Origin of the sequence: Kitasatospora sp. NBC_01266, from assembly GCF_036242395.1 — a bacterium.
Taxonomy (GTDB): domain Bacteria; phylum Actinomycetota; class Actinomycetes; order Streptomycetales; family Streptomycetaceae; genus Kitasatospora.
Map to the genome: position 1 here is coordinate 6,981,036 of NZ_CP108458.1, position 55,035 is coordinate 7,036,070.

At 72.6% G+C, this 55,035-nt stretch carries 57 protein-coding genes (2 of these 57 running past the window's edge); 34 read left to right on the forward strand and 23 right to left on the reverse strand.

All coding sequences use genetic code 11. The features are described from left to right. From OG403_RS30000 to OG403_RS30010, 3 genes are all read right to left on the reverse strand, one after another. Positions 1–641, reverse strand: partial view of an ABC transporter ATP-binding protein gene (locus OG403_RS30000; RefSeq protein ID WP_329569901.1) — the 5' portion only. 514 nt of this gene lie to the left of the window's left edge; 641 of the gene's 1,155 nt are visible here — the first part of the coding sequence; it begins with the start codon at positions 639–641; its stop codon lies off the left edge, out of view. Between the two features lie 263 nt (positions 642–904). Next, a complete protein-coding gene (locus tag OG403_RS30005; protein WP_329569903.1) occupies positions 905–1,303 on the reverse strand; it encodes a rhodanese-like domain-containing protein in 399 nt (132 codons plus the stop codon). Further along, complete coding sequence (locus OG403_RS30010; protein WP_329569904.1) at positions 1,297–1,866, reverse strand: cysteine dioxygenase; 570 nt, start codon at positions 1,864–1,866, stop codon at positions 1,297–1,299. The genes OG403_RS30005 and OG403_RS30010 overlap by 7 nt, the downstream gene beginning before the upstream one ends. A gap of 446 nt (positions 1,867–2,312) precedes the next feature. On the opposite strand from OG403_RS30010, the gene OG403_RS30015 reads away from it, so the two are divergent. Beyond that, positions 2,313–2,699 (forward strand): hypothetical protein, encoded by a 387-nt coding sequence (locus tag OG403_RS30015; protein WP_329569905.1) that lies wholly within the window; start codon positions 2,313–2,315, stop codon positions 2,697–2,699. 101 nt (positions 2,700–2,800) lie between these two features. On the opposite strand, the gene OG403_RS30020 is transcribed toward OG403_RS30015, so the two are convergent. The 4 genes from OG403_RS30020 to OG403_RS30035 all read right to left on the reverse strand — a co-directional run bounded on the left by OG403_RS30020 (position 2,801) and on the right by OG403_RS30035 (position 5,771). Further along, positions 2,801–3,067 (reverse strand): hypothetical protein, encoded by a 267-nt coding sequence (locus tag OG403_RS30020; RefSeq protein WP_329569907.1) that lies wholly within the window; start codon positions 3,065–3,067, stop codon positions 2,801–2,803. Then, a complete protein-coding gene (locus OG403_RS30025; protein WP_329569909.1) occupies positions 3,064–3,477 on the reverse strand; it encodes a hypothetical protein in 414 nt (137 codons plus the stop codon). Before OG403_RS30025 ends, OG403_RS30020 begins: the two co-directional genes overlap by 4 nt. A gap of 123 nt (positions 3,478–3,600) precedes the next feature. Continuing rightward, positions 3,601–5,064, reverse strand: coding sequence for a sensor histidine kinase (locus OG403_RS30030; RefSeq protein ID WP_329569911.1), 1,464 nt, complete (start codon positions 5,062–5,064; stop codon positions 3,601–3,603). Next, positions 5,061–5,771: a response regulator transcription factor gene (locus OG403_RS30035; protein WP_329569913.1), complete on the reverse strand. Its 711-nt coding sequence runs from the start codon at positions 5,769–5,771 to the stop codon at positions 5,061–5,063. The genes OG403_RS30030 and OG403_RS30035 overlap by 4 nt, the downstream gene beginning before the upstream one ends. A 275-nt stretch (positions 5,772–6,046) precedes the next feature. On the opposite strand from OG403_RS30035, the gene OG403_RS30040 reads away from it, so the two are divergent. Next, complete coding sequence (locus OG403_RS30040) at positions 6,047–6,313, forward strand: GlsB/YeaQ/YmgE family stress response membrane protein (RefSeq protein WP_329569915.1); 267 nt, start codon at positions 6,047–6,049, stop codon at positions 6,311–6,313. 129 nt (positions 6,314–6,442) lie between these two features. On the opposite strand, the gene OG403_RS30045 is transcribed toward OG403_RS30040, so the two are convergent. The 3 genes from OG403_RS30045 to OG403_RS30055 form a co-directional block, all read right to left on the reverse strand. After that, on the reverse strand, positions 6,443–8,455 hold the full coding sequence (locus tag OG403_RS30045) for a putative Ig domain-containing protein (RefSeq protein WP_329569917.1): 2,013 nt from the start codon (positions 8,453–8,455) through the stop codon (positions 6,443–6,445). A 609-nt stretch (positions 8,456–9,064) separates the two neighbouring features. Beyond that, a complete protein-coding gene (locus OG403_RS30050) occupies positions 9,065–9,694 on the reverse strand; it encodes a TetR family transcriptional regulator (RefSeq protein WP_329569919.1) in 630 nt (209 codons plus the stop codon). A gap of 122 nt (positions 9,695–9,816) precedes the next feature. Beyond that, positions 9,817–10,848, reverse strand: coding sequence for an aldo/keto reductase (locus OG403_RS30055; RefSeq protein ID WP_329569921.1), 1,032 nt, complete (start codon positions 10,846–10,848; stop codon positions 9,817–9,819). Between the two features lie 271 nt (positions 10,849–11,119). Here OG403_RS30055 and OG403_RS30060 point away from each other — a divergent pair, with 271 nt between their 5' ends. Beyond that, complete coding sequence (locus tag OG403_RS30060) at positions 11,120–13,714, forward strand: RICIN domain-containing protein (RefSeq protein WP_329569923.1); 2,595 nt, start codon at positions 11,120–11,122, stop codon at positions 13,712–13,714. Positions 13,715–13,784: 70 nt separating this feature from the next. Here OG403_RS30060 and OG403_RS30065 read toward each other — a convergent pair whose 3' ends face one another. Further along, positions 13,785–14,087, reverse strand: a complete 303-nt coding sequence (locus OG403_RS30065) for a GNAT family N-acetyltransferase (protein ID WP_329569925.1) — start codon at positions 14,085–14,087, stop codon at positions 13,785–13,787. Between the two features lie 740 nt (positions 14,088–14,827). On the opposite strand from OG403_RS30065, the gene OG403_RS30070 reads away from it, so the two are divergent. The 6 genes from OG403_RS30070 (at position 14,828) to paaE (ending at position 20,061) form a co-directional block, all read left to right on the forward strand. Next, on the forward strand, positions 14,828–16,171 hold the full coding sequence (locus OG403_RS30070; RefSeq protein ID WP_329569927.1) for a M20 family metallopeptidase: 1,344 nt from the start codon (positions 14,828–14,830) through the stop codon (positions 16,169–16,171). Positions 16,172–16,356: 185 nt separating this feature from the next. After that, on the forward strand, positions 16,357–17,328 hold the full coding sequence (gene paaA, locus OG403_RS30075) for a 1,2-phenylacetyl-CoA epoxidase subunit PaaA (RefSeq protein ID WP_329569929.1): 972 nt from the start codon (positions 16,357–16,359) through the stop codon (positions 17,326–17,328). After that, positions 17,321–17,608 carry a 1,2-phenylacetyl-CoA epoxidase subunit PaaB gene (paaB, locus tag OG403_RS30080; RefSeq protein WP_329569931.1) on the forward strand — a complete coding sequence of 96 codons (288 nt, stop codon included), beginning with the start codon at positions 17,321–17,323 and terminating at the stop codon, positions 17,606–17,608. Before paaA ends, paaB begins: the two co-directional genes overlap by 8 nt. Positions 17,609–17,621: 13 nt before the next feature. Beyond that, positions 17,622–18,500 (forward strand): 1,2-phenylacetyl-CoA epoxidase subunit PaaC, encoded by an 879-nt coding sequence (paaC, locus tag OG403_RS30085; protein WP_329569933.1) that lies wholly within the window; start codon positions 17,622–17,624, stop codon positions 18,498–18,500. After that, positions 18,494–18,988, forward strand: coding sequence for a 1,2-phenylacetyl-CoA epoxidase subunit PaaD (gene paaD / locus OG403_RS30090; protein WP_329569934.1), 495 nt, complete (start codon positions 18,494–18,496; stop codon positions 18,986–18,988). Before paaC ends, paaD begins: the two co-directional genes overlap by 7 nt. Further along, positions 18,988–20,061 (forward strand): 1,2-phenylacetyl-CoA epoxidase subunit PaaE, encoded by a 1,074-nt coding sequence (paaE, locus tag OG403_RS30095; RefSeq protein ID WP_329569936.1) that lies wholly within the window; start codon positions 18,988–18,990, stop codon positions 20,059–20,061. Before paaD ends, paaE begins: the two co-directional genes overlap by 1 nt. Before the next feature lie 84 nt (positions 20,062–20,145). On the opposite strand, the gene OG403_RS30100 is transcribed toward paaE, so the two are convergent. Together OG403_RS30100 and OG403_RS30105 are read right to left on the reverse strand one after the other, a co-directional pair. Next, the gene (locus OG403_RS30100; protein ID WP_329569937.1) at positions 20,146–20,718 is read right to left on the reverse strand and encodes an RICIN domain-containing protein; all 573 of its coding nucleotides are present in this window, start codon (positions 20,716–20,718) and stop codon (positions 20,146–20,148) included. A gap of 22 nt (positions 20,719–20,740) precedes the next feature. Next, a complete protein-coding gene (locus OG403_RS30105; protein WP_329569939.1) occupies positions 20,741–21,907 on the reverse strand; it encodes an NAD(P)-binding domain-containing protein in 1,167 nt (388 codons plus the stop codon). Positions 21,908–22,080: 173 nt separating this feature from the next. On the opposite strand from OG403_RS30105, the gene OG403_RS30110 reads away from it, so the two are divergent. The 7 genes from OG403_RS30110 to OG403_RS30140 all read left to right on the forward strand — a co-directional run bounded on the left by OG403_RS30110 (position 22,081) and on the right by OG403_RS30140 (position 28,289). Next, complete coding sequence (locus OG403_RS30110; protein ID WP_329569941.1) at positions 22,081–23,613, forward strand: recombinase family protein; 1,533 nt, start codon at positions 22,081–22,083, stop codon at positions 23,611–23,613. Between the two features lie 968 nt (positions 23,614–24,581). Continuing rightward, on the forward strand, positions 24,582–24,923 hold the full coding sequence (locus OG403_RS30115) for an HNH endonuclease (RefSeq protein WP_329569943.1): 342 nt from the start codon (positions 24,582–24,584) through the stop codon (positions 24,921–24,923). 188 nt (positions 24,924–25,111) lie between these two features. Beyond that, positions 25,112–25,486: a helix-turn-helix transcriptional regulator gene (locus tag OG403_RS30120; RefSeq protein ID WP_329569945.1), complete on the forward strand. Its 375-nt coding sequence runs from the start codon at positions 25,112–25,114 to the stop codon at positions 25,484–25,486. Between the two features lie 100 nt (positions 25,487–25,586). Next, positions 25,587–26,474, forward strand: a complete 888-nt coding sequence (locus OG403_RS30125) for a P22 phage major capsid protein family protein (RefSeq protein ID WP_329569946.1) — start codon at positions 25,587–25,589, stop codon at positions 26,472–26,474. A gap of 484 nt (positions 26,475–26,958) precedes the next feature. Further along, the gene (locus tag OG403_RS30130) at positions 26,959–27,264 is read left to right on the forward strand and encodes a hypothetical protein (protein WP_329569948.1); all 306 of its coding nucleotides are present in this window, start codon (positions 26,959–26,961) and stop codon (positions 27,262–27,264) included. Between the two features lie 468 nt (positions 27,265–27,732). Continuing rightward, positions 27,733–28,140 (forward strand): hypothetical protein, encoded by a 408-nt coding sequence (locus OG403_RS30135; RefSeq protein ID WP_329569950.1) that lies wholly within the window; start codon positions 27,733–27,735, stop codon positions 28,138–28,140. Beyond that, positions 28,140–28,289: a hypothetical protein gene (locus OG403_RS30140; protein ID WP_329569951.1), complete on the forward strand. Its 150-nt coding sequence runs from the start codon at positions 28,140–28,142 to the stop codon at positions 28,287–28,289. Before OG403_RS30135 ends, OG403_RS30140 begins: the two co-directional genes overlap by 1 nt. Before the next feature lie 140 nt (positions 28,290–28,429). Here the strand turns inward: OG403_RS30140 and OG403_RS30145 are convergent, their stop codons facing one another. Continuing rightward, entirely contained in the window at positions 28,430–29,155 is a 726-nt protein-coding gene (locus OG403_RS30145; RefSeq protein ID WP_329569953.1) for a GntR family transcriptional regulator, read from the reverse strand. A gap of 124 nt (positions 29,156–29,279) precedes the next feature. Here OG403_RS30145 and OG403_RS30150 point away from each other — a divergent pair, with 124 nt between their 5' ends. From OG403_RS30150 to OG403_RS30170, 5 genes are all read left to right on the forward strand, one after another. Further along, positions 29,280–29,513: a hypothetical protein gene (locus tag OG403_RS30150; RefSeq protein WP_329569955.1), complete on the forward strand. Its 234-nt coding sequence runs from the start codon at positions 29,280–29,282 to the stop codon at positions 29,511–29,513. Beyond that, positions 29,513–29,683, forward strand: a complete 171-nt coding sequence (locus tag OG403_RS30155; protein WP_329569956.1) for a hypothetical protein — start codon at positions 29,513–29,515, stop codon at positions 29,681–29,683. Before OG403_RS30150 ends, OG403_RS30155 begins: the two co-directional genes overlap by 1 nt. 428 nt (positions 29,684–30,111) lie before the next feature. Further along, positions 30,112–30,690 carry a hypothetical protein gene (locus OG403_RS30160; RefSeq protein ID WP_329569958.1) on the forward strand — a complete coding sequence of 193 codons (579 nt, stop codon included), beginning with the start codon at positions 30,112–30,114 and terminating at the stop codon, positions 30,688–30,690. A 207-nt stretch (positions 30,691–30,897) separates the two neighbouring features. Beyond that, positions 30,898–31,380: a hypothetical protein gene (locus OG403_RS30165; RefSeq protein ID WP_329569959.1), complete on the forward strand. Its 483-nt coding sequence runs from the start codon at positions 30,898–30,900 to the stop codon at positions 31,378–31,380. Positions 31,381–31,448: 68 nt separating this feature from the next. After that, the gene (locus OG403_RS30170; protein ID WP_329569961.1) at positions 31,449–31,736 is read left to right on the forward strand and encodes a hypothetical protein; all 288 of its coding nucleotides are present in this window, start codon (positions 31,449–31,451) and stop codon (positions 31,734–31,736) included. Positions 31,737–31,810: 74 nt separating this feature from the next. Here OG403_RS30170 and OG403_RS30175 read toward each other — a convergent pair whose 3' ends face one another. After that, complete coding sequence (locus OG403_RS30175; RefSeq protein WP_329569963.1) at positions 31,811–32,146, reverse strand: YbjQ family protein; 336 nt, start codon at positions 32,144–32,146, stop codon at positions 31,811–31,813. 101 nt (positions 32,147–32,247) lie between these two features. On the opposite strand from OG403_RS30175, the gene OG403_RS30180 reads away from it, so the two are divergent. Beyond that, positions 32,248–33,168 carry a hypothetical protein gene (locus tag OG403_RS30180; protein ID WP_329569965.1) on the forward strand — a complete coding sequence of 307 codons (921 nt, stop codon included), beginning with the start codon at positions 32,248–32,250 and terminating at the stop codon, positions 33,166–33,168. 34 nt (positions 33,169–33,202) lie between these two features. Next, on the forward strand, positions 33,203–33,958 hold the full coding sequence (locus tag OG403_RS30185) for a peptidyl-tRNA hydrolase (RefSeq protein WP_442911013.1): 756 nt from the start codon (positions 33,203–33,205) through the stop codon (positions 33,956–33,958). A gap of 668 nt (positions 33,959–34,626) precedes the next feature. On the opposite strand, the gene OG403_RS30190 is transcribed toward OG403_RS30185, so the two are convergent. Beyond that, positions 34,627–35,055, reverse strand: a complete 429-nt coding sequence (locus OG403_RS30190; protein WP_329569967.1) for a MarR family winged helix-turn-helix transcriptional regulator — start codon at positions 35,053–35,055, stop codon at positions 34,627–34,629. An 89-nt stretch (positions 35,056–35,144) separates the two neighbouring features. On the opposite strand from OG403_RS30190, the gene OG403_RS30195 reads away from it, so the two are divergent. Then, entirely contained in the window at positions 35,145–35,876 is a 732-nt protein-coding gene (locus OG403_RS30195; RefSeq protein WP_329569969.1) for a hypothetical protein, read from the forward strand. 2 nt (positions 35,877–35,878) lie between these two features. Next, positions 35,879–36,691, forward strand: coding sequence for an SDR family NAD(P)-dependent oxidoreductase (locus OG403_RS30200; RefSeq protein ID WP_329572645.1), 813 nt, complete (start codon positions 35,879–35,881; stop codon positions 36,689–36,691). 365 nt (positions 36,692–37,056) lie between these two features. On the opposite strand, the gene OG403_RS30205 is transcribed toward OG403_RS30200, so the two are convergent. Next, positions 37,057–37,566 (reverse strand): hypothetical protein, encoded by a 510-nt coding sequence (locus tag OG403_RS30205; RefSeq protein ID WP_329569971.1) that lies wholly within the window; start codon positions 37,564–37,566, stop codon positions 37,057–37,059. 1,721 nt (positions 37,567–39,287) lie between these two features. Here OG403_RS30205 and OG403_RS30210 point away from each other — a divergent pair. Next, complete coding sequence (locus OG403_RS30210; protein ID WP_329569973.1) at positions 39,288–39,779, forward strand: NUDIX domain-containing protein; 492 nt, start codon at positions 39,288–39,290, stop codon at positions 39,777–39,779. Positions 39,780–40,046: 267 nt separating this feature from the next. On the opposite strand, the gene OG403_RS30215 is transcribed toward OG403_RS30210, so the two are convergent. Genes OG403_RS30215 through modA form a run of 3 tightly spaced genes read right to left on the reverse strand, consistent with a single transcriptional unit; the run spans position 40,047 to position 42,782 of the window. Next, positions 40,047–41,117: an ABC transporter ATP-binding protein gene (locus OG403_RS30215; protein ID WP_329569975.1), complete on the reverse strand. Its 1,071-nt coding sequence runs from the start codon at positions 41,115–41,117 to the stop codon at positions 40,047–40,049. Then, entirely contained in the window at positions 41,114–41,911 is a 798-nt protein-coding gene (gene modB / locus OG403_RS30220; RefSeq protein ID WP_329569977.1) for a molybdate ABC transporter permease subunit, read from the reverse strand. Before modB ends, OG403_RS30215 begins: the two co-directional genes overlap by 4 nt. Positions 41,912–41,921: 10 nt before the next feature. Next, on the reverse strand, positions 41,922–42,782 hold the full coding sequence (modA, locus tag OG403_RS30225; RefSeq protein ID WP_329569979.1) for a molybdate ABC transporter substrate-binding protein: 861 nt from the start codon (positions 42,780–42,782) through the stop codon (positions 41,922–41,924). A gap of 428 nt (positions 42,783–43,210) precedes the next feature. On the opposite strand from modA, the gene OG403_RS30230 reads away from it, so the two are divergent. The 7 genes from OG403_RS30230 to OG403_RS30260 all read left to right on the forward strand — a co-directional run bounded on the left by OG403_RS30230 (position 43,211) and on the right by OG403_RS30260 (position 52,221). After that, positions 43,211–44,278 carry an RNA ligase (ATP) gene (locus tag OG403_RS30230; protein ID WP_329569981.1) on the forward strand — a complete coding sequence of 356 codons (1,068 nt, stop codon included), beginning with the start codon at positions 43,211–43,213 and terminating at the stop codon, positions 44,276–44,278. Between the two features lie 94 nt (positions 44,279–44,372). Further along, complete coding sequence (locus OG403_RS30235; protein ID WP_329569983.1) at positions 44,373–45,362, forward strand: hypothetical protein; 990 nt, start codon at positions 44,373–44,375, stop codon at positions 45,360–45,362. A 182-nt stretch (positions 45,363–45,544) separates the two neighbouring features. Further along, positions 45,545–46,237 carry an HAD family hydrolase gene (locus tag OG403_RS30240; RefSeq protein ID WP_329569984.1) on the forward strand — a complete coding sequence of 231 codons (693 nt, stop codon included), beginning with the start codon at positions 45,545–45,547 and terminating at the stop codon, positions 46,235–46,237. Between the two features lie 153 nt (positions 46,238–46,390). Beyond that, positions 46,391–47,752, forward strand: coding sequence for a diaminobutyrate--2-oxoglutarate transaminase family protein (locus tag OG403_RS30245; RefSeq protein WP_329569986.1), 1,362 nt, complete (start codon positions 46,391–46,393; stop codon positions 47,750–47,752). After that, positions 47,749–49,401: a pyridoxal phosphate-dependent decarboxylase family protein gene (locus tag OG403_RS30250; protein ID WP_329569987.1), complete on the forward strand. Its 1,653-nt coding sequence runs from the start codon at positions 47,749–47,751 to the stop codon at positions 49,399–49,401. The genes OG403_RS30245 and OG403_RS30250 overlap by 4 nt, the downstream gene beginning before the upstream one ends. Positions 49,402–50,177: 776 nt before the next feature. Continuing rightward, positions 50,178–50,912, forward strand: a complete 735-nt coding sequence (locus tag OG403_RS30255; RefSeq protein WP_329569988.1) for a tRNA-dependent cyclodipeptide synthase — start codon at positions 50,178–50,180, stop codon at positions 50,910–50,912. Between the two features lie 97 nt (positions 50,913–51,009). Beyond that, the gene (locus OG403_RS30260) at positions 51,010–52,221 is read left to right on the forward strand and encodes a cytochrome P450 (RefSeq protein ID WP_329569990.1); all 1,212 of its coding nucleotides are present in this window, start codon (positions 51,010–51,012) and stop codon (positions 52,219–52,221) included. A gap of 30 nt (positions 52,222–52,251) precedes the next feature. Here OG403_RS30260 and OG403_RS30265 read toward each other — a convergent pair whose 3' ends face one another. Both OG403_RS30265 and OG403_RS30270 read right to left on the reverse strand, forming a co-directional pair. Further along, positions 52,252–53,061: an inositol monophosphatase family protein gene (locus tag OG403_RS30265; protein ID WP_329572647.1), complete on the reverse strand. Its 810-nt coding sequence runs from the start codon at positions 53,059–53,061 to the stop codon at positions 52,252–52,254. 122 nt (positions 53,062–53,183) lie between these two features. Further along, on the reverse strand, positions 53,184–53,672 hold the full coding sequence (locus tag OG403_RS30270) for a MarR family winged helix-turn-helix transcriptional regulator (RefSeq protein ID WP_329569992.1): 489 nt from the start codon (positions 53,670–53,672) through the stop codon (positions 53,184–53,186). 52 nt (positions 53,673–53,724) lie between these two features. Here OG403_RS30270 and OG403_RS30275 point away from each other — a divergent pair, with 52 nt between their 5' ends. Then, positions 53,725–54,612, forward strand: a complete 888-nt coding sequence (locus OG403_RS30275) for an NmrA/HSCARG family protein (protein WP_329569994.1) — start codon at positions 53,725–53,727, stop codon at positions 54,610–54,612. A 25-nt stretch (positions 54,613–54,637) separates the two neighbouring features. On the opposite strand, the gene OG403_RS30280 is transcribed toward OG403_RS30275, so the two are convergent. Then, positions 54,638–55,035, reverse strand: the 3' portion of a protein-coding gene (locus OG403_RS30280; protein ID WP_329569995.1) for a MerR family transcriptional regulator. It continues 394 nt past the right edge of the window; only the last 398 of its 792 coding nucleotides appear in the window; its start codon lies off the right edge, out of view — the gene reads right to left on this strand; its stop codon occupies positions 54,638–54,640.

Consider the following 55,035-nt stretch of genomic DNA (forward strand, 5'->3'; position numbering starts at 1 on the left):
CGGCCGTGCTCGCGCAGCACCACGATCTGGTCGCCGAGCCGCACCGCCTCCTCGATGTCGTGGGTGACGAAGAGCACGGTCTTGTTCAGCTCGCCCTGCAGCCGCAGCAACTCCTCCTGGAGCCCCGCCCGCACCACCGGGTCGACCGCGCTGAACGGCTCGTCCATCAGCAGCAGCGGCGGATCGGCGGCCAGCGCCCGCGCCACTCCGACGCGCTGCTGCTGGCCACCGGAGAGCTGGAACGGGTAGCGCTTGGCCGTCTCCGGTGCCAGCCCGACCAGCTCCAGCAGCTCCATCGCCCGGGCCCGGGCCCGCTTGCGGTCCCAGCCGAGCAGGTACGGCACGGTGGCGATGTTGTCGAGCACCTTGCGGTGCGGGAAGAGCCCGGCCTGCTGGATCACGTAGCCGATGCCGCGGCGGAGCTTGGCGGCCTCCAGTTGGGCGACGTCGGTGCCGTCCAGCAGGACCCGGCCCGAGGTCGGCTCGACCATCCGGTTGACCATCCGCAGGATGGTCGTCTTCCCGCAGCCGGACGGCCCCACCAGCACGGTGGTCCGGCCGGCGGGCACGGTGAGGTCGAGGCCCTCGACGGCGATGGTGCCGTCCGGGTGGCGCTTTCCGGCGCCGTCGAATCTGATCACTGAACAGTTCCTAGCTGGGTGCCGGGGCACCGTCGTCGGTAAGGCGGGTGAAGCGTTGTCAGGGCTGACACGGTCGTCAGGGCTGACACCCGTGGCTGCCTGCCCCCGCCAGGACCAAGGGAAACCCTGAACGGGGATCGGTGACGGATCCGACACGCCGGGCGGACCTGGCGTGATGTCAGATTTTGGGTGACGTTCGGGCGATCGTGGACCGATTCTGTTCGGATGCGGTGCAGGTATGGCGCGCAGTTGGCGCAGCCGGACTATGCCGGGTGCGGGCCGGGGATGGTCGGCAGCCCGGCGGCGGCCCAGCCGACGAAACCGCCGTCCAGGTCGGTCGCCCGGTGCAGCCCCAGCTCGCGCAGCGAGGCGGCGGCCAGGCTGGAGGCGTAGCCCTCCGAGCAGACCAGCACGATCGGCAGGTGGTAGCCGGTGGCCTCCGGGATCCGGTGGCTGCCGGCCGGGTCGAGCCGCCACTCCAGCACGTTTCGCTCGATCACCAGTGCGCCCGGGATCTGCCCCTCGCGGCCCCGCTGGGCCGCGGGCCGGATGTCGACCAGCAGCGCCCCCTCGTCCTGCTGGGCGCGGTAGGCCTCGCGCGCGCCCGGGCGGTGCACGCCCGCGCGGGCGCGGGTCACCAGGTCCTCGACAGTGGTCACCACTGCTCCTTCCCCTCACGCGCGGTCAGCCGCAGCCCGCTGGCGCGCAGCTCGTACCGGGACATCTCGTTCAGCGGCGGCGAGTACGCGTGGATGGTCACCGCGGGCCCGCCGGTGGTGTTCCGCACATCGTGCAGGAACTCGGGCCCGAACGCCCGAGCCGCGCCGGTGGCCAGCCGGCGGGTGCGCAGCTCGCCGTCCGCCCCGCCGATCGACAGCTCCTCCAACTCGCCGAGCGCCACCGTGAAGGCGCCGCGCGAGCCGCCGTGGTCGTGGAAGCCGGTGGACTGGCCGGGCAGCCAGCTGATCAGCCAGACCTCGTGGTCCGCCGCCAGGCTCAGCCGCTCGTACCAGCGCTCGTCGACCGAGAGGCGGACCTTGTGGATCCACTCCTGCGGGCGCTCGGCGAGCTCGGTGACCAGGGTGCGCAGGGCGGCGGGGGTGAGCGGGGTGATCCCGGGACCGGCGAGCTCGCCACTCGTCTCGGTCCTCGTGTCGCTCCTCGTGTCGGTCCTGGTATCGGTCCTCGCGACGGTTCTTGGGTCGGTCCTCGTGCTGGTACTCATGCGGAGTCCTCACGGAAGCTCGGGATGCGCGGGCGCACACCGGTCCGGAGCGGTTGCGACGGACCGACGGGTGCGCGGTTACGGCAGGTTGACGGGAAACGGCCACGCACCCCGGCAGGTGGTCACGGGGTCGGACGCGGCGGAGCGGGAGAGCGCGGGCTCAGCCGATCAGCGACAGGCACACAGTCCGCGGGCACAGAGCCCGCAGGCACCCGGTCCGCAGGCACACAGCCCGCTCGCCTGGCGTCGCAGATCGACGTGCAGGCGGCAGACGAGAGTGGTGCCGTGGTCCATGTTCGAGATAGTGGTTGATCGGCCGCGGCGCCGTCAAGCCGCAGCCCGGCGGGTCTCGGCAGCCGGGCACGCCACGTCAGCTCCGACGGCTATCGTTTGAGTGCGCCGCGAGTCGCGGCCGAGGCTGTGCACGAACCATGAGGGGGACTCCCGTGGACATCGTTTCCGCCGGCACCATCACCGAGGCGATCACCGCCGCCGCGGGCGCCGCCGGCACCGCGGTCGGCCGCCAGGCCTGGGACTCGCTGCAGACCCTGGTCCGCCGCCTGCGCCGGCCCGGCGAGCCGGCCGCCGAGGTCGCCGAACCCGACCCGAGCGACGGGCCCGGGGTGCGCGAGCTGATCGGCACCGTCCTCGAGCACCATGAGGACGACCCGGACTTCGCCGCCGACCTCGCCGCCTGGACCCGCACCCACGCCGCCGCGCTGAACGTCACGGTGACCTACGACCACAGCAGCGTGCGCAACACGGTGTCGGGCAACGCGCGGGTGACCAAGATGGTCCAGGGGCGGGACATCAGCGGGGCGATCAACTTCTGAGCCACCGGCCGGCCCGGTGAGCTGCGCAGAGACCAGCGGCCCCGCTCGATCCCTGGGATTCCAGGAGTCGGGGCGGGGCCGTTGATCTGTGGGTCCGTCAGTCAGTTGTTCTGCGCCGCGTCCGAGTCGGCGGCGGCAACCGCGCTGTCGGCCGCGTCGAGCTTCTGCTGCATGTCCTTCAGCTGCTGGTCGGCCGACTGCGTCCCGCCGGCGCCGGCTGAGCTGGTGGCGGCCGAGCCGGTGGCGCTCGGCCCCGGGGCGGGCGGCTGGGTCGCGCCCGAGCCGGAGCCGCCGCCGCAGGCCGTCAGGGTGACGGCGGCCAGCAGGGCCGCCGCCGTCAGGCCGGCCGCGCGCAGTGCCCGGGTCACTGGGCGCTGGCGGGCGTGCCGCCGTAGCCCATGGAGGAGCACCAACCGGCCACCGCGGTCAGGTCGTTCTGGCGGGTGGTCAGGGTCGGGATCAGGCTCTTGCGGAAGGTGAGCCGGTCGTTGAGGTAGGTGTAGACGGCGGTCTGGCCCGCGGTCTTGGCGTTGTCCACCCGCTGCTGCAGGCGGGCGACCGAGCCGGCCTCGGTGTCCGGGCCGTTGAGGCGGGTGAGCGCCTTCTGGATCCGCGCCTCGGTCTTCGGCAGCCGCTTGCAGATGCTCTTGGCGCCGTCGCCCGTCGGGACGGGCAGCGGCGAGGAGCTCGCGGCCTGGGCGGGGGCGGCGGCCGCGAGCAGCGTGCCGCCGAGGGCGAGGGCGCCGAGGGTGGCGCCGGCCTTGTGGTAGGAGAGCATGGGGAAGTCCTCCAGGTCCTGGGGATTGCCGGTCCGCCGGACCCAAGGGGGGTCCGACTGAGCAGGACGGTAGAGAACCTCCTTGTGGATTCCTTGTGAGTACCCGGTCCGCGGCCGACCGGCTCAGGCGGTCTCGCCGATCCAGTCCCGCCGGACGGGCAGCGGCAGGGTCGGTGCGTCGTTGGAGAGCAGCGGCAGCCGGATCTCGAACCGGCAGCCGAAGCCGCCCGGCGGCGTCGAGACCGTCACCGTGCCCCGGTGCAGGGCCACTTGCTGGGCCACCAGGGTCAGCCCGAGCCCGGAGCCGGGGCTGTCCGGACGCCGGTGGAACCGGTCGAAGACGGCGGCCCGCTCGGCTTCCGGGATCCCCGGGCCCTGGTCGTCCACGGTCAGCACCGCCTGGGCGCCCTCCCGCCGCAGGGTCACCGCGATCCGGGTCGGACCGCCTGGCGCGTGCCCGTGCACGGCGGCGTTCAGCAGCAGGTTGTCGCAGGCGATCCGCAGCCCGGCCTCCCAGCCGTGCACCCGCAGGCCGCCGGTCCCCTCCAGCGCCTGGAAGTCGACCCGAAGATCCAACTCCGGGCGCCGCCGCAGCAGTTCGGTGGCCGCCGCGGCGACCGGCTCGGCCAGGTCGAGCGGCCCGAACGCCTCCTCCTCCACCAGGTCGCCGCGGGCCAGGGTGCGCAGCGCGGTGAGCAGGTCGAGCAGGCGGCGGTGGTCGGCGCGCAGATCGGCCATGATCTCGGCGCGGTCGGTGGCCGACAGGTGGGGGTGGGCGCTGAGCACGTCCAGGTTGGTCTGCAGGCCCATCAGCGGGGTACGCAGCTCGTGCGAGGCGGCGGCCGAGAAGGAGCGCGCGGTCTCCAGCGCCTGGGCGGTGCGGGCGGCCTGGTCGTCGTAGCGGGCCAGCGCGCTCTCCAGGGCGTCGGCCAGCTCGTCCACCTCGGTGATGCCGCTGTGCTGGTGGCCGAAGTCGGCGGCGCCGGCGGTGGGGTCCAGTGCGGCGGCGCGGCTGCCGAGCCGGCTGAGCGGCCGGGTGGCGCGCCGGGCCAGCCCGAAGGCGAGCAGGCCGGAGAGCGGAGCGGCCAGCAGGGCGACCAGGATGATCCGGCCGCGCACCGCGTTGACCTGGGGGTCCGTCGTCGAGGCCGGAACGGCGACCCAGAGCGTGCCGGGGTTGGCGCCGTCCACCTGGCGGGCCAGCACCCGCCAGGACTGCCGGTCGGAGTGCACGGTCAGCGGGCCCAGCGCGGCCCCGGCGGGTACCGGCAGCGCGGCCAGGGCGGGCAGCCGGCCCTCGGCCAGCAGCTCGTGGCCGCTCGCGTCGTCGACCCGGATGCCGACGTCCAGGGCGGCGGAGAGCACCTTCTGGTGCTGGTTCTCCTCCACCCTGGTCCGGCCCTGGTGGTCGGCGTTGAGGTAGGCGCGCACGTACGGCAGCTCCAGCTGGGCGCGGTCGCGCAGCTTGGCGTCCTGGTCGTTGCGCAGATCGTGGGTCACCAGGCCGAGCAGCAGCGCGCCGGTGCCCAGCACCAGCAGCGGCAGGATCACCGCGGCCCAGATCGCGATCCGGGTGGCGAGTCTCATCGGACGGCCCCGGCCTCGGGTATCCGCAGCACGAACCCCACCCCGCGCACGGTGTGGATCAGCCGGGGCCGCCCGCCCTCCTCCAGCTTGCGGCGCAGGTAGCTGATGAAGGTGTCGACGGCGTCGCTGCGCACGTCGAAGTCGTAGCCCCAGACCCGGTCCAGCAGCTGGTCCCGGGTCAGCACCAGGTCGGCGTTGCGGGCCAGCTGCTCCAGCAGCTCGAACTCGCGGCGGGTCAGCCGCACCGGTTCGCCGTCCCGGCGCACCTCGCGGGTGCCGGGCGCGATCTCCAGCGGGCCGACCCGCAGCACGTCGTCGGTGACCGGCGGACGGCGGCGCAGCAGCGCGCGCAGCCGCAGCACCAGTTCCTCCAGCGCGAACGGCTTGACCAGGTAGTCGTCGGCCCCCGCCTGCAGCCCGGCCACCCGGTCGGCCAGCTCGTCGAGAGCGGAGAGCATCAGCACCGGCATGTCGCTGCCCTGCTCGCGCAGCAGTCGGCAGACCTCGGTGCCGGTCAGATCGGGCATCGAGACGTCGAGCACCAGCAGGTCCGGCGGTTCGGCCGCGATCAGCTCCAGCGCGGCCCGGCCGCCTGCGGCCGACCGGACGGCGAAGCCGCTCAGCCGCAGCCCGCGCTCCAGCGAGCGGCGGATCGTGTCGTCGTCGTCCACCACCAGCACCCGGCCGACGCTGTCACTGCCGCTCATCGGCGCTCCTCACTCGCTCCGCACCCGTTCCGCACCCGTTCCGCACGGCTGATCGTCGCAGGCCACGGTCGCACGCGTCGATGAGAGTTCTCTCATGTACGGACCGATGCCATGACCCGGCGGTGACCGGGTAGCCGACGGAGGTGAGCGCAGAGAGCGCCGATCCCGGGTCGGCAACCGCGGGAGGGTCGGTGCGCGTCTCCACCGGCAGGTCACCGCGTGGGCCGGGTGACCGGGGCGGTGCTTAGCAGTGTGGAAGAGAGGGGCACAGGGACATGGGAATCGTCGGTTGGATCTTGCTGGGTCTGCTGGCCGGGGGCATCGCCAAGCTGCTGCTGCCCGGGCGCGACCCGGGCGGCTTCATCATCACCACGCTGATCGGCGTGGCCGGCTCGTTCGTCGGCGGCTGGCTGTCGGTGCACTTCCTGCACCGGCCGGTGCCCAAGCACTTCTTCGACCTCGCGACCTGGGGCTCGGCCATCGTGGGCTCGCTGGTGCTGCTGATCATCTACCGGCTGCTGTTCGGCAACTCCCGCCGCTGACCGCCCCCGGCCGTTCAGCTGTTCAGCTGCGCGACCCACCCCGGCAGCGCCTGCCGGACAGCCCGAAGGGCCGTGGCACTCGGCCACGGCCCTCGGGTTGCTCAGTGAGCGGAGACTACTGACGTTGCGTCAGCTGGCGTTCAGCGCCGTGTCGTCGACCACGAAGCTGGTCTGCGCGGAGGAGGAGTTCTCCACGCCGCTGAACTTCAGGGTGACGCTCTTGCCGGCGTAGGAGTTGAGGTTGAACGACTCCTGCGTGTAGCCGGTGTTGGCGTTCAGGTTGCTGTAGGTGGCCAGCGTGGTGCCGTTGGCGGTCACGGTCAGCTTGTCCTGGGCGGTGCTGCCGGTCTTGGCGGTGTCGATGTGCAGCCAGAAGCTGAAGTTCGCCGAGCAGTTGGCCGGGACGGTGACGGTCTGCGACAGGGTGTCGGTGTGGGCGGCGCCGTAGCCGTCCAGCCAGGCGTCGTAGCTGCCCGAGTGCGCGGGCTCGTCGGTCGTGTCGCTGTTGATGACACCCGCGGTCGCGGTCCACGGCGAGGCGCTACCGGTCTCGAAGCCGGGGTTGCCGAGCAGCTGGCCGCCGCCGGTGCAGGTGCCGCCCGAGCCGCTGACGGTCCAGGTGAAGCTCGCCGAACCGGTGGCGCCGGTGGCGTCCTTGGCGGTGACGGTCACGTTGTAGGTGCCGGCGGTGCTGGCGGTGCCGGAGATCAGGCCCGAGGAGCTGATCGACAGACCGGTCGGCAGGCCGCTGGCCGAGTAGCTCAGGGTCTGGCCCGAGGCCGAGTCAGAGCCCTTGACCTGCAGGCTGACCGCGCTGCCCGAGGCGGTGGTCTGGTTGCCCGGGCTGGTCACCGTGACGGTGTTGCCACCGGTGCTGCCGCCCGCGGTGAACGCCGCCAGGCCGTTGGGGGTGCCCCAGCCGGTCGGGCCGTCGTAGCCGGTGCCCGCGGTGCAGAGGTAGGTCGGCGAGCAGGTGCCGTTGCTGCCGCTGGTCACGTCGTTCAGCGAGGAGGTGTGGGCGTACGGGTAGGACGACGGGTAGTCGCTGGCCCCGGGGGTGCCGGCGTCGGCGTAGACGCTGGCGATGATCGGCGAGGAGGCGCTGGTGCCGCCGTACACGTCCCAGCCCGTGCCGCCGTAGGTCTGGTAGACCGCGACGCCGGTGGCCGGGTCGGCGACCGCGGAGACGTCGGCGACGGTGCGGTTGCCGCAGCCGCTGTCGGTCTGCCAGGTGGGCTTGGGGTCGTAGGCCGAGCAGCCGGAACCGGTGCCCTCGGTGCTGCTGGTGTTCCAGACCGACTCGGTCCAGCCGCGCGTGTTGGAGGCCTTGCTCAGCGAGGTGCCGCCGACCGCCGTGACGTACTGCGAGGAGGCCGGGTACTCGGCGCCGTAACCACCGTCACCGGCGGAGACCGTGATGGCCACGCCCGGGTGGTTGAAGTACTGGGTGTCCGAGGAGGTGTCGGTGGAGTCCTCGGAGCCGCCGTAGCTGTTGGAGACGAACTTCGCGCCCTGCGACACGGCCTGGTTGACCGCGGTGCCCAGGTCGCTCATGTTCGCCGAGGTCGCCTCGACCAGGATGATGTGCGCGTTGGGCGCCACGGCCGAGACCATGTCCAGGTCCAGCGAGATCTCGCCCGCCCAACCGGTGTCGCCGGTCGGGTAGTTGGTGCTGCCGTCCTCGGCGATCTTCTTGAAGCAGCCGTTCGCGGTGGTGCAGGCCGGCAGGCCGAACTGGGAGCGGTAGACGCCCATGTCCGACTCGGCGTTCGGGTCGTCCTGCGCGTCGACGATCGCGATGGTCTGCCCGCTGCCGCCGTTGGCCGGCAGGCTGTACGCGCTCTGCAGGTCGCTGGGGCCGTAGCCGGACGGGGTCGCGTTCGGGGAGACCGCGTGCAGGGCGAAGGCGTGCGGCTGCACCACGTTGGTGCGGGCCAGCGCCAGACAGGCCATCTGGCCCGGGTGCGTCGGGGCGGCGCACAGGTGCTTGACGGCGACCTGGGCGTTGGCGGTGCTCTGCGCGTCGGCCGCGTGGGCGGTCGGGGCGAGCAGGCCCAGGGCGGCGAGTGCCGTGGTGGGCAGGACGGCGGTCAGCGCGCGCAGCTTGCGCTGGCGTGGACCGGCCGAGGTGTGGGTGCGCAAGGTCGAACCCTCCGTGGGGGTCGGGGCCGCGCCTGGTCGGCCTGGGGTACGGCCGGGGCCGGGGCGGGCCCGTGCTGGTGGATCTCGGCACGTGCGGACGGCCCGGCGGCTGGTGGCCGCAGGCCGGACGCACCGCTCGCGGGCGCATGCCGTGAGCGGTGCGGGCAGTGGGGGCGGTGCGGATGGCACGGGCGGTGCGGATGGCACGGGCGGTGCGGTGGTGCGGGCGGTGCCGAACGGCACAGCCGGCGAGTCGCGCGCGGTACTGCTGAGGCGCTGATCAATACGGCGTGACGGGCCCGCCTGTCGGGGGGCCGCGCACGCGGGTGGGGGAGCGAGCGCGCGGACTCGGGGCAGACACTGGCACGTTCATGACATCCGAGAGGATGTCAAGTCCATGACAGCGAAAGGCCCCACACCTGGCCGCAGTGTGGTGCGGGCCGGTGTGGGGCTGACGCTAGTGGGCGTTGCTGACAGGCGGCAAGGCGCCGGAGCGATCCTTTACCTGGATGAAATGCTCAACCGGGTTGGCCAGTGGGTTTTATCCAGGGCAAACCGGTCGTTCCTCGGGTTGACGAACCGTCAGTACTGCGTTACCTGTGCCGCCGGTCACTTCTTCGCGGGGCGGGGCGCGGGCTCGCCGTTGCCCCACTTGCCGCGCAGACCCGCATGCAGCAGGGACCAGAGCGACTCGAAGTCGGCGATCGCGCGGCGCTCGTCGGCCCACTCGCCGGCGTGCCCCGGGTCGTGGAAGTGCGCGGTGGCCTGGAACACCGAGCGGGCTGTGGGCGCGACCGGGACAGCGCTGAACTCACCCTGCCAGATGCCGTCCTGGATGATATGTGCGAGCTGTGCGGTGAGCGTGTCCAGGTGCCCGTCCACGGTGTGGCTGTTCTCGCCGACCAGGACGAGGTAGGTGGCGAAGAGCTCCGGGTCGTCCAGCGCCTTCTTGCGCTTGGCCGCGAAGAGGGTGGCCAGCCAGCGGTGCAGCCGCTCGCCGGCCGAGCCGGTCTCCACGGTGATCGCCTGCAGACTCTCGTGCTCCTGGTCCAGCCAGCGCTGGGTGACCGCCTCGCGCAGCGCGGCCTTGCTGGGGAAGTGCCGGTAGACGCTGCCGTGGCTGACCCCGAGGGTGCGCGCGATGTCCACCACGGTGGCCTTGGCCGGGCCGAACCGCCGCAGCACGTCCTCGGCAGCGCTGAGGATCTGCTCGGGGGTGAGGGTGGTGTCGCTGGTCACGGAGTGCTACGTCCTATCTGGTCCGGCGGGTGCCGCTGACGGCCGGCGGCCGACGGCGTGGGCTGTCGCGGGGCCCGCACGGCTCCCGGGGCGGTCGGCGCCCCGGGAGGCCGCTGCTCGACTCAGTGCTCGCGGGGCGCGCTGTGCGCGCTCTGCTCGCTGTCGAGGTGGGCCATCTGTGCGGCAGCGTACCTCTCACCGGCGGCGGCACCGGCGGGCACGGCTGCCTCGATGGCCGCGAGGTCGGCGGCGTCGAGGTGCAGGTCGAGCGCGCCGAGCGCCTCACTGAGCCGCTCCCGGCGGCGGGCGCCGACCAGCGGCACGATGTCCTCGCCGCGCCCGGCGACCCAGGCGATCGCCACCTGGGCCACGGTGGCGCCCTTGGCCTCGGCGATCGCGCGCAGCGCCTCGACCAGGCTGAGGTTGTGGGTCAGGTTCTCGCCCTGGAAGCGGGGGCTGAAGCCGCGGAAGTCGGTGCCGGCCAGCTCGCGCTGCGGCGTCCAGTGGCCGCCGAGCAGGCCGCGGGAGAGCACGCCGTAGGCGGTGACGCCGATGCCCAGCTCGCGGGCGACGGGCAGCACCTCGGCCTCCGGGCCGCGGGAGAGCAGCGAGTACTCGATCTGCAGGTCGCTGATCGGGTGCACCGCGGTGGCCCGGCGCAGGGTGGCGGCGCCGACCTCGGAGAGGCCGATGTGGCGCACGTAGCCGGCCTTCACCAGGTCGGCGATGGCACCCACGGTCTCCTCGACCGGGACGTTCGGGTCGAGCCGGGCCGGGCGGTAGACGTCGATGTAGTCGGTGCGCAGGCGGCGCAGCGTGTAGGCGAGGGCGGTCTTGGTGCCGGCGGGGCTGGCGTCGTAGCCGAGCCAGGAGCCGTCCGGGCCGCGCTGGGCGCCGAACTTCACGCTGAGCTGGACGGACTCGCGGTCGCGGCCGCGCAGCGCGTCGTGGATCAGCAGTTCGTTGTGGCCCATGCCGTAGAAGTCGCCGGTGTCGATCAGGGTGACCCCGGCGTCCAGGGCGGCGTGGATGGTCGCGATGCTCTCGGCCTCGTCGGCCGGGCCGTAGAGGTCGGACATGCCCATCGCGCCCAGGCCGAGGGCGGAGGTGGTGGGGCCGGTGCGGCCGAGCTTGCGGGTGCTGATGGCGGTCATCTGGGGCTCCGTGGGGTGGTGCGGGGGGTCTGGCGGGTGCCTTCGATGACAACTTTGGCATGACGGCTGACAGATTTCAATAACTGTCATCGGTCATCTGTTCTCCGGCCTCGGCCACCCTCCCGCCCGACGCGCTCAACTGTCATCCCGTGCACGATCCTTGACGGTCAGTCATTGCAACCCTACTGTGTGATTTTGCTCAGTTGCGTTTGCTTTGCCGCGCCCTTCGCGCACAATCCCCCACGGCGAACCACGGGAGGACTGCACCCAGATGCGAACCGACCCCCGAACTCCGAGTTCCCGAAGCTCCCGAACGCCCCGCTCCCGAACGCCCCGCTCCCGAACACCGCGCCACCGCACCCCCCGCCCCCGTGGCGTCGCCCCGGTCACCCTGGCCGTCCTCGCGCTCTGCCTGGCCCTGCTCACCAGCCGCGCCCAGGCCGCGCCCACCCCCACGGCCGCGGCCACCCCGACCCCCACCCGCGCCGCCGCCCCCGCGAGCCCCCGCGCCGCCGCCCCCGCCGCGATCGCCCCCACCGCCGTCACCGTCGACGGCACCTCACCCGGCCGCACCTTCGACGGCGTCGGCGCGATCAGCGGCGGCGGCGGCAACTCGCGCCTGCTGGTCGACTACCCCGAACCGCAGCGCAGCCAGATCCTCGACGACCTCTTCACCCCCGGCCAGGGCGCCGCGCTGCAGATCCTCAAGGTGGAGATCGGCGGCGACACCAACTCCACCGACGGCGCCGAGTCCTCCATCGAGCACACCCGGGGCACCATCGACTGCGACAACGGCTACGAGTGGTGGCTGATGGAGCAGGCCAAGGCCCGCAACCCGGGGATCAAGCTCTACGCCCTCTCCTGGGGCGCTCCCGGCTGGATCGGCAACGGCAACTTCTGGTCCCAGGACATGATCGACTACCTGGTCTCCTGGCTCGGCTGCGCCAAGCAGCACAACCTGACCATCGACTACCTCGGCGGCTGGAACGAGCGCGGCTACAACGCCGCCTGGTACGAGAACCTGCACGCCACCCTCGCCGCCAAGGGCTTCGGCTCCACCAAGGTGGTCGGCGCCGACGACACCTGGGCGATCGCCACCGCGATGCGCACCGACTCCGCGCTGGACAACGCCGTCGACATCGTCGGCACCCACTACCCCTGCGGCTACATGTCGGCGATGACCAGCTGCAGCAGCACGCCCGACGCGCTGGCCACCGGCAAGCAGCTGTGGGCCAGCGAGAACGGCTCCGAGGACGCCGACACCGGCGCCGCCCCGATCGCCCGCGGGCTCAACCGCGGCTACCTGGACGCCAAGCTGACCGCCTTCATCAACTGGCCGCTGGTCGCGGGCATCTACCCCAACCTCGGGTTCAACACGATGGGCCTGGTCACGGCCAACCAGCCGTGGTCCGGCGCCTACGCGGTCGGCAGCAGCACCTGGGCCATCGCGCAGACCACCCAGTTCACCGCCCCCGGCTGGCAGTACCTGGACACCGCCTCCGGCTACCTGGCCGGCAACCGGGCCAACGGCAGCTACGTCAGCTACGCCTCGCCCGACCGCGGCGCCTGGAGCACCGTCTTCGAGACGATGGACGCCACCGGCCCGCAGGACGTGACCCTCCAGGTCGCCGGCGGCCTGCCCGGCGGTGCGCTGCACGTCTGGTCCACCGACCTGTCCTCCGGCGCCGCTACCGCCCACCTGGTCCCGGGCCCGGACCTGACCCCCGGCGCCGACGGCAGCTACCGGCTGACCCTGCAGCCCGGCCAGATCTACACCGTGACCACCACCACCGGCCAGGGCGCCAGCACCGCCACCTCCCCGCAGCGCGGCCTGCTCGCGCTGCCCTACCAGGACAGCCTGGCCGGTACCGGCACCGGTCAGGAGGCCCGCTACTTCAGCACCATGAACGGCGCCTTCGAGACCGAGCCCTGCGCCGGCGGCCGCCCCGGGAACTGCCTGCGCCAGCAGGCCCCGACCACCCCGATCCGGTGGACCGACGAGACCGCCGACCAGCCGTACGCCACCATGGGCGACCTGAGCTGGACCAACTACACGGTCAGCACCGACGCGCTGCTCGAGCAGTCCGGCACCGCCGAACTGCTCGGCCGGGTCGGCACCCAGGGCCGCAACAACAACGGCCTGAACGCCTACAACCTGCGGGTCGGCGACAACGGCGCCTGGACGATCCTCAAGGACGGCCAGGGCTGGACCTTCACCACCCTCGCCTCCGGGACCGTCCCCGCACTGGGCCTGAACACCTGGCACCACCTGGCGCTGAGCTTCCAGGGCAGCACCATCACCGCGACGCTCGACGGCAGCACGCTGGCCACCGTCACCGACAGCAGCTACGGCGCCGGCCAGATCGCGCTGGGCACCGGCGGCTACTACAACGCCCAGTTCAGCAACCTGTCCATCACCCCGGGCAGCAGCACCCCGCTGGACGGCACCTACCAGCTGGTCAACGGCAACAGCGGCCAGCTGCTGGACGCCGCCAACCAGGGCACCGCCGACGGCACCCCGGTCATCCAGTGGCCGGGCAACGGCGGTACCAACCAGCAGTGGCGGCTGACCAGCACCGGCGACGGCTACTACACCGTCACCGGCGTGGCCAGCGGCAAGGCGCTCGACGTGCCGAACGTCAGCCCGATGCCCGGTACCCAGCTCGACCTCTGGACGCCGAACGGCGGGACCAACCAGCAGTGGCTGGTGGTCCCGGCGGGCAACGGCGGATACACGCTGGAGTCGCGCTCGGACGGCGATCTCGCCGACATCGACGGGGCGTCGCTGCTGATGGGCGCCCAGGCGATCCAGTGGCCGCCGAACGGCGGTGCCAACCAGAGCTGGCAGCTGGTCAAGGTCGGCTGACCAGGTGTCGGGGCGGGCCGGCCGGCCCGCCCCGACACCCGGGCGGCCCCCGGTCCTGGGCCGGGCGCGCTCAGTCGCGGACGCTGCTCCGGTTCTCGTACGCGAGGTCCTGGTAGTCGGGGTGGCGCTCCATCCAGCCGTGGATGAACGGGCAGGTCGCCAGCACGCCCAGCCCGCGCCGGCGCGCGTCGTCCAGCGCCGTCCGGGCCAGCGTGCCGCCCACCCCCTGCCCCTCGAAGGCCGGGTCGACCACGGTGTGCGGGTAGACCACCAGGCTGTCGGTGCGGATGTACTCGGCGAAGCCCGCCGCCACGCCGTCCACCTGCGCCTCGAAGCGGTTCGCCGACGGGTTGTCACGCACGGTCACGGTCATTCGAAGATCTCCCGGTGCTGCTCGGCTGCTCTGCTGACGGTTGCTCAGCGCTGCCCATCATCGGTGATCCACCGCCGCCGGGTCCGCCCTGACGCCTGCCGAGGCACCCGGCCGCGCCCGGGGCCGGGGCGGCCGTCACCCATCCGGCGTGGATCGGTGCGGCAAGGGCGATTCGCCATGCTGAAGCGTCGCGGCGGGTCCATCGTGGAGGGGTGGGCGCGATCCGGTGACCGCGCCCGCTCCGGCCGGTCCGGGTCCGAGCGCCGCGACGTGCCAACAGCCGCGCCCCGATACCCCGCCAGCAACCTCTGGCGAGCCCGCGCACGCCCCCGGTCCGGTCCGCGGCATGGGCCACCTCGCCGGAAACCGACGCGTTCTTCTAGGCTCACTTCGGCTTCCCCTGCCACGGTGTCACCCACGCCGCAACCTGGAGGCCGCTGCCCACGGGGGTCCCGGTCGCACCGGGACCGCCGGATCGAGCGAGGAGGACGTATGTCGAGCAGTCGTTCCATCGCACCACACACCCTTCGGCCACCCGCCGTCGTACCGCAGGCGAACCGCCGGCCGGCGGCCGGCCCAGGCCCGGTGGGCCACCGGCGAGCGATGGGGTGTCGCCCGGTCGCCGCCCCGGTCTGCTGTCCGCCGGCCGCCGGTCGGGCCCGGGCCGTCACGGTCGGCCACGGCGGCCGACCGGTGGCGCCCGGTGCGCTGAGTACGGGATGCCGCCGCGGAGGTGTTCGGTGAGCCCGCACACCACGACCTCGACGTCGCTGCCGACCGCCCTGCCGACCGCCGACGGGCCGACCCCCGACGGCCCCGCCGCCGACCCGGTGTCAGCCGACCCGGTCTCAGGCACCGGACCGGGTGTCGAGGACGAGGCGCTGCCCACCCTCCCGGACACCCTCGTCGCGCGGGCCCGCACGCTCTCCGGCGCCGTCCGCCGCCGCTGCGCGGACCTGGCCCGGATCGAGTCGCCGAGCGGTGACGCCGAGCGGCTCGACGCGCTGGCCGAGGAACTGTCGGCCGGCTACCGCGCCACCGGCGCCGAGGTGCGCCGGGAGCGGGGCGCGGCCGGCGACCATCTGCTGCTGAACTGGCGCGGCCAGCACGAGGACCTGCCGCACCTGCTCTTCGTCGGCCATCACGACACCGTCTGGCCCGCCGGCATCCTGGCGGACTGGCCGGTGACCGAGCACGACGGTGTGCTCAGCGGCCCTGGCGTGCTCGACATGAAGGGCGGCCTGGCCCTCCTCGAAGGCGCCTTCGCCCTCCTCGCCGACCTCGGCCTGCGCCCGTACCACTCGGTGCGCGTGGTGGTGACCTCGGACGAGGAGGTCGGCAGCCCGGACGGCCGCCGCGTGGTGGAGCGCCAGCTCCCCGGCGCCGCCGCCGTCCTGGGCCTGGAACCGCCGCACGAGGACGGCCGGTTGAAGACCGCCCGCCGAGGGGTCAGCCGGGTCAGGCTCACCGTCACCGGCCACGAGGCGCACGCCGGCAGCCACCCCGAGGACGGCACCTCGGCGGTGGACGAACTGGTCGACCAGCTGGTCGCGGTCCGCGACCAGCTGGGGCACCAGCCAGGCACCGAGCTGAACACCGGCCGGATCCGCGGCGGCACCCGGGCGAACGTGGTGGCCGGGCAGGCCGAGGCCGAACTGGGCCTGCGGTTCGCCACCCCGGAGGCGCAGCGCAGCACGCTGGACAGCCTGGCGCACCTGACCGCGCTGCGTCCGGGCGCGCTGATCACCACCGAGGTGCTCTCCAGCCGGCCGGCCTGGCCCGAGCGCTCCGGCGGCAACGCGCTGCTGCACCACGTGCGCTCGCTGGCCGCCGCGCTCGGCCAGCAGCTGGACGGCGCCCCGGCCGGCGGGGCGGGGGACACCAACCTGGCGGGCGCCCGCGGGCTGCCCACGCTGGACGGGCTGGGCGCGGTCGGCGCCGGTCCGCACGCGCGTGACGAGCACATCGAGCTGGACCAGCTGGCGCCGCGGATCGCGCTGCTGGCCGGGCTGCTCGCGGTGCCGCTGCCCCGGCTGCGCCCGCGCAGCGGCGCGGCACCGGAGGCGGTGCGACGGCGTTCCTGAGCGAGCGCGTTCCCGAGTGGGCGCGTTCCTGAGCGAGCGCGTTCCCGAGTGAGCGCAGTGCCGAGGGCGAGCCGCACGGTCGGCTCGCCCTCGGCGTTGCGGCTGTTCAGCGGGGGGTCCTTGTCATCCGTGCGCCGATGGCTACACAATGGAACCGACCGAACGGTCAGTCGGGAGGAATCGTCATGGTGGCAGTGCAAGCGGCCGGCGCCGCCGAGCCCGGAGTGCCCGCCGAGCCGGCCGAGCGCTTCGAGGCGGTGATCGCCGCCGAGCAGCGGATCGAGCCGCGCGACTGGATGCCGGACGCGTACCGGGCCACCCTGATCCGTCAGATCGCCCAGCACGCGCACTCCGAGATCATCGGCATGCAGCCCGAGGGCAACTGGCTGACCAGGGCCCCCTCGCTGCGCCGCAAGGCGATCCTGCTCGCCAAGGCCCAGGACGAGGCCGGCCACGGCCTCTACCTCTACGCGGCGGCCGAGACCCTCGGGGTGGACCGCGCGGAGCTGACCGAGAAGCTGATCAGCGGCCGGCAGAAGTACTCCTCGATCTTCAACTACCCGACGCTGAACTTCGCCGACGTCGGCGTGATCGGCTGGCTGGTGGACGGTGCGGCGATCTGCAACCAGGTCCCGCTCTGCCGCTGCAGCTACGGCCCGTACGCGCGGGCCATGGTGCGGGTCTGCAAGGAGGAGTCCTTCCACCAGCGGCAGGGCTACGAGCTGCTGATGACCCTGATGCGCGGCACCGAGGGCCAGCAGCGGATGGTCCGGGACGCGGTGGACCGCTGGTGGTGGCCGTCCCTGATGATGTTCGGCCCGCCGGACGGCGACTCGCCGAACACCGCGCAGTCGATGGCCTGGCGGATCAAGCGGCACACCAACGACGAGCTGCGACAGCGATTTGTCGACATGACGGTGCCCCAGGCGCAGCACCTCGGCGTCACCCTGCCCGACCCCGAGCTGCGCTGGAACGAGGAGCGCGGCAGCTGGGACTTCGGCGAGCCGGACTGGTCCGAGCTGATGCGGGTGATCAAGGGCCAGGGGCCGTGCAACACCCAGCGGATCGACCGCCGCCGGGCCGCCCACGAGGAGGGCGGCTGGGTCCGCGAGGCGGCCGTGGCCTATGCGAAGAAGCGTGAGGAGTCCGATGTCTGACCAGTCCTGGCCGCTCTACGAGGTCTTCGTCCGGCCGCGGCGTGGCCTGAACCACGTCCACGTCGGTTCGCTGCACGCCCCCGACGACCGGATGGCGCTGCTCGCCGCCCGTGACCTCTACACCCGCCGCAACGAGGGGGTCAGCCTCTGGGTGGTCCGCTCCTCGGCGATCACCGCCTCCGCGCCCGACGAGCGCGACCCGTTCTTCGCGCCCAGCGGCGACAAGGTCTACCGCCACCCCACCTTCTACGACATCCCCGAGGATGTCCCGCACATCTGATCCGGGGGACCCGATGACCACCGATGACCACGTCTACCTGACGCTCGCCGAGGGCGATCACGAGGCCGAGGCCCGCTGGGCCTACGGCACCGGCTTCGCCGACCCGCTGCTCGGCGTCGACACCACCGTGCCGCCGGACGTCGACGGAGCCGACCTCTCGCTCTACTGCCAGCTGCTCGGCGACGACGCGCTGATCCTCGCCCAGCGGCTGATCGAGTGGTGCACCAGGGCACCCGAGCTGGAGGAGGAGGTGGCGCTGGCCAACCTCGGCCTCGACCTGCTCGGCCAGGCCCGCCTGCTGCTCACCCGGGCCGGGCAGGCGGACGGCAGCGGGCGCACCGAGGACGACTTCGCGTACTGGCGCGCCGAGCACGAGTTCCGCAACGTGCGCCTGGTCGAGCTGGCGAACGGCGACTTCGCGTTCTCGATCGCCCGGCTGCTGCTCTTCGCCACCGCCCGCCGCGCGCTCTACCAGCGGCTGGCCGGCGGTCCGGACCCGGTGCTCGCGGCGGTCGCCGCGCGTGGCGTCAAGGAGCTGGCCTACCACCAGGAGTACGCCAGCGCCTGGACGCTGCGGCTGGGCGACGGCACCGCGTACTCGGCGCAGCGGATGCAGGCCGGCCTCGACGCGGCCTGGCCGCTGCTCGACGAGCTGTTCACCGCGCACGAGGTGGAGCTGCGGCTCGGGCTCGACCCCGCCGAGCTGCGCGAGCCGGTGCTGGCCGAGCTGGCCGCCGTGATCGCCGAGGCCACCCTGGCGGTGCCCACCGTCGGGCCGCTGGCCCGGATCGGCGGCCGGGCCGGGCGCGACGGCGTGCACACCGAGGCGCTCGGGCCGCTGCTGGCCGAGCTGCAGAGCGTGGCCCGGGAGCACCCGGGGGCGACATGGTGAGCACCCTGGCCGACCGGGACGCCGCCCGGATCGCGGGCGCCGTGCCCGACCCCGAACTGCCCATGCTCACGCTGGCCGACCTCGGCGTGCTGGCCGGGGTCGAGCAGGACGGCGACGCGGTGACCGCCTGGCTCACCCCGACCTACTCCGGCTGCCCGGCGGTCGCCGAGATGGCCGCCGACGTGGAACTGCGGCTGCGCGCGGCCGGCTTCACCGAGGTCCGGGTGCGGCTGCGGCTCGACCCGCCGTGGAGCACCGACCTGATCACGGCGGCCGGCCGGGCCAAGCTCGCCGCCGCCGGGATCGCACCGCCGTCGCCGTCCTCGGCCGGGGTGCTGCAACTGGGGCGGACCCGGCTGGCCGTCGACTGCCCGCAGTGCGGCTCGGCCGACACCGAGGAGCTGTCCCGGTTCGGCTCCACCGCCTGCAAGGCGCTCTGGCGCTGCCGGGCCTGCCGCGAGCCGTTCGAACGCATGAAGGAGATCTGATGGCGACCCGCCGTGCGCAGTTCCACCCCCTGCGGATCGCCGCCCTGGACCGGCTCTGCGACGACGCGGTGGCCGTCACCTTCGAGGTGCCGGGCGAGTTGACGCAGGACTTCACCTTCCGGGCCGGCCAGACCCTGACGCTGCGTCAACTGGTGGACGGCGCCGACGAACGGCGCTCGTACTCGATCTGCACCCCGGTCGGCGGCGCGCTGCGGATCGCGGTGCGCGAGGTGCCCGGCGGGCTCTTCTCGGAGCAACTGGTGCGCCGCGCGGCCGTCGGGGACGCCGTGGAGGTGCTGCCGCCCAGCGGCGCGTTCACCGCCGACCTGAGCGTGCCGGCCCGCCACGTGCTGATCGCCGCCGGCTCCGGCATCACCCCGATGCTCTCGATCGCCGGCACCGTGCTGGCCGCGCACCCCTCGTCGCGCGTCACACTGCTGTACGGCAACCGGCGCAGCGACACCGTGATGTTCGCCGACGAGCTGGCCGACCTCAAGGACCGCTACCTGGACCGCTTCGAGCTGCTCCACGTCCTGTCCCGCGAGGCCCGCGACGCCGAACTGCTCAGCGGCCGGCTGGACACCGACCGGGTCAGGACCCTGCTGGCCGCGCTGGTGGACGTACGGGCCGTCGGCCACTGGTGGCTCTGCGGCCCGTACGGGATGGTGACCGAGGTCCGCGAACTGCTGACCGGCCCGCTCGGCGTCGCACCGCAGACGGTGCACCAGGAACTCTTCCACGCCGAGGACGAGCCGATCGCCGCGCGGGCCGCGGACGACGAGCCGCCCGCCGAGGGATCCAGCGAGGTCACCGTAGTCCTCGACGGCCGCCGCAGCACCCTGCGCCTGCCGCGCGACCGCAGCGTCCTCGACGGTGCCCAGCACTCCCGCCCCGACCTCCCGTTCGCCTGCAAGGGCGGCGTCTGCGGCACCTGCCGGGCCCAGGTCACCGAGGGCGAGGTGGAGATGCGCCGCAACTTCGCCCTGGAGGAGAAGGAGTTGGCGGCGGGCTACGTACTCACCTGCCAGGCCCGGCCGGTGACGGACAAGGTGACCGTGGACTACGACGCCTGATCCCCGCCCGCCGGACCAGGACGCCCGGACCAGGACGCCGCCGGCCCGCGGGGCCCGCTCGGCGGCGTCCTCGATGGCGGCCTGTCAGGTGGCGGACTGCCAGATGGGGGCCGAGCCGACGGCCCACAGCTGGTTGATGCCGCCGTTCTGGTCCCACTGGTCGGCCTGGGTGCCCCAGTCGGTGCTCCAGGCGGGGATCTCCAGGCACTTGGCGCTGTGCACGTTGTAGGCGAACCAGACCGTGTCCTCGAGCACGGAGGACTGCTCCGGGAAGTTGGCGTTGCCAGGCTCCCACTTCTGGTTGTCGCCGCCGGTGCACTGCCACTGGCGGGCGGCGGCGCCGTCGCTGGTGCTCCAGTCGGCGATCTCCAGGCAGAGGCCGCTGTGCAGGTTCACGAACTGGCCGTCCTTGAAGATCCACTTCTGGTTGTCGCCGCCGGTGCACTGCCACTGGCGGGCGGCGGCGCCGTTGCTGGTGCTCCAGTCGGCAATCTCCAGGCAGAGCTTGCTGTTGACGTTCCTGATCGTGTCACCGGTGTGCGGGTCCGTCACGTCCGCGGAGGCGTTCGCGGCGGGCATCATGACCGTGACGGTGGCGGCCGCCACCAGAACCCCCAGCGTCTGCTTGAGCCTGGTGCTGCCGTGGTGCTTCGACATCGTTCCCCCTGTGGATGGTGGGTCAGGTCGCCCTGACTCGGAGGTCATCAGCGTACTGGTGATCGAACAGGGGTCGATTCATCAGGGCGGCCCGGTCGATGACGGGGGAGGTGGGCGTGTGCGCGGGCTGAACGACGGGTGCGCCGAGCAGCCGCACGATCCCGTCGACCGCCGCCCGCCCCGCCCGGTTCGCGCCGATGGTGCTCGCGGACGGCCCGTAGCCGACCAGGTGCACGCGTGGGTCGGCCACCGCCCGGGTGCCGTCCAGGCGGATGCCGCCGCCGGGTTCGCGCAGGCCGAGGGGTGACAGGTGGCTGACCTCGGGGCGAAACCCGGTGGCCCAGATGATCGCGTCGACCTCGATCTCCTGGGCGCCCCAGGCGATGCCGCGCTCCGTCAGCCGGTCGAACACCGGGTGCCGGTGCAGCACGCCCAACTCGCGCGCCCGGTGCAGCGCCACCGAGGGGCCGAGGCCCGTCACGCTCACCACGCTGCGCACCGGCAGTCCCTGGCGCACCCTGTCCTCCACCAGGGCGACCGCCGCGCGTCCCGCCTGCGGGGTGAAGGGGCCTTCGCGGAAAGCCGGTTCGCGCCGGGTGACCCACACCGTCTCGGCCACCTCCCCGAGTTCGGCGAGCAGTTGGATCGCCGAGGCCCCGCCGCCGACCACGGCCACCGTCTGTCCCGCGAACGAAGCCGGGCCCCGGTAGTCGGCGTAGTGCAGCTGCCGGCCGGCGAAGTGGCCCGGGTAGTGGGGGAGGAAGGGCCTGGTCCAGGTGCCGGTGGCGTTGATCAGGGCGCGGGCGGACCAGAGGCCGGCGGTGGACTCCACCAGCAGGCGGCCTCCCGTGCCGCGCACCGCGCTCACCTTGGCGGGGCGCACCACCGGCAGCGTGTGGCGGGCCTCGTAGGCGGCGAAGTAGCCGGGCACCACCTCGCGCGCGGGGGCGGTGGGGTCCGGCGGCGGCAGCTCGAAGTCGGGCAGGTCGTGAAAGCCGTGCACGGTGGCCATTTGCAGCGAGGGGGAGCGGTGCGCCCAGGCTCCGCCGGGTGCCTGGTCGGCGTCCAGCACCACGAAGCCGTCGAACGGGGCGAAGCCGCGCCGGCGCAGGTGGTAGGCGGCGGACAGGCCCGCCTGACCCGCGCCGAGCACGGCTACGTCGACTTCAGTTGCGCCTTCAACAGTCACGTCCGTGAAACATCACGGGCGGGACCGGATGTTCCCGTCAGCCCGCCGGACTGATCACCACCGCCGTGCCGTACGCGCAGATCTCCGTCCCGAGATCGGCCGCCTCGGTTGCTGGAACACCCCTGCATCTCCTCTGACGTGCGGGGTTCCAGCAACGCACGGAGACTCAGAGCATGGCCGAGGAAATCGACCTGTACCTACGGAAGTCCAAGGTCGTTCGGGAGCGGGAAGCCCGCGACCTGCTGTCCGTGCAGGCGCAGGAGGACCGGGGCCGCCGCTGGGCGGATGACCACGGGTACACGGTCCGGCGGGTATGGGTGGACAACCTGTCGGCATGGTCGGACATCAAGCGACCGGAGTTCGACAAGGCCCTGTCGGCGCTGCGAGCGGACGACGTTCCTGCCCTGTGGTGCTACGCCATGGACCGGTGGTCCCGGAAGGGTGCCGGGGACGTGGTGCCGATCCTGGACGCCGGTAAGCGGCTGATCTTCGACTATGAGCGGCTGGACTCCGCCGAGCCCCGCGACCGGCGGAGGATCATCGACTCTGCTGAGCAGGCCCGCGAGTATTCCGATCGGCTGAGCTACAACGTCCGGGACACGAAGGCCACGCAGCGTAACGCTGGCAAGTGGTTGGGGCGGGCCCCGTACGGGCTCGACGTGGACCCGAAGACGCGAAAGCTCAAGCCGGGGCAGGCTGACCTCTGGGCGACGGTCCTGAGGCTGTTCGAGACCATCGCCGACGGCAAGTCTGGTCGGGCGACGGCGCGGGAGATGAACGCCGCTGACACATGGGCGAGTCGGCCCGCGCGCGGTGGTCAGTGGTCTGTGTCGTCTATCCACCGGATCATCTACAACCCCGCCTATCAGGGATGGCAGGTGACGAACCGCAAGGGCGTGCCAGGGCACGCGGTCGAATACCGCGACGCGAACGGGGACAGGGTGTCGGTGGTGGCCGAGGGTGTTGAGCTGGTCCCGCAGGACCTTGCGGACCGGGCTCGCCGGGCGCTGGCAGGCCACGTGATGCCGATCCGTGGGCAAGGCGCGAAGCAGGGGACCGCGCGGCATCTGCTCACTGACCTTGCCGAGTGCGGCGGTTGTGGTGGGGCTGCGCCGTCCACCGGCCGCAATCACGTCTGCTCCTGGCATACGCAGGGCAAGCTGTGCCCGGCCCCGGTGTCAGTCAGCCGCCTGCCGCTGGAGGAGTTCGTCACTCGGATGTGGCTCGCCCGGCTGACCACGGCGGACCCGGAGAACCCGGATGACCTGGAGTTGCTGGCTGTCGTGGCGCAACGCTGGGCGGCCCACCAGCACCCGGATGAGACGCGGGAGCTGGAGGAGGCCAGAGGCGCACTGAAAGCCGCTGAGGCGGGCGTACAGCGGCTCGCGGAAGCGCACGCAGCGGGGCTCTACAGCGGCGCGATGGGGAAGCACTTCCCCCGACTGGTTGCCGAGGCCGAGGCCCGGTTGGTCACAGCGCAGGAGCGGGTTACGGAGCTTTCGGGCGGCGGGCCGCTGGAGATCGGGTTCCTGCTGGAGCACCGGTGGGCGCGGGAGGCGTGGGAGGCTGCCGACTTGCCGCTTCGGCGGGACCTGCTCCGGCTGGCCATTGACCGTGTGGTGATCACCAAGGGTGTCCGGGGTGTCCGGGGGTTCGACGGCCACAAGCGCGTGTCGATCAAGTGGGCCGAACTGGCTGCCGCCTGAGGGGTGCCCGACAGGCCGTCTGCCGACTCCGGCGGGCGGCCCGCTGTCGTTGTAGGAAACCTCCCAGCCGGCGGCTGGGGTGGCGGCCCGGGATTGAGCGGCTGTGTGCTCCAGGGCTTGTAGGGCTTCCACAGGATGCGCGGTTATCGGCGGACCTGCTGGAGATGGTGTGGCAGAAGCCGCGAGGGTGGGAGTAGAAGGAGGAGGGCACGCGCGACCCTGACGCTTGTTAACTGCCCCGGCTCAATATGTGTGGAGACGTTCTCTGTCATGAGAAGACGGGACGGCGTTAACCGGACTGCCTGAACATATGTGCAGAGATGCAGGCGCGCGGTGCCTTTGGCTGCATCTGTGAGAGACCCCGGCCGTGTGCCGGGGTCTCTTGCTTTTGCCTCGGGATTCGCCCGCAGGCGAGAGGGGCGGTTGCGCCTGCACCTGTTCATGATCACCGCGTTTCGTCGGGGGGAGGAGTGCCGGACATGGAGACCATCACGGCCCGGTGCCGGGTGTGCGGGGTGCGGCCCCGGGCCCGGGACGGCCCGCAGGCGGTCTGTGCGGACGACCGCTGCCGCAGGGCGTTCGCCCTGGCACAGGAGTCCCAGCGCGCGGCGCTGAGAGAGCTTGCGGACCCCGCGCTGTGCGGTGAGTGCGGCGAGCCGTCGGGTAGGCGGCCCGCCCGCGCTGGGCAGGTCACCTACTGCGAACGGTGCGCGGCCGACCGCAGGGTTCGCCGCCGTGAGGATGCCCGCCGCGCCGAGCTACTGGAGCGCACCGCACAGGGCCCCCGGCCGTGCCACAACCCCCGGTGCACGGGCGTCGTGGACGCGCTGGCGGACCCCCGCAGGCGCTACTGCTCCGAGAAGTGCTCCCGCGCCGCCGAGCACGCCCGCCGCAAGGCCCGGCAGGCCGGTAGAGATCAAGGCGAGAAGCCCCGCCCGTGCCGACGCTGCCGCTTCCGCAAGGAGGTGATGCAGTTCCCGGACGGCGTGTGCCGCGCTTGCCAGGCCGAGCAGCGCCGCCGCATCAAGGACCGCCGGGAGTCGATCCGCCGCAACGTGTCGCGGCGGTTCGGCGGCCACTGTGCGTACTGTCCGCCTGCGCTGGCCACGCCGGGTGAAGTCCTGGACCACGTCCAGCCGGTGGCGCGCGGCGGGCTCACGGAGATCGCCAATCTCCGCTGGGCCTGCCGCGACTGCAACACCGACAAGGGCGACATGCTCCTGACCGAGTGGATCTCACCCCGCGAACGCCTGACCCCACCTCAGATTCGGGGGGATGTCGTGACGTGCGCAAACCCCGCGTCCCCCTGACCCCAGGGAGGGGGCCGCACCCCGCACCGCACCCGCCGAGCCCCTTGCCAGAGCGGGCCGAGCCCCACCCGCGCCCCCAACCATGATCACCAAATTCGGGGCGGGCGAGGCCGCCAGCGTGCCGTTTCACCCCGAACCCCCTGGTGATCATGAACCCCGCCGCCCGACCGAACGAAGGACCCGCCGCCATGATCCACCCGATCACCCTCAACGCCCGCCGCAAGGCCCTGGACCTGTCCGTCACCGAGGTCGCCGACCGTGTCGGCGTCCACCTCGCCACCGTCTACGCCTGGGAGGCCGAGGACAAGACCCCGACCCCCGCGCACTACCTCACGTGGTGCAACGCGCTCGGACTGACCTACCGCGACGTGGTCAACCACGAAGCGTGGGAGGCCAACCCCGACGCCGAGTTCACGTTCCTGTCCGCCCTGCTCACCCTGCGCCGCACGACGGGCACCCACTTCATGAGCGGTGAGGCCCGGCTGTTCCGCGCCCCCGAGGGCCACCGCGCGCCGACTGCCGCCGACCTGTTCAACGGGCTCCCCGCAGCTTCGGCCGGCTGACCGCCCGACACCACCAACTCCCCAGCCCCGTGCCGCAGATGGCCGGGGCTTGCCCGTTCCCGCCACTGCGGCGGGCACCCCGAGGAAAGGCGCTACCCGTATGACCAGCAACACCTTCGAGATATCCGACGTCGTCGCCGTGAGCCTGGCCCTGATGCGCTCGAACTCCGTGCTCGGTGAGTGCGTGATGCGTGACGCCGAGGCCGCGTTTACCGGAGGGCGGGGCGACTCGGTGCGGGTGCGGACCCCCAAGCGCCGCGTCGCCCAGAACTTCAACGGCACTACCGTCTACACCAAGGTGGAGGAGGGCCACGCCCAGGTGAAGCTCACCGACGAGCCCACCGACGCCGCAGCGTTCACCACCAAGGACATGACCCTCAACATCGAAAGCTTCGGGGAGCAGGTCCTCAAGCCGCAGATGGACGCCGTCTCGACCTACGTCGAGAAGGCCGCCGCAGCGCTGCTGAACGCCGCGAGCAAGGCCACCGGAGCCCGGGTGATCAAGGCGGACGCCAAGCCGGGCGATGTCGGTCACGTCGTGAAGATGCTGACCGCAGCCGCCGCCGACTTCACCCGCCGCGAGATCCCCGCCACGGACCGCTTCCTCGCCATCGGCCCCGACGCACAGAACGTCCTCCTGGACGTCGAACAGCTCCAGAAGGTCAACGAGTCCGGAGACCCCCACGCGCTGCGCAACGCGACCATGGGCGACCTGTTCGGCTTCCGCGTCGTCGTCTCGCCCTACCTGGACGGCGCGGTCGCCTTCCACAAGACCGCATACGCCCTGGCCGTCCGCGCCCCCAACGAGGTCCAGGGCGGGGCACGCTCGGTCTCCGCCGCCGACAACTCGTACGCGCTGCGAGTGACCATGGACTTCGACCCGTCCGTGAAGTCCGAGGTCTCCATCGTGGACACCCTGTGCGGCGTGGCCACCATCGACGCCACCCGCGCGATCGCTTTCACGCTCACCCCGCCCGCCAAGGTGTAGCCCCCGTCCGGGGACCTTGGGAAAAATTTCCCAAGGTTCCCGCCATCCCGCCGGGCGCTCAAACTCCAAATGGAATTTGAGCGCCCAGGGCTCAATGCCCAAACGGGCATTGAGCCATCCCGCCTAACCGGCTCAAACGGACCAGTTCCGCGCCACCCGAGACGCACCGGCCAGGTGTCAAAAATGACACTTGGCCCTGCCCTCGCCTGCCCCCCGAGGCGGGGCCTCGCGCCGCCACCGTGCTCGCCAAATGCCCGTTTGGGCATTTGGCGGGCCCCTCACGCCCTCTGATCGAAGACCGGAGAGACCCCTGTCCACGGACCGCCCCACGCCCGCCGAGGCCATCCCCGGCGGTGTCGCCCATCCCGACACCCCCACCCCGTACGACGCACCGACGCCCCCGCCCACCGAGGCTGACCCCTCCGGCCGGCCGGAGCCCGAGCCCGACCCGCGAGACGCCCGGATCGCCGACCTGGAAGCCGAGTTGGCCCACATCCGTGAGGAGCACAGCGGCGCGTCCGTCGAGGCCGACGAGCTACGCGGCCAGGCCGCCGAGGACGCCCGCCGGGCCGAGGCGGAGCAGGTCATCACCGCGTACTCGCTGCCGCCGTTTGCCGCTGACGCTGCCCGCGCCGCCGCACCCTTCGTGGACCTGGACGCGCTGTGCCGCAATCTGGCCGAGGCCGCCGTCCCGCGCCCGCTCTTCGGCCGGGGTGGACTCGACCCGACCGCCCCCGCCAAGCCCGATCACCAGGCCATCGCCGAGCGGCTGATCCGGCGGGCGTGGTGACCGTGGACGGTTGGCTCATGTCAGTTTTGACATGAGCCTCGGGAGGACACCCCGTCGTGAGGTGCCTCGGACAATTCCGAGGGTGAGCGGGCTGCTGCTCCGTCCACTCATGTCCATCTGGACATGAGTGGACGGAGAGTGGACCCACTCCGCAGGTAACTGCGGAAAATTCCGCAGTTACCGCAGCCAAAGAGTCCAACGAACTCGCGCTAAAACAACGCGAGTTGATGGTATCGATCAACGAAAGAAGAACGACCTCCGTGTCGTCAGGTGAGCTGTTCGGTGTGTGACACCGAGAGCTGAGCCCGGGGGGTGACTCTCCTTTGCGTCTCTCTCCCCTCCGGGGCGTCATAGCAGCTCAGATCCGATGCGATCAGAGAACCAGACCACTTTCAAGCCCAAATCCCGTGCACGCACTGGGCTGGAGGCCCTTCCGGCCCGTACTCAATACCCCACGAAGGCAGCACCATGACCAACGACCCCCCCGAGACCAGCGGACGCCCGGCCGGGAGTCGGCGGGACCGCATCCGGGCCCGGCTGATCCGCCAGTTCACGGAGGATCTTCCCGATCCGGACGGCGGGGAGCCCATCCCCGGCCAAGTCCTGGACCCCGCCGATCACGTCCTACTCGACAACGCCGCCGCCCTGCTGGCCGAGGCCGAAGCACTCGAAGATCAGGTCCGCCGAGACGGCCGGATGATCAACGGCGGGATGCGAGCCGGGGTCAAGGTCATCCACCCTGCCATTGCCCAGGCCGAACGCAACCGCACCGCCGCCGACAGGGTGCTCCGCCCGCTCCGCCCCGCCCCGGACACCGCGCCGCGCGGCCACAACGCCCGCTCGGCTGCCGGGGCACGCTGGTCAGGGCGTCTCTGATGGCCCGCCGCAGGCAGGACCCGGAGGCGGTCGCCCGGCGGCACGCGGCTGAACTGGTGGACGACCTGTCGTTGTGGCTGACCGAGCTCGACCACGCCCGGGGCGTCTGCGACTGCTCCGGCGGGCCGCCGCTTCACCCGGACGACTGACGTCACCAACTAGCCACGGCTTGCCTCCACTTGGTGGCTGGCCGGGGCTTTTCGTGCGTTCTAAGGTCCGTCGGGGTCCCTCGGCTCGGAGGTCCGCCGGCCACGGGGGCAAGGATCCGTAGTCAGGTTCCGACTGATCGTCAGGGCACGTACTCGTAACCAATGGTGTACCGGGTGGGGATGCACCACTCCCCGTACTCGATGACTCCGTCAGCATCCGAGAATCGGTGGGCTCCTGCGAGGATCGGAGCCCCGACCTTGATGCCGAGGTTGGACGCTTCGCGGGCGTTGGCGTCCCTGCCGTGCATGTCGTCGCGGGCGTGGGTGATGGTGCGTCCGGTGGCCTCCAACACCTTGGCGAGGAGGCCACCGTTCTTCCCAGGTGCTGTGGACAGCAGATCGGGTACCAGTGCGGCGAACTGCACTGGGTAGTAGACCCCTTGGTACATCGTGCGGTGCTTGCCCCGGCCGGTGACGAACTCCCGCCGTACGAGTTGATCCCCCGGTTCGAGGTCGAACAGGTCGGCGACGTACAGGGGCGGCACCTTGAGCTCTGCCACGGTAACGATGTTTGTCTCTCCGGCCATGAGACTGGACCTGACGCGCTGGACCTGTAGGAGTCGATCCCGGGAGCTGGCGGTGACGGTGGCTTCGTCGGCTACGTATGTTCCGCGCGGGCTGGTCCTGACGTACCCCTCCACAACCAGGTGTTGCAGTGCGCGGCTGACGGTTGCGGACGACACGCCCCATCGGTCCGTCATGGCGCGGTTGGTGGGTAGCTTCGTGCCGGGCTCCAGCTCGCCGGACAGTATGGCCTGCCGGTAGTGGTCCGCAATGACTGTGTATGGCTTACCGGTGCTGGCCATGGTCCACCCCTAGGGAAGTGATGCGCCGTCAGTGCCTTAGAGCACCCGCAATGCTACTCCCGACAGTCACGTGTCTCATACCCTCTGTGTTAAGTCACTCCCCGGTGCCTTGAGGAGGTCACCCGTGTCCGCAGCAGTGCACAACGAGCCCCCGCCGGAGCGCAGCAGGCCCACGGCCAGCCGTCAGGCCCTGGCGCAGTACCGCGAGGAGCAGCGCACCAAGCCCCGCACCGGTAACCCCCTGGGCGACTACGACCCCACGGCTGTGGAGCGCATGACCGCGAACTTGAGTCCGGGGCACGTCTACGTGAAGCACTGCGAGTGCCCCATGCATCGAGCGCCGGAAGAGGCAGCGTGATGGGCAGTCAGCTCCAGCTGCCGGCCGAATCGCCTGACTTCGAACCCGAGGCCGACGAGCAGCCCAGCGACCCGGAGTCCCCCTCCGGCCCCGGCGCGTTGGAGCCCGCCGAGTCGGACACCATGCGGCGGCTGCGTGAGGGCATGGCTCGCCACCGCCACCGCATCTGAGACCCCCGTGCCGGGAGCCGGAAAGGGTTCTCGCTCCTGGCACGGGCGCAAAGCTCCCGCCCCGATCGACGTTCCTTGGACCGCATGCCGACCGGAGCGGGGTCCGCAACACCGAACGGCCCGGCCACCAAAGGGTGGTCGGCTCGACTCAGTGTGAGGAGTCCTCAGTATGACCGTCCCGACCGAGCGCCCGCCCGGCCCCATGCCGCCGGACGGCGAATGCCCCGAGACCAACACCGCCGAGTAGGAGGAGACAGCCATGCGCATGGAGATCATCGTTTCCAAGCACAAGGGAGCCGAGAAGCCCCCGCCGAAGCACCAGGGCAACCCCGCCCCGGAGAACCCCACCCCGCCGTCGCAGTAGGGTCCATCGGGCGGGTCCTTGCCGCCTGGGCGGGGCCCGCCCACCCATCGTGAGGAGAGTCGCCATGTCGAACCCGGACCGTCTCCACATCGCTTACGCCCTGCACCAGTTCGCGGATGAGGACTGGACGGCTCGGGCTGAGCGTTGGACGGCTAAGTTCTACACGCCGAGCGACACGAAGGGGTTTGGCACCGCCACCATCACCCGGGTAGTCCCCGGTGTGACCCCGACCCCCCGCGCGGTGCTGCGGGTGGACCTCGGGTTTCTCGACCGCATCCCGCGCGTGATCTTCACCGAGGATGAGGGCCTGATCCCGCAGCTGGCCGAGATGAACCCCACGCTTCTCCTGCTGCTGGAGTCGGTCCACGTCACGGACGAGTGGCGGGGCAAGGGCGTTGGGATGCGCTTGGCCGTGACCGCACTCCGTCGGCTGGCCGTCCCCGGAACGGTGGCCGTCTGCTACCCCGCACCACTGCACGGCCACGGGCCGGACGAGCCATGCGCCTATGAGTCGGACGACCCCGAGGTGAGGCGGCCGGACGAAGAGGCGGTGGCCAAGCTCCGGACGGCTTGGGAGCGGCACGGGTTCCGCCCCATCGGCGAAGGTGTGTACGCGCTGCCCCTGGACCGTCTGGTCCCTTGAACCGCCCGCTGGCTCATGGGAGGCCAAAGCTCGAAGGACGAACCACACACGCTCCCGCTGCCCGGGGAAGAGTCAACAGGGACAGCGGAGGCATCCCCGGAGGGCGGTCAGACGCCCCTGGGGAGCTGCCGCCCGGCGCTGGTCAGAGCACCGGGCGGCACATCCGGCGGCCACGCCGGATGCCATCCCGTAGGAGGGACAACCATTATGTCCGACACCCTCACGCGCTCGCGGGGCGCGGAGCTGCTGGACGGGGAGTTCGCGCAGTACGCGGCCGACCTGGCGGCCGACGTGGCGAAGGAGAACCCCGGGTTCGACTGGGAGTACATCACCATGCTGGTGCGAGCGTGGGCTGACTGGGCCACCCTTGTCGCCGACGACCCGGACTCCGGGTACGCGCTCACGGCGGACATGGACGAGGTGTGGCACGCCAGCGTTCTGCGGACGCGCCGGTATGTCTCGTTCATGGGTGAACTGACCGGCGGTCGATTCATCCACCACGAGCCCGCGCCCGACTACGGCACCCCGGGCATGGTCCGGAAGACCGTGGACGCGCTGAAGGCGGCTGGGTACGGCGCTGAGGCGAAGGTGTGGTTCGCCTCGGACGCCGCCTCGTGCTCCGGTTCCGACTGCCGACCGGCGGCCCCCTGCCCCGGCGGCGACGTCGCTCCGCTGGTCCTGGTCGCGTAGTACGTCGGTCTGCGTAGGCTTCCCCGGGCCGTCCGGAAGGTCCGGGGAAGCCGTGCCAGACTGGCGGGGTGACCATCACCCAAGACGAACTGAACGAGGGCGGCCGGACCGCGTTCCTTGCGACCAAGGCGACGTTCCTTGACGCCATGGCGCAGCTCTGCGATGCCGCCGGGGCCGACCTCAAGGCGCTCTCATACGCCCTGTCCTTGGATGCCCGGATTGGGCCCATGGACATAGACCACGACGCCTACGACACTGCCGACTACCACGCATTCATGGCGCAGCTGGAGGCGGGAGGCATCCCGGCTGGACCGCTGGACTTCTTTCGGCTGATGGACCACACAGCCACTGCCTGAGCCCCCGAAACGGGCCCGCCCGCGCGCACCCCCGGGGTGCGTGCGTTCGCGGGGATCAGTGCTGTTTCCGCAGCTCAGATAAGATGCAGGGGTGTTCCGGCAGCCTCCGTGACGTCGAAGCGCATCGCCAGCACCGCGTTGCCGCCGCGTGCCCTGACCTGCTCGACCAGCCGCTCCATCGCCTGGTTGCGGCTCTCCACCAGGGTCTTGGTCAGCCCCCTCAGCTCGCCGCCGAGCATCGACTTGAACGAGGCCCCGATCTGCGTGCCCAAGTGTCGACTTCGCACTGTGAGTCCGAACACCTCCCCGATCACCCGATCCACCCGGTACCCCGGAACGTCGTTGGTGGTCACCACCAGAACGTCCGTACCCGGTCCAGGCCCGCCACCGTATTCATCGAGATTGCTCATCTGCCCATCCTGCGCGGCGGACCGCACGAGGTCCGGCAGCCGCGCCCGAAAACCTCCACCGCACCGGTGAGCGGCGCGAAGAAAAGCCGTACCGTAGGCGCATGGGCGAGCGACGTGATCATCCGCAGGGGCCGGGCGCGACCGACAATCCGGGGGCACTGGAGGTCGAGGCGACCGTGGTGCTCGGGATCAGGGTGACGGACTGGCCGGCGCTGCGGGCGGCGGCCGTGGCGGCCGTCGAGGAGTTCGACTTCACCGGGATCGACCCCGCCACCCAGCGGATGGAGTTGCTGCGCGAGGTCTCCGAGGATCCGCACGCCGCGCTCGGCGCGCTGCTGCACCCGGACCGGCTGATCGGCGCGGTGCCCGGGATCGAGGCGATCGGCGGCACCCTGGAGATCAGCGCCACCGAGGACTTCGCGCCGGACTTCGCCGAACTCTTCCCGCTGGACGGCGAGGACAGCGAGCCGGGCGACTGGACCCTCACCCCGCGCACCGCCTGCCTGCTGCACACCCAGCTGCTCGCGCTCGCCGACGCCGCCTACGACGACCTGGACGAGCACGGCGACGAGCCGGTGGTCGACGAGGACGACCAGGACTGGGCCGTCTTCGCCCGCCTGCCGCAGGTCAGTTGGGGCATGCACCGGTCCTGGCGCCGGGCCATGGCCCGGGCCTTCGACGACCTGGCCGAGGACCTCGGGCTCGGCGAGTGGCCGCTGCCGCGCAGCCCGGGCGAGGAACTGGCGCTGCGCCTGGCGCTGGCCGACGCCCGCGCGCTGCTGGGCGCGCAACCCCAGGCGGTGGCCGACCTGATGGGCGACCTGCCCGCCGACCTGTACGACTACGACTGGGAGGGCGGCTCCGACGAGCTGCTCGGGGTGTACGACCTGGCCGGGCAGGACCCGCAGGAGGACAGCTCGACGCGGCTGGACATGCTGCTGGCCGCCACCCACCCCGAGGGCTGGTTCCTGCCCTACGAGGAGGCGGAGGAGCGCGAGCCCGGTCGCGGCTACCGCAGGTAGCGGGCTCGCCCGGCGCCGCCGGTAGCCTGTCGGAGTGACCTCAGCTTCCGAACCCTCCGAGCCCTTCGACGCCCCGAGCCCGGCCGCCGCCCCCGTGGACCGCGACGCCAAGCCGCAGTACGTGCTGCCGCTGGTGGTCCACCTGGAGAAGGCCGAGCCGCCGGCCCGCACCGACGCGCTGGAGACCTCGGCCCGCGCGGTGCTCACCTTGCTCGCCGACCCCCGGTCGACCGGCGACGGTGAGTGGGCCGAGCTGGTGCACCACTGGGAGGACGCCCGGATCCGCAAGGTGGTCCGGCGGGCCCGTGGTGGCGAGTGGCGCAAGACGGGTGAGCTGCCCGGCATCACCGTCACCGGGGAGCGGGCCGAGGTGCGGGTCTTCCCGCCGGTCCCGCTGGACGGCTGGCCCAAGGAGTTGGCCAAGCTCCAGGTCTCCGGCACCGAGCTGAGCGACCCCGAGGACACGGTGCTCGCGCCGCCCGCCGAGGACCTGCCGGTGCTCTGGCTCAACCCCGAGCTGGAGATGACCGCCGGCAAGACCATGGCGCAGACCGGCCACGCGGCCCAGCTCGCCTGGTGGCGGCTGGACGAGGCGCAGCGCAAGGAGTGGGCCGCCAACGGCTTCGCGCTGGCGGTGCGGACCGCCGAGCGGGGGCGCTGGAGCGAGCTGAGCGACGGCCGGCTGCCGCTGGTGCGCGACGCGGGCTTCACCGAGATCGCCCCCGGGCCAACTGTCGCAGTCGAAGGCGGCACGCGCTACTGCCCCACCCCGCGCCTACGACGCCCGTGAACGCACCACGCTGACCCCAACACGGCAACGTAGCGGGCGAGGAACGCGCGGTCCCGGCAGTCGCATGCCTCCGGCGGGTCTTCTTGGAGGGGGTGAGGATGGTGCTCCCGCCACTGGGTACGACGGGCAGGTGTCCCCGCAATGGTGCGACACCGCCCCGACCTGTCCGATGGACGGGCGCGGGCGGCGCGGTCACCAGAGGCTCAGCGCCGTCTCCCGCCTGGTCGACACTCTCGCCGCGGCCGGGCCCCTGGCCTTGCGGCCATCCGGCGGGCACGGGCCGAACCCCGCGAGCGGGTCTGGCGATTGGCCGGAGGGACCGCCAAGCAAGTTGGGGGACTTCGAGCCCGCTTCGCCTACATGAAGGACGCCTCGGTGTGGGCTCAAGATAGCGGCCGTTGACCAGCTTGCCGCCGTCGAAGCCACGGCTGTCGGCGTCGACGACGACGTCCGCCTTGACTGACCGGGAGCCGACCCCTCAGCGAGGCGGGCTGGTCGACGGGAAGCGGACCGGCGGTGCGGATCGGGTGATCCGCACCGCCGGTCCGCTTCCGTTCGAGCGCTGAGTCGGTGGCCTGGTCCGGGATGCCGCGGGCACCGCCGACGGACCGTGGCGTGTGTGCGGTATCCCGGCTCGGTCCGCGGGACGGTGGATCGCGGGCAAGTTATCAGTCGCTGATGTTGTCTTGGAGCTTGTCGAGTACGCGCTCGAAGGCGGCGGTCTCCTCCTCGGAGAGGCCGCGGTGCAGGCGTTGGTCGAAGGCCATCGCGGCGCCGCGCATCGCGTCGAAGGCGGCCTCGCCCTTCTCGGTGAGCTCCACCTGGTGGATGCGGCGGTTGGCGGGGTCGCGCCTGCGGGTGACGAGGCCGTCGGCCTCCATCGCGTTCAGGTGATGGGTGAGCGTCGCGCCGCGGATGCCGACCGCGTCGGCCAGTTCGCGCTGGTTGCCGAGCTGGTGGGACTTGAGCGAGATGAGGATCAGCCAGGCCGGCATCGACCCGCCGACCTCGGCGAGTGCATTGTCGAAGGCGCGGCCGACGCTCCTGGCGGTGCGGCCGAGGTGCAGGCCGAGTGGGGGATGGGTGGGTCCGGGCATGGCTCCAGGATAGCAGGATCGATAGGCGTCGAATCGTTTGACATGGAAGCATTAGATGCCTAACGTTGAGAGGGAAGGAAGGTGACGTCATGGATCTGCGGATCGTCAACCCGCGGCGCGAGTACGCGCCGCCCCCGTTCCCCGAACCCCCGCCCACCGGCTACCTCCACCTCGCCGCCGCCGTCGAACCGACGCGCGGGCGGACCCCGTTCCCCCGGGGCGGCACCCGCAAGGCGGCGCTGCTCGGCCGACTGAAGCTGCTCGCCGCGGAGTTGGAGCGCCTGGACACGGTGCGAAGGGCCACCGTCTTCCGGGCCGTCCTGCTCCCGCCGGCACCCGTGGCCGCCGTGCACCCGGCGCGGTTCGACGTGGTGGTGCTGGTGGAGGCCGAGTCGGTGGACGTGCTCGACGGGGTCCGGAAGTCGCAGCCGTACCAGCGGATGGTCGCCGAGACCACCCAGGTCGCCGACGACGTGCACGAGATGGCGGCGCACTGCCTGCGCTACCTGGGCGACGTCGACAAGAACCGCCAAGGGCTGTTCCTGTTCAACCACTTCGTGGCCGAGGACGCCGAGGTCGCCACCCGCCTGTGGGAGCACCTCGCCGGCTGGTACGTCACCGAGACGGGGCTGGACAACTCCACGCTGCTCGCACCCGTCGGCCCGGCCGACTACGTCTTCGTCAACCACGCGCGCTGGGACACCGGCCTGCTGGGATTCGCGGCCAGGCAGTTCGGCAAGAGCTCGTACCGCGGCTACGTCCTGGCGAACCTGCGGGCCAACGGGACGACGGCGATGCCGATCCTCTACCGGAAGGTCTGATGATGTCCGAGACTGGGACGTTCGACGGAAGAGTGGCCCTCGTGGCCGGGGCAAGCCGCGGGATCGGCGCCGGGACGGCACGGGCCTTCGCCCGCGAAGGTGCAGCCGTGGTGCTCGCCGCCCGGGACGGGCAGGCCCTGGAGTCGCTCGCTGCCCGGATCCGGGCCGAGGGAGGCCGCGCGATCGCCGTGCCCACCGATGTGGGCGACGCCGCAGCGATGGAGCGGCTGGTCGCCACCACGCTGGACACCTACGGCCGGCTCGATGCCGCATTCAACAACGCGACCGACGGGTCGTCCCTGGCCCCGCTGGCCGAGATCGACCCCGAGGACTTCGACCGCGCGATCCGCACCAACATCCGCGGCACGTTCCTCGGCATGAAGTACCAGATCGCGGCGATGCCGCACGGGTCGGGCGGGGCGATCGTGAACATGGCCTCGATCGCCGGCCTGCACGGCGTGGCCGGCCTCGCCGGGTACACCGCCGGCAAGGCCGGGATCATCGCGCTGACCCGGGTCGCGGCACTGGAATACGCCGACCAGGGGATCCGGGTCAACGCCGTGGCACCGGGCCCGATCCTCACCCACCGTCTCGAAGCGGCGGGCGAGCGGGCGCAGTTGCTGGCGGCCGAGGCGACGCCGATGCGACGGGTCGGCCGCGTCGCGGAGGTGTCGGCGGCGGTGCTCTGGCTCTGCTCCGACCAAGCCTCGTTCGTCACCGGGGCGGTACTGCCCATCGACGGCGGCCAGTTCGCCGGAGTCAAGCCGGCGCAGATGTACCGGCAGGGACCGGAGACGGAGCGGTCGGCGTCGTGAGGCGGCGCGCGGTGTCCACTGGGCGGTGCCTCAGGAGGCGGAGGTGCGTGAGGCGGCAGACCGTCACCGGGAGCACGTCCTGCTTGAGCCCGCGGTCGCTGCAGGCGGCGCACGGGTTGGCCGGGACGCCGGGGCCCTGGTCGGTGCCGACGGCCGAACCAGCCGACAATCGCCAGTTCGCGCAATCTGATGAACAGTCAGCATGGTTGTGTCGAACGCGATCGACGCGCACCCGATCACCCGGTAGACGGACTCTGACGTCACTCGGGGTCCGCCTCCGGAGTTTTCAGGTGGCGGGCCTACTTGGACTCGACCCAGCCGAACGGGTCGGCCCCGGCCGTCGACAGCGAAGGTGCCGCGCGGGCTCATCCTTGCCGGGAGGGCGCGGCGGCGAGGCTGGCGAGCAGCACGATCACGTTGATGCGTGTCGTCTTGTCGTTCGTCGCCGCCTGGTGGGCGTCGACGATCCGCGGGTCCACGTCCTCGCCCGGCGTGGCAAGGCCCACCCCCATCAGGTCGACGGTGTACGCGACGTACCGGGCGTGGTCGGCCGCGGCACTGGCGGCCGCGACGTGGTCGATACGGGCTGGGTCCGCACCGCGGATCAGCGCGGGGGTGGGCGGCGGCCCCAGCACATCCGCGATCCACCGCGAGAGGGCCTCCCGGGAACAGCCCCGTTCCAACTCGCAGGCCGCCGAGGCGGCAAGCGCCAGGCGGATCAGGAGCAAGCCGAACCACCTGGCGGCCTCGTCGGGAGGCGTCCTCACGCCAGCCGGTGGCATCACGGCCTCGTACAGAGCGGCGGTGTCACCGGCCCGTACTGCGGAGACGACGGCGTCCACGGCCGTGTCGATGGCATCCTGCTCGCTGGTCACGCCGCCGGTTCTCCTCAAAGGTCTGTGACAGGACACCAACGTAGCGCTCCCATGGACGGATTCGTGCCGCTTCTCCGCGGTTCACTCCCAAGCGGGACATCAGCGGTGCTTGCTCCGGCACGGACGTGTGGGACGGCTGGTACGAATCGAGGGCGCTCAAGAACCCCAGCCACCGAGTTCTGTCAGAACCCTTGCGTACCTGGGGGAGCAGCTTCCCTTCGCTGCACGAGCGCCTGGACAGGACCCCGCCACCATGGACAAGCTCTTTCTCGGCCTGCCGCAAGGCACGACTTGGCCGCTCGACCTCGCTACCTTTGAGGCACAACTGCGCGTGCTCGCCCGACGGTGTCCAGGGGGCAGGCCCGACACGGCCGGGCTTCGCGTGCTCCGGGCCGTCCGCCGCCGAAGGCGGAGCGGGCAGCCCGGGTGACGGCCCGTCGGGGCCTTCGGCGCTCGACTCATCAGGGCCGCCGAAACGGCCCCGACAGTCGCCCTGTGTGCCCCGGTGAGCTTGCACCGGGCACACGTCGTCCACAGGGGCGTGCTGGACGGTCCCGCGACCGCACTTGGCGACGGCGACGGCGGCGAGCGGTGAGGGCTTGGCGGGTTCCGTCTGCCCCGGATCACCGAGACCGAAGTCGAGTTGGAGGGCGGCAGTTGGGGGCGCGGATGGCTGCGGCGCCGGGGCCCGGTTGGCCCCTGGTGCTGGGAGCCGGCACCCGCGTTCTCCCTCGACCAGACCTTCGCCGCCACCTATTGGACCGCCGGCCCCGCGCAGCCGTACCTGCGGCTGCGCGTCCTGGCCACCTTCCCCTGGAAGAACGTTGACATCCTCGCGGTCACACCGGAGCGGCGCCAAGCGCTGGCTGCTGCCCTGCCTGACAGCCCGCGCGCCGCTGCCCTTGCCGCGCTGTTCGCACACCGCGGCAGTAGTGCGCGGGCCGGAGAGCGGCGCTTGGGCGAGAACGGCAACAGCGCGGGAACGGGCGAGCTACGTGTGCGCGGTCGATCGGCCGGACGGGAAGGCGGCCCTGACTGCCGAGGTGATGCTGACTGTCTGGGGGAGCATGCTGATCACCTGCGGAGAGGTACGGATCGACGATGCCGCCGCCTGGCGTGCGGCCCTTGAGGAGGCAGCCGGTACGCAGCACTCAGCCCGGCTGAGCCTGGACGAGGTCCGCACCGTGCTGGACGCCGCGTGGGCGGCCGCCGGGCAACTGCTGCCCCGCGCAGTGACCAACGATCCCGGAGCGCTGCCCTGGGCCGCCCCTCCCACGGTCGAGCTGCGGCTTAGCACCGAGCCGCCAGCCGCTGGAACAGCTCCTCGGGGACGTCATCGACCTGAGTCGCCTCGGCGCGACTGACCGCAGGATTCTGCGGCAGATGGCTCTGACAATCACAACAGCTCCCCTATTAAGCGACGCCGACCGCGCCGGCTTGATCACAACCGGGCTGGATTGGATGTACCAGAGCTTCGGGTTCATCGAAGCTCGTTGACGGGCGCTCTGCCGCCCTGCTGGCGTCGTCCGTCAGGGCGGGGTGGCTTGCCGTTTGGCCGGCTCCCGCTCGGTCACACCGCTGAAGGCTCTGCGTGCCGCTGATGGTGTTGCGTCGATGCGTCGATGCGGCGTGGCGGCGTGCGCGGCCGCCGCGGCGACGGCCATTGCTGCGGCTGGCCGCTGCGGCCCGGTGGTGTCGGTGGCGGTCTCTAGCCTGTCGCAATGATCCGTAGCGTGTTTGAGCAGCGTCCGCTTGATGCTGCCGTCGCTGACGCCGGGAGCGCGACGCTCGAGTTCGAACGGGCCAGGTCCTGGTTGCGCTCTGCGCTGGTTGGCGCCGTGGAGCCGTTGGGCGCCGAGGTGTGGGTCCTGGATACAGCCCTGGAGCAGATCGTGCTGGTCAGGCATCCGTGGCGCGGGCTGGTCCCGCCAGGTGGCAAGGTTGAGCCCGGAGAGTGTCCGCGTGATGGCGCGGCCCGGGAACTGGCCGAGGAGACTGGACTGCGGCCACGGTTGTTGGAGCGGCCCGCCGCGGTGGCGGTGCGGTCATTCGGCCCGGGTCTGCCGGTGACGCTGTCCCTGTCCTATGCCGCGATCGGCGACCCGGAACAGCCGCTGGTCGCGGAGGACGGGCAGCCCGCGACCTGGATGCGGCTGGACCAGGGCTGGGACAGCTGCTTCCCCGATGACGCGCTGCGCATCCGACATACGTGAAGCTTCTGAGATCGGGTTCCGCTGCCTGGTGAGTGTGGCCGCGCCAGGTTCTGTGATGTCGTCTTGCGGATTTCGGGCCGCTGCTGCCGATAGGGCGGTTCGGTCCGTACCCGCTGCGTCTGCGTGACCAGCTTGTGCGACCAGCTCGGCCTGGAGATCGCGACCGGTGCGGCCCGGGTGCAGGACCCAGGCGCAGGGAGATCGCCCCGGGCTCGTGCACGGTGGTCGCCGACCACCCGGCGCTGCGGTAAGGCCGGCCGCCAGGGCTCAGGCCGGATACGCGTGCGCCTGCGCCGCTGCCACCGAGGCCCAGACCCGCGCGCCCGGGGTCAGGTCGAGTTCGGCGGCCGCCGCCGGAGGGAGGTCGGCGACCAGCTCCAACGCGCCGGTCAGCTCGGCCCGTACCTGGTCGCCGTGCAGGTCGAGCCCGGCCACCGTGAGCTCCCAGAGGTTGCGGGCGTCGGCGGCGGGCCGCTCGCGGTGGAGGGTCACGGCGGCGGGCGCGAACGCCACGAAGGCGGGCCCGGACACCTCTTCGGCCGCCGCCAGCGTCACGCCGTCCGCCAGTCGCACCAACTGCCCTTCGCCGGTGCCCTGGTAAAGGTTCAGGCCGACCAGCCGGGCGATGTAGTCGGTGCGCGGCCGGCGGGCGACCTCGGCGGGGGTGCCGGACTGCACCTCGGTGCCGTCCTCGATCACCACCAGCCGGTCGGCCAGCACCATCGCGTCCAGCGGGTCGTGCGTGACCAGCACCGCGACCGCCTCGAACTCGGCCAGGTGCCGCCGCAGTTGGGAGCGGACATCGAGCCGGGTGCGGGCGTCCAGGGCGGCCAGCGGCTCGTCCAGCAGCAGCAGCCGGGGCCGCACCGCCAGCGCCCGGGCCAGCGCCACCCGTTGGGCCTGCCCGCCGGAGAGCTTGGCCGGGCGGGCGGCGGCGTGCTCGGCCAGGCCCATCCGCTCCAGCCAACTCGCCGCCACGGCCCGTGACTCGCGCTTCGACTGCCCCTGGCAGCGCAGCCCGAAGCCGACGTTGTCCAGCGCGCTGAGGTGCGGGAAGAGTAGGTAGTCCTGGAACACCACGCCGACCGGGCGCCGCTCGGCGGGGGTGTGCCGGCCGGCCGCCGGCTCCTCCAACGACCGTCCGTCCAACCGCAGGTGTCCGCCGCTGAGCGGCAGCAGGCCGGCCAGCGCGCGCAGCGCCGTCGACTTGCCCGCGCCGTTCGGGCCGAGCAGCGCGATCACCTCGCCGGCGGCGGCCCGCAGTCGCAGGTCGAGCGTGAAGCCCGCCCGCTCGACCCGCAGATGGGCTTCCAGGCCCGCTTTCTGACGGTCCGTCATGTTGCGCTCAGCCATCGTCCGCGCAGCCCCACCAGGACCGTGATCGAGACCGCGAGCAGCACCAGGCTGAGCGCGATCGCCGCCTCGGGATCGTTCTCCAGGGCCAGGTAGACCGCCAGTGGCATGGTCTGGGTGGTGCCGGGGAAGTTCCCGGCGAAGGTGATCGTGGCGCCGAACTCGCCCAGCGCGCGGGCCCAGGCGAGCACCGCGCCGGCCGCCACCCCGGGGGCGATCAGCGGCAGCGTGACCCGCCGGAACGCGGTCAGCCGGGAGGCGCCGAGGGTGGCCGCCGCCTCCTCGTAGCGCGGATCGGCGGCCCGCAGCGCGCCCTCCACACTGATCACCAGGAACGGCATCGCGACGAAGGCCTCGGCGACCACCACCCCGGGGGTGGTGAACGGCAGGGTGATCCCGAAGGCGGAGTCCAGCCAGCGCCCGACGATCCCGTTGCGCCCCAGCACCAGCAGCAGCGCCACCCCGCCGACCACCGGCGGCAGCACCAGCGGCAGGGTCACCAGGGCGCGGATCACCCGCCGCCCGGGGAACTCGGTGCGCGCCAGCAGCCAGGCCAGCGGCACCCCGAGCACCAGCGAGATCGCCGTGGCGGCGGTGGCGCAGATCAGCGAGAGCCGCAGCGCCTGCCAGACCTCGGCGCTGGACAGCTCCGCCGGCAGCGACCGCCAGGGGGCCTTGACCAGCAGGCCCACCAGCGGCAGCACCAGGAAGACCAGTCCGAGCAGGGCCGGCAGCAGCAGCGCGATCGGGATCCGGGGCCGGGGGGCCCGCCTGGTCACGATGACAGCCTCAGGAGGCCGCGGCCGAGGGGGCGGCGGACGAGGCGCTCGGCAGCTGGAAGCCCGCCGCCGTCAGCACCGCGAGGCCGGCCGGCGACTCGACGTACTGCTCGAAGGCCTTGGCACCGTCCGGGTTCGGCGCCTTGGCCAGGTCGGCGATCGGGTAGTCGTTGATCGCCTTGGCGGCCTCCGGGAAGTTCACGCCCGCCACCTTGCCGTTGGCCGACTTGACGTCGGTCTGGTAGACGATCGAGGCGTCCACCTCGCCGAGCTCGACCTTGGTCAGCGCGCTGGTGACGTCCTGCTCCAGGGTGACCGGGGTCAGGTTGACGTTGCCGAGCTTGAGGGCGGTCACGGCGGCCGCGCCGCACGGGACCTGCTGCGCGCAGAGCGCCACCTTGACGCCGGGGGCGGCGAGCGACTGGAGCGAGGTGAGGTGCTTCGGGTTGCCGTTGGCGACCGCGATCTCCAGCGTGTTGCGGACGAAGACGGTGGGGGTGTCGGCGGCGCCCTTGGCGTCGGTGACGGTCTTCATGGTGGCCGGCGAGGCGGCGGCGAAGACGTCGGCCGGGGCGCCGGAGACGATGCTCTGGGCCAGCGCGGAGCTGCCACCGAAGTTGAACTTCACCGTGGTGCCGGGGTGGGCGGCCTCGAAGCTCTTGCCGAGCGCGGTGAAGGCGTCCTGCAGCGAGGCGGCGGCGAAGACCGTGATGGTCCCCTTGACGGCCGGGCCGGACGAGGACGCGGCGGCCGCCGAGGACGACGAGCCGGCGCTGCTCGACTTCGCCGAGCTGCCGCAGGCGCTCAGGCCACCGGCCAGCGCGAGTGCGACGAGAGCGGCCGCGGCGGTACGGATCCGGGTGGTGGGCATGCTGTTCCCCTCCTGCCAGGTCCTCAGGGACCCGGCGGTGCGGTCAAGGTGCGGGCCGGTCCGCCGCGCCGTGCGACGGAAGGTGGCGACCCTGGCTCCGCCGGGACGTGCGCGAGGGCCCAGTGCGCGCGCGGTGACTGCCGGGGTGGCGGTGACCAGAGCGGCGCCTGAGCCTGCTGTGCTCGTATCTGCGGGCGTTGTGGCGATCATAGTGCCGCAGATGCGAGCCTGAAATCCCCTGTGCCTTTGCACAGCGTGCCCGTCCCCAAACGCTGGTGCCGGCTGTGCGAACGTTCGGACGCCGCTGCTTCCGGTGGCCGAAAACCGCTGGCCGGGGCGGTCGTCCAGGCAGCAGAGTGGGCCGACCGGAACGATTCACCGGTCCATTCCGGCCCGATTTCCGATCGACTCCAGGGGGAGAACATCCGATGTCCACGCTACGGGTCACCGCCGAGCGGCTGACCGTGCTCGAGCACCCCAACGCCGACGCGCTGGAGCTGGCCCAGGTCGGCCTGTACCGCGCGGTGGTGGCCAAGGGCGCCTACCGCACCGGCGACTACGCGCTCTACATCCCCGAGCAGTCGGTGCTGCCCGCCGCGCTGATCGAGGAGCTGGGGCTGACCGGCAAGCTGGCCGGGTCCGGCGCGGACCGGGTCAGGGCGGTGCGGCTGCGCGGCGAGCTCTCCCAGGGCATCGTCTGCCGCCCGCGCGCGCTGGCCGGCACCGACCTGGCCGAGGCCGCCGCCGAGGGCCGCGACTTCGCCGGGCAGCTCGGCATCACCAAGTGGCAGCCGCCGATCCCGACCGCGATGAACGGCGAGTTGGAGCCGGCCCCCGAGCTGCTGCCCTGGGTCGACATCGAGAACCTGCAGCGGTTCCCCGACATCTTCGAGCCGGGCGAACCGGTGGTGCTGACCGAGAAACTGCACGGCAGCTGCTGCCTGTTCACCTACCACGTCGCCACCGGCGAGGTGCAGGTCTCCTCCAAGGGCGTCGGCGCGCAGCACCTGGCGCTGAAGGCCGACGACCGCAACCTCTACTGGCGGGCGGTGCGCGCGCACGGCGTGCCGGCGGTGGCCGCCGCGCTGGCCGAGCGGCTGGGGGCCGAGCGCATCGGCATCTTCGGCGAGGTCTTCGGCACGGGCGTGCAGGACCTGACGTACGGCAGCTCGGGCCGCGCCGAACTGCCGGGCTACGCGGTCTTCGACGTCTCGGCGCTGATCGACGGTCAGCTGCACTGGCTCTCCGCCGCGCAACTGCTCAGCGGGCAGCTGCCGCTGGTGCCGGAGCTGTGGCGCGGGCCGTTCGACCCGGCCGTGGTGCTGGCCCACGCCGAGGGCCGGGAGACCGTCTCGGGACGGGCGCTGCACCTGCGCGAGGGCGTGGTGATCAGGCCCGTGGTCGAGCGGCACAGCCCGGTGCTCGGCGGCCGGGCGATCGCCAAGGCGGTCAGCGGCGCGTACCTGACCCGCAAGGGCGGCACCGAGTTCGAGTGACCGGACCCAGTGGCGGGCCCGGTCGACCGGCGGCGACGCACCGGGCTGACGTGGTGTCAGGGGACGGCGCCGATTGGACCGTACGCTGACAAATGTGATCACGGACCAGGACCCGAAAGTCGGCGAACCGGCGGCCGACCGCCACTGGGCCCGGCTGCTCGACGGCTATCGGCGCACCCGGGCCCGGGTTGCCGCCCGGGTCGGCGAGCAGGCGGCGGCCCAGCGGACGGCCGCGCTCGGCCATGAACTCGCCCTCGGCGCCCCGGCCCCGATCGCCGCCGCGCTCTTCGATCCGGCCGCCGGACCGGGGGCGGCGGCCGGCGAGCGGGACGGCTGGGTCGGGCCGCTCTGGGAGGTGCTGGCGGCCCGGCAGCCCTGGGCGGTACTGGCCCGGCTGCCGCTGCCCGAGCCGGTGCGCACCCTGGCCGCGCACACCCGGGTGCTGCTCGGCGAGGACCTGACGGATGGCCGGGAGGTCAGCCCGGGAAGCGCGGTCCCGCTGGTGCTGCTCCCCTGGGAGCAGGCCGGCTGGGAGCCCGCGCACCGGGTCACCGCCTACCGGGCCGACGGCGCGGCCACCTCGCACTTCCCGCTGCCGGACAGCCGCGAGGGGCTGGGCCCGGTCCGGCTGCCCGCACCGGGGCCGGCGCTGCCCGGCGCCGAGCAGCCGGCCACCGCCGCGCTGCGCGGCCTGTGCGACTGGCTGGACGCCCGCTGCCTGCGCGGCACCGCCCCGCAGGCCGCCGCGCTGTTCGCCGGCACCGGCGCTCCGCACGTCGAGACCGTCGCGGGCTACCTGCCGTTCGCCACCGTCTACCCCGCCCTGGTGCGGGCCGGTTCGGGCGCCGGTGCCTACGGGCGCTCGGGCGGCGCGGCGCGTGGCCGGCTGGCGGTCTGGCGGGTGCTGGCCGCGATGGCCGACCCGGCGGGGCGCCGCTCGGTCGCGGGGGTGGCGGCCCTGGTGGCCCGGATGCGCTGCTTCACCTGGTGCGAGAGCGCCGACGAGGTCTGGCACCTGCACCTCGCGCTGGAGGACCCCGCGACCGGCCTGGCCTGGGCGGTCAGCGGCAGCGACTACGACTGAACGGGAGGGCCGGCAGGGGGTGCGCCGGTGGGTGGGTGAGGACCGCCGTCGCGTGCTCCCGTCAAGCGATGCAGTGGTACTCGCCTACGAGACCGGCCTGGTGATCCCGGGCGGGGCGGGCCAGGTCAGTGCGTCACTTGGTGTGACGGAGAGTCAAAACTGCTGTATGGCAGGATGATCACATGATCAAGGGAGTCCTGTTCGATTTCTCCGGCACCCTCTTCCGGATCGAGTCGGCCGAGCGCTGGTGGGCGGCCGTCTCCTCGGCGGCGGGTCTCGCGCTCAGCGCCGAGGAGTTGGCCGAAGGGGGGCGCCGGCTCGAGGTCAGCGGCGCGCTGCCGGGCGGTCCCGCCCCTCGGGCGGTGCCCCCGGAGCTGGCCGAGGCCTGGGCGACCCGGGACCTGAGCGCCGACCGGCACCGGGCGGCGTACGCGGGGCTGGTCCGGGCGGCCGGTTCGCCGATGGCGGAGTTGGCCGACGCGCTGTACGACCGTCATATGACCCCTGAAGCCTGGGATCCGTATCCCGACGCCGAGTCGACGCTGCGTGAGCTGCGCCGGCGGGGGGTTCCGATCGCGGTGGTGAGCAACATCGGCTGGGACCTGCGGCCGGTCTTCCGGGCGCACGGGCTGGACGAGTTGGTCGACGCCTACCTGCTCTCCTTCGAGTTCGGCGCGCAGAAGCCGCACCCGTCGATCTTCCAGGAGGCCTGCGACCGGCTCGGGTTGGCGCCGCAGGACGTCCTGATGGTGGGCGACGACCGCCGGGCCGATGTCGGAGCGGCCGCGCTGGGCTGCTCGCTGCACCTGGTCGACCACCTGCCGGTCGACCGGCGTCCGGCCGGGCTGAGCCCGCTGCTGGAGCTGCTGAACTGACCGACGGGCCGGTCCGCCGTCGGCTCGTGGCCAGCGCGGGGGGCGCCCGTGACCTCGGGGGTGGGCGTGTCGTTGACAGCACGGTACGAGGCCGCTGGACTCTGAACTAAGGTAAGCCTAACCTAATCTTGGCTAGCCTTGTGGGAGTCTCTCGTGAGCATCACCACCGAACCCACCCCCCTGGCCGGCGGCGCGATCCTGCACCGCCAGCAGGTCCGCGAGTCCGCCGCCCGCACCTACGCGCGCTCGTTCCCGATCGTGCCGGTGCGCGCCAACGGCATGACGGTCGAGGGCGCGGACGGCCGCCGCTACCTCGACTGCCTCTCCGGCGCCGGCACCCTCGCGCTCGGCCACAACCACCCGGTGGTGCTCGAGGCGATCCGCCGCACGCTGGACAGCGGGGCGCCGCTGCACCTGCTCGACCTGGCCACCGCCGAGAAGGACGACTTCACCACCGCGCTGCTGGAGAGCCTGCCCGCCGCCTTCGCGGAGCGGGCCCGGGTGCACTTCTGCGGCCCGGCCGGCACCGACGCGGTGGAGGCCGCGCTCAAGCTGATGCAGATCAGCACCGGGCGGCGCGGCACCCTGGCCTTCACCGGCGGCTACCACGGCATGACGGCCGGCGCGCTCGCGGTGACCGGCAACGTCGCGGTCAAGGAGCCGCTGCCCAGCGGCGGCGAGGTCACCCGGCTGCCCTACCCGTACGCCTACCGCTGCCCGTTCGGGGTCGGCGGCGCGGCGGCCGAGCGGCTGGCCGCCGACTACACCGAGCGGCTGCTCGACGACCCGCTGGGCGGCGTGGTGCGGCCCGCCGCGATGATCGTGGAGGCGGTGCAGGGCGAGGGCGGCGCGGTGCCGGCGCCCGACGACTGGCTGCGCGCGATGCGCCGGATCACCGCCGAGCGCGGCATCCCGCTGATCCTGGACGAGGTGCAGACCGGGGTCGGCCGGACCGGTGCGATGTGGGCCGTCGAGCACAGCGGGATCGTGCCGGACGCGATGGTGCTCTCCAAGGCGATCGGCGGCAGCCTGCCGCTCGCGGTGGTGGTCTACCGGGAGGAGTACGACCGCTGGCGCCCCGGCGCGCACACCGGCACCTTCCGGGGCAACACCCTGGCGATGGCGGCCGGCACCGCGACGCTGCGGTACGTGGCCGCGCACGGCCTGGCGCAGCGCGCGGCACAGGTCGGGCGCCGGCTGCTGACCGAGCTGACGGCGCTCCAGGGGCGGCTGCCGGTGATCGGTGACGTACGCGGGCGCGGGCTGATGATCGGCGTCGAACTGGTCGATCCGGCGGGCGAGTCGGACTCCTGCGGTGCCCGGCCGGCCGACCCCGCGCTCGCGACGCGGGTCCGGGAGGCCTGCCTGGCGCGCGGGTTGATCGTCGAGCTGGGCGGACGGCACGACGCGGTGCTGCGGCTGCTGCCGCCGCTGACCATCACCGACGAGCAGGTGGACGCGGTGCTGGAGCGGCTGGCCGAGGCGATCGCGGCGGCCGTCGAAGGTGCGGCATGACCGAGGATCGGAAACGGTCACGGGGGGCGGCCCGGGCGGGCGCGCTGACGCTGCCCCAGCCGGACGGCTCGGACGGCTCGGACGGCCCGGGCGGCTCGGATGGCTCAGCTGGGCCGACGTCGCCCCGGCCGCTCGGGCTGCCCGCGCTGGCGGGCGGGGTGGACGGCCCGGCGGCGCTGCGCCCATTGCTGGCCGCCGTGCTGGACGCGCTGGCGGTCGGGGCGGCCCGCCGGGGTGGCCCGCTGGCGGCGGGCGAGCCGCGCGCGCTGGCCGCGCAGGTGGCGCAGGCCGTCGGGGCGCCGAGCGCCGTCGGTGCTCCCGGCAGCGCCGGCGCCACGGCGCCGACCGACGCCGCCGCGCTGATCGCGCTCACCGAACTGCTGGCCCACGGCAGCGCCGACCCCGCCGACCCGGCCTGCGCCGCGCACCTGCACTGCCCGCCGCTGGCCGTCGCGGTCGCCGCCGACCTCGCGGTCAGCGTGCTCAACCCCTCGCTCGACTCCTGGGACCAGGCGCCCGCCGCCACCGTGCTGGAGACCGAACTACTGGCCGAGCTGGCCGCGTTGGTCGGCTACCGGCCGGACCGGGCGGCCGGGGTGCTCACCTCGGGCGGTACCGAGTCCAACCTGCTCGGCCTGCTGCTGGCCCGTGACCAGCTGCTGCCGGGCCAGGTGGAGCTGGACGGCGTCGACCGCGCGCGCCGGCCACGGATCTTCGCCTCCCGGGCCGCCCACTTCTCGATCCAGCGCGCCGCCGCCGTGCTGGGCCTCGGTGAGCGGGCCGTGGTCGCGGTCGACGTCGACCGCGACCAGCGGATGGACCCGGCGGCACTCGCCACGGCGCTCACCGCCGCCCGGCGGAGCGGCCAGACCCCGCTCGCGGTGGTCGCCACCGCCGGCACCACCGACACCGGCGCGATCGACCCGCTGCACCGCTGCGCCGACCTGGCCGCCGAGTACGGCGCCTGGCTGCACGTGGACGCCGCGTACGGCGGCGGCGCGCTGCTCTCCGACCGGCTGGCCCCGCTGCTGGACGGCCTGCACCGGGCCGACTCCGTCTCGCTGGACTGGCACAAGCTGGGCTGGCAGCCGGTGGCGGCCGGGATCTTCCTGGTCCGCCGCGCCGAGAGCTACGCCCCGCTGGCCCGCCGGGTCGCCTACCTCAACCCGGCCGACGACGAGGCGGCGGGCTATCCGAGCCTGCTGGGCCGCTCGCTGCGCACCACCCGGCGGGCCGACGCCTTCTCGATCGCGGTCACCCTGCGCACCCTGGGACGGGCCGGCCTCGGGCAACTGGTCGACCGCTGCCACCAGTTGGCCCAGGCGGCGGCCGGGTTGATCCGGCGCCGCGCCGAGCTGGAACTGCACGGCGATCCGCTGCTGACCACCGTCCTCTTCCGTGCGCTGCCCGCCGATCCGGCCGGCCGGGCGGATCCGTCGGCCGTCGACGCCTTCAACGCCGAGCTGCGCCGCCGACTGCTGTCCGGCGGGCTGGCCGTCCTGGGACGCACCGAACTCCCGTCGCTTGTACCGGGAGTGACGGCGGGTCTGGTCAGGCTGAAGCTCACCCTGCTCAATCCGCACACCACCGAGGCCGAGCTGGCCCGGCTGCTGGACCTGGTGGTCGAGACCGGGCGCGATCTGGGGTAGCGGCGGTGCAATTCGGGAAAGGGGCGCGGCGCACAGCGCGCGGCCGGCCGGGCCGCCGCAGAATTGGTGGAAAGCACATCGGCGTGACGCATCGTGAGGAATTCGGAAAGCACTGCCTGGACGTTTCCTGGAACTCCTGGGAAAACAAGGGAGATTGGTGCGGGCGGGGCGTCGGGCGATTGTTTCCGGCCGTGCCATGGGCGATTTTTCGCCAACCGCCGGTCATTGGTTGCGGAGCAGCCGACCGGCGGCGATAGCTTCTAGTAGTCGCCGCCACACCGGGAGCACACGGCGCCCAGGGACTAGCGGCACAAGGGGGACCCGTCATGCGCAACCGCGGATTCGCGGTGGCTGCGGCATGTCGTAGCGATCGGGCGCGGCCGGCGACGGCCCCGGCGTCCGTGGTGGCCACCCCCGACGGCGCACCCGTGCCACCCGCGCTCCGGGTGGCGGTGGTCCCGGACCCGGTGTGACCCGGGCGCGCCCCGCGGCCGCCCGGGGCCTGCCCGGCGGGACCGGTCGGACCGGCCCTGGTTTCGCCGGGCGTGAATTCAGCGTCACATTTCGATGAACGCCCGTCAATAGTCCGGTGTTCGGCCGCTCGCTGCTGCCCGCGGCGAGCCGCCCCCGGATTCGCGCGCGCCGCCGTTCGGCTGCCGCGCCCAGCCCGTGCCCGATCGGCCGGGCGGTTTTTCCCTGGATCGTGACTTGTTCCCCTGACTTGCTGCGACCTCACCCCGAGGGTGAATCCAGCCATGCCACGCGGAGGCCGCGCCATGAGCGAATCGCTCATCAGCACCAAGCCCAGCCCGTACCAGGCACTGCCCTTCTCCGACCGCTGCCGCCGGCTGTGGCTGCGCGGCGACCACCTGCTGATCGGAGTCAGCCCCGGCAACAGCTACTTCAGCGCTCGGCGCATCGCCGAACTGGTGACCTGGGGAAGGGAGTTCTTCGACGCGGTGGACGTCGTCCACGCCGACCTGCACGTCGATGCGCAGTTCGAGGCCTTCGGCTACACCCCCGAGCACGCGAAGCGCCGGGCCGCCAAGGAGGTGCGCACCACCGCCCGGCGGATCGAGCGCGGCCTCGCCGAGGCCGGCCTCAACCGGGTCGCCATGCACGCGCTCTCCGACTTCCTGGCCGCGCCGGCCTACCAGCGGCTGCACGCCGAGGTGCGGCGGGCGCTGCGCGAGGACCCGGTCCTCCGGGAGGCCGCCGAGGGCATGGCGCGGGCCTTCCTGGCCGGCCGACTGCCGACCGGAGTGGCTGCCGACGCCGGGCAGTTGGCCGCCGGGCTGCGCTACATCTGCGCGGAACTGCCGTTCTTCCTGGACACCCCCGCGCTGCTCGGCAGGGCCAGTTCGATCTCCTGCTACCACGTCGAACTCCCGCTGACGCCAGTGCTGTTCGGCCGTAGCGAGGGGCTGCGCGCGGCGCCCACCCAGGGATACGCGGTGGTCCGGCCGGTCGAGGAGCCGTCACCGGAGGCCACCGAGCCGCTCGCCGCCTGACCGGCTCCAACGAGCCAACAGCCCTGCCTGTCAAGGCCGTTCAACATCGTTCAATGTCGTTCCAGCTGATCCACGTCAGTCAAGGAGAAACACCTACATGACCACCAGCACGCCGGACCGAGCCGAGCTGCCGACTTTCCCACTCTCCCGGCGCGGCGACGTGCTCCCCGCGGAGGCCGAACGGCTGCGCGCGGAACAGCCGGTGGCCCGGGTCCGGACCATGACCGGCGACGAGGCCTGGCTGGTGAGCAACTACCGGCTGGCCAAGCAGGTGCTGGAGGACGACCGGTTCAGCCTCAAGGACACCGCCAACCCCGGCGTGCCGCGCCAGTACGCACTGACCATCCCGCCGGAGGTGGTCGACAACATGGGCAACATCAACAGCGCGGGGCTGCGCGACGCCGTGATGAAGGCCCTCTCGCCGCGCGCCGACCAGGAGTTGGGCGGCTGGCTGGAGGCACAGGCGCACCAGCTGCTCGACCGGGTGGTCGCCGACGGCGCGCCCGCCGACCTGCGGGACGCCTTCGCCGATCCGTACTCCGCCGCGCTGCACTGCCGGTTGCTCGGCATCCCCACCGACGACTGGCGGCGGCTGATGTCCGGGATCGACCTCGCGTTCATCACCAGCCCCCGGCCCTTCGAGGGTTCGGCCCCCAACTGGTACAAGGACCTCGGCTACCTGCTGGACCGGCTGAACGCCGACCCGGCGCCCACCCGGGGCCTGCTCGGCCGGTTCGTCGAGCTGCGGCGCTCGCCGGACGTCTCGGACCAGGTGGGTGACGAACTGCTGGCCACCGTGGCCCTGTCGCTCTTCGGCGCGGGCGCGGTGAGCACCTCGGCCTTCCTGCAGCACGCGATCATCGCGCTCGCCCGGCAGCCCGAGCTGGCCGACCGGCTGCGCGCCGAACCGGCCGTGATCGGGCGCGCGGTGGACGAACTGCTGCGCTACAACCTCTCGATCGGCGACGCGCTGCCCCGGATCGCGCTGGCGGACGTGCGGGTCGGTGAGGTGGCGATCAAGGCGGGCGAGCTGGTGCTGATCCTGATCGAGGGCGCCAACCACGACCCGGAGGTCTTCCCCGAACCGCAGCGGATCGACTTCGACCGGACGAGCAACCCGCACCTGGCCTTCGGGGGTGGCCGGCACTTCTGCCCCGCCTCCGCCCTCGGTCGCACCCACGCGGAGATCGCGCTGACCGCCCTGGTAACGCGGCTGCCCGGCCTGCGGCTGGCGCTGCCGGCGGCGCAACTGGCCTGGCGTCCGGGCTTCATCAAGCGCCTGCCGGAGCGGCTGCCGGTGCTCTGGTGAGCTGAGCCGAAGGGGGTTCGACGACAGGCCTTAGCGGCTCTGGTCGTCCTGCCCGAGCAGGATCGCGCGGGTCCGCTCCCAGGTCTGCTGGTCGCAGGCGACCAGCAGACCGTCCTCGCCGCCGGGCGGGTCGGCGCGGTAGGGGGAGCCGTCCAGCCGGGCCGAGACGCCGCCGCTCTCGCGGACCAGCAGCGAGCCGGGGGCGTGGTCCCAGGGCAGGGTGCGCCAGTAGAAGAGGAAGTCCATCTCGCCGTCGGCGATCAGCGGGTACTCGATGCCGGCCGCCCGCCGACCCTCCGTCAGCTGTCCGAAGGCGGACGGCTCGGCCGTGAGGCCGGGGAACCGGCCCACGCGCAGGTAGGACTTGGCCAGGCCGCGCCACCGGGCCGGATCGGGGTGGGCCGGGGTGCGGGTCAGCCGGTGGCCGTCGCGCCAGGCGCCCGCGCCCAGTTCGGCGCTGTAGGCGGTGCGGGTGACCGGATGCCAGATCCAGGCCGCGACCGCCTGCCCGTCGCGGACCAGTGAGGCCATCACGGCGAAGTCGGGTCGCCCGGCGACGAAGTTGCCGGTCCCGTCGATCGGGTCGACCAGCCAGCAGGCGGGCTCGTTCTGCAGCGCCCGGGCCAGCCCGGGATCGGCGGCCACCGCCTCCTCGCCCACCACCGGCACGGGCAGCAGTTCGCGCAGCCGCCGGGTGATGATCATCTCGGCCTCCCGGTCGGCGACGGTCACCAGGTCCCCGGGGGCCTTCTCGATCACCTCGCCGGCCGCCAGCGCCCGAAACCGCGGCTCAACGGCCTGCGCCGATGCCTCGACGAGGATCTCGGCCACCTTCTCCATGAGCACGCCGGTGCGCTCCCTTCGCTCGGCTACCACTCTCGCACGCTCGATCGGCCGCGACGCGCGCCGACCACCCGCTGGACACCGTCCGCGCGTCGCCCGTCCACCGGATCGAGCGCTCTCTAGTCAAGGGGCGGCCGCCCCGCCAGCCGGGCGACCTGACGGCGTCCCAGCTCGGTGGTCCGCCGCATGTGGCGGATCAGCAGCGCCAGTTCGGCCTCGTCGTCCTCGGTGAAGAGCGCGTCCCAGTCCGGGCTCAGCTCGCGCCACAGGTCGCCGAAGCGCACCATCGCCGCCGGGACCAGCTGGACCAGGACCCGGCGCCGGTCCTGGGTGTCGCGGGCGCGGGTCACATAGCCCGCCTTCTCCAGCCGGTCGACCAGGCGGGTGGCCGAGCCACTGGTCAGCCCGGTCAGCTCGGCGATCTGGCCGGTGGTGACGGCGCCCGCTTCGAGCGAGAGCAGGTTGAGGCACTGCACGTCCGTGGGGTGCAGGCCCAGGTGGTCGGCGACGGCCTGGTTGAACAGCACGTAGGAGGCGATGTAGCGCCGGGACTCGGCGCGCAGCTCGGCCAGCAGGTCTTCGCGGGTCATCCGGTCCTCGCGGGTCATGGGCCCTCCGTAATTAGTTGCGCCACGCAGGCAATGGTTTTAGGTTTGCTGCATGACACAGCAATTCTATGCCGTCACCGGTGCCACCGGTGCCCAGGGCGGCGCCGTCGTCCACGCCCTGCGCCGCGCCGGCCACCCGGTCCGCGCGCTGACCCGCGACCCCGCCTCGCCCGCCGCCGCCGAGCTGCGCGCGCTCGGCGCGGAGGTCGTCCGGGCCGACTTCGACGACCCGGCCTCGCTGCTCGCCGCCCTCACCGGGGCCGACGCGCTCTTCGCGATGTCCACGCCGTTCGGCGCCGGGTCCACGCCGTTCAGCACCGGCTTCGCCGCCGAGACCCGCCAGGGCATCGCGCTGCTGGACGCGGCGGTGGCGGCGGGCACCGTGCGGCACGTGGTGTTCAGCTCCGCGTCCAACGCCGACCGCGGCACCGGGATCCCGCACTTCGAGAGCAAGCACCTGATCGAGCGGCACCTGGCGACCCTGCCGCTCGGCCACACGATCCTGGGCCCCGGTGTCTTCATGGAGAACTACGCCAACAGCTGGACCCTGGAGCTGCTGCGCCAGGGCGTGCTCGCGCTGCCGATGCCGGGCGACCGGCCGCTGCCGGTGATCGCGGCGGCCGACATCGGCGCCTTCGCGGCCCTCGCCCTCACCCGGCCCGAGCGCTTCGCCGGCCGCCGGATCGACATCGCCTCGCAGTGGCGCACGCCGGTCCAGCTCGCCGCGGCGATCAGCGCGGCCTGCGGGCGCGAGATCGTCCACCGGGAGGTCCCGTTGGCCGAGGTGGCGGGCTACTCGCCGGACCTGGCGGCGATGTTCCGCTACTTCCAGCAGGTCGGCCTGGAGGTGGACGTCGAGGCGCTGCACCGGGACCACCCGGAGGTCGGCTGGCACACCATGGCGCGCTGGGCCGCCGAACGGACCTGGGACCTGGGCTGACGCACCGAGCTCGCTGCCGCCCCCGCTACCGCCGCCGGCGCAGCAACTCCTCGTACTCGGCGTGCACCCGGCGGTCCAGCGCCAGGCCGAACTGGGCGTCCGCCACGGTGCGGGCCAGCGGGCGGATCCGGGTCAGCTGCTCGGTCAGGTGGGCGGCCTCGCCCGGCGGCAGCGGCCGCTCGTCGGCCAGCACGGCGAGCAACTGGTCGCGGATCAGGCCGACGAAGACCTCGGCCACCGCGTCCGCGTACTCCTGGGCCTTGCGGCTGGCGTCCAGCACGGCGGCCAGCGGCACGCCCTCCTCGATCAGCGCGACGGTGGCGTCCATCAGTCGGCGGCTGACGTGCGTGATGCCGTCGTCGGTGACCGTGATGTAGCCCTGGGCCAGCGACTCGGCGGTGTTGGCCTCGGTCAGCTGGTCGC

Bases quoted from the DNA above. Each gene is read 5' to 3' on its own strand.
- OG403_RS30065 (WP_329569925.1), bottom strand. From the start codon at position 14,087: ATGACCGTGACCGTGCGTGACAACCCGTCGGCGAACCGCTTCGAGGCG.
- OG403_RS30035 (WP_329569913.1), bottom strand. From the start codon at position 5,771: ATGAGCGGCAGTGACAGCGTCGGCCGGGTGCTGGTGGTGGACGACGAC.
- OG403_RS30260 (WP_329569990.1), top strand. From the start codon at position 51,010: ATGACCACCAGCACGCCGGACCGAGCCGAGCTGCCGACTTTCCCACTC.
- OG403_RS30115 (WP_329569943.1), top strand. From the start codon at position 24,582: ATGCAGTTCCCGGACGGCGTGTGCCGCGCTTGCCAGGCCGAGCAGCGC.
- paaC (WP_329569933.1), top strand. From the start codon at position 17,622: ATGACCACCGATGACCACGTCTACCTGACGCTCGCCGAGGGCGATCAC.
- paaA (WP_329569929.1), top strand. From the start codon at position 16,357: ATGGTGGCAGTGCAAGCGGCCGGCGCCGCCGAGCCCGGAGTGCCCGCC.
- OG403_RS30250 (WP_329569987.1), top strand. From the start codon at position 47,749: ATGACCGAGGATCGGAAACGGTCACGGGGGGCGGCCCGGGCGGGCGCG.
- OG403_RS30215 (WP_329569975.1), bottom strand. From the start codon at position 41,117: ATGACGGACCGTCAGAAAGCGGGCCTGGAAGCCCATCTGCGGGTCGAG.
- OG403_RS30240 (WP_329569984.1), top strand. From the start codon at position 45,545: ATGATCAAGGGAGTCCTGTTCGATTTCTCCGGCACCCTCTTCCGGATC.
- OG403_RS30270 (WP_329569992.1), bottom strand. From the start codon at position 53,672: ATGACCCGCGAGGACCGGATGACCCGCGAAGACCTGCTGGCCGAGCTG.
- paaE (WP_329569936.1), top strand. From the start codon at position 18,988: ATGGCGACCCGCCGTGCGCAGTTCCACCCCCTGCGGATCGCCGCCCTG.
- OG403_RS30255 (WP_329569988.1), top strand. From the start codon at position 50,178: ATGAGCGAATCGCTCATCAGCACCAAGCCCAGCCCGTACCAGGCACTG.
- OG403_RS30155 (WP_329569956.1), top strand. From the start codon at position 29,513: ATGGGCAGTCAGCTCCAGCTGCCGGCCGAATCGCCTGACTTCGAACCC.
- modA (WP_329569979.1), bottom strand. From the start codon at position 42,782: ATGCCCACCACCCGGATCCGTACCGCCGCGGCCGCTCTCGTCGCACTC.
- OG403_RS30125 (WP_329569946.1), top strand. From the start codon at position 25,587: ATGACCAGCAACACCTTCGAGATATCCGACGTCGTCGCCGTGAGCCTG.
- OG403_RS30060 (WP_329569923.1), top strand. From the start codon at position 11,120: ATGCGAACCGACCCCCGAACTCCGAGTTCCCGAAGCTCCCGAACGCCC.
- OG403_RS30040 (WP_329569915.1), top strand. From the start codon at position 6,047: ATGGGAATCGTCGGTTGGATCTTGCTGGGTCTGCTGGCCGGGGGCATC.
- OG403_RS30190 (WP_329569967.1), bottom strand. From the start codon at position 35,055: ATGCCCGGACCCACCCATCCCCCACTCGGCCTGCACCTCGGCCGCACC.
- OG403_RS30135 (WP_329569950.1), top strand. From the start codon at position 27,733: ATGACCAACGACCCCCCCGAGACCAGCGGACGCCCGGCCGGGAGTCGG.
- OG403_RS30145 (WP_329569953.1), bottom strand. From the start codon at position 29,155: ATGGCCAGCACCGGTAAGCCATACACAGTCATTGCGGACCACTACCGG.
- OG403_RS30100 (WP_329569937.1), bottom strand. From the start codon at position 20,718: ATGTCGAAGCACCACGGCAGCACCAGGCTCAAGCAGACGCTGGGGGTT.
- OG403_RS30010 (WP_329569904.1), bottom strand. From the start codon at position 1,866: ATGAGTACCAGCACGAGGACCGACCCAAGAACCGTCGCGAGGACCGAT.
- OG403_RS30195 (WP_329569969.1), top strand. From the start codon at position 35,145: ATGGATCTGCGGATCGTCAACCCGCGGCGCGAGTACGCGCCGCCCCCG.
- OG403_RS30030 (WP_329569911.1), bottom strand. From the start codon at position 5,064: ATGAGACTCGCCACCCGGATCGCGATCTGGGCCGCGGTGATCCTGCCG.
- OG403_RS30265 (WP_329572647.1), bottom strand. From the start codon at position 53,061: ATGGAGAAGGTGGCCGAGATCCTCGTCGAGGCATCGGCGCAGGCCGTT.
- OG403_RS30200 (WP_329572645.1), top strand. From the start codon at position 35,879: ATGTCCGAGACTGGGACGTTCGACGGAAGAGTGGCCCTCGTGGCCGGG.
- OG403_RS30180 (WP_329569965.1), top strand. From the start codon at position 32,248: ATGGGCGAGCGACGTGATCATCCGCAGGGGCCGGGCGCGACCGACAAT.
- paaB (WP_329569931.1), top strand. From the start codon at position 17,321: ATGTCTGACCAGTCCTGGCCGCTCTACGAGGTCTTCGTCCGGCCGCGG.
- OG403_RS30140 (WP_329569951.1), top strand. From the start codon at position 28,140: ATGGCCCGCCGCAGGCAGGACCCGGAGGCGGTCGCCCGGCGGCACGCG.
- OG403_RS30055 (WP_329569921.1), bottom strand. From the start codon at position 10,848: ATGACCGCCATCAGCACCCGCAAGCTCGGCCGCACCGGCCCCACCACC.
- OG403_RS30110 (WP_329569941.1), top strand. From the start codon at position 22,081: ATGGCCGAGGAAATCGACCTGTACCTACGGAAGTCCAAGGTCGTTCGG.
- OG403_RS30275 (WP_329569994.1), top strand. From the start codon at position 53,725: ATGACACAGCAATTCTATGCCGTCACCGGTGCCACCGGTGCCCAGGGC.
- OG403_RS30165 (WP_329569959.1), top strand. From the start codon at position 30,898: ATGTCCGACACCCTCACGCGCTCGCGGGGCGCGGAGCTGCTGGACGGG.
- OG403_RS30175 (WP_329569963.1), bottom strand. From the start codon at position 32,146: ATGAGCAATCTCGATGAATACGGTGGCGGGCCTGGACCGGGTACGGAC.
- OG403_RS30120 (WP_329569945.1), top strand. From the start codon at position 25,112: ATGATCCACCCGATCACCCTCAACGCCCGCCGCAAGGCCCTGGACCTG.
- OG403_RS30230 (WP_329569981.1), top strand. From the start codon at position 43,211: ATGTCCACGCTACGGGTCACCGCCGAGCGGCTGACCGTGCTCGAGCAC.
- paaD (WP_329569934.1), top strand. From the start codon at position 18,494: ATGGTGAGCACCCTGGCCGACCGGGACGCCGCCCGGATCGCGGGCGCC.
- OG403_RS30025 (WP_329569909.1), bottom strand. From the start codon at position 3,477: ATGCTCTCCTACCACAAGGCCGGCGCCACCCTCGGCGCCCTCGCCCTC.
- OG403_RS30160 (WP_329569958.1), top strand. From the start codon at position 30,112: ATGTCGAACCCGGACCGTCTCCACATCGCTTACGCCCTGCACCAGTTC.
- OG403_RS30210 (WP_329569973.1), top strand. From the start codon at position 39,288: ATGATCCGTAGCGTGTTTGAGCAGCGTCCGCTTGATGCTGCCGTCGCT.